Source organism: Buttiauxella sp. WJP83 (assembly GCF_027594725.1).
GTDB lineage: Bacteria > Pseudomonadota > Gammaproteobacteria > Enterobacterales > Enterobacteriaceae > Buttiauxella > Buttiauxella selenatireducens.
The window spans coordinates 4606440-4664110 of the sequence record NZ_CP110080.1; the positions used below are offsets into that span (position 1 = coordinate 4606440).

47 protein-coding genes, 1 tRNA gene and 3 rRNA genes (1 of these 51 only partly in view) are annotated in these 57671 nt (G+C 49.9%); 23 read left to right on the plus strand and 28 right to left on the minus strand.

Features of this window, described 5'->3' with window-relative positions:
* Positions 1–78 precede the first annotated feature (78 nt).
* A complete protein-coding gene (radC, locus tag OH773_RS21290; protein ID WP_270141711.1) occupies positions 79–756 on the minus strand; it encodes a RadC family protein in 678 nt (225 codons plus the stop codon).
* A 165-nt stretch (positions 757–921) separates the two neighbouring features.
* Between radC and coaBC the strand changes: the two genes are divergently transcribed.
* From coaBC to slmA, 3 genes are all read left to right on the plus strand, one after another.
* Complete coding sequence (gene coaBC / locus OH773_RS21295; RefSeq protein WP_270146000.1) at positions 922–2133, plus strand: bifunctional phosphopantothenoylcysteine decarboxylase/phosphopantothenate--cysteine ligase CoaBC; 1212 nt, start codon at positions 922–924, stop codon at positions 2131–2133.
* Positions 2111–2569, plus strand: coding sequence for a dUTP diphosphatase (dut, locus tag OH773_RS21300; RefSeq protein WP_270141713.1), 459 nt, complete (start codon positions 2111–2113; stop codon positions 2567–2569). Before coaBC ends, dut begins: the two co-directional genes overlap by 23 nt.
* Positions 2570–2689: 120 nt before the next feature.
* Positions 2690–3286, plus strand: a complete 597-nt coding sequence (slmA, locus tag OH773_RS21305) for a nucleoid occlusion factor SlmA (RefSeq protein ID WP_270141715.1) — start codon at positions 2690–2692, stop codon at positions 3284–3286.
* A 30-nt stretch (positions 3287–3316) separates the two neighbouring features.
* Here slmA and pyrE read toward each other — a convergent pair whose 3' ends face one another.
* Positions 3317–3958, minus strand: coding sequence for an orotate phosphoribosyltransferase (pyrE, locus tag OH773_RS21310; protein ID WP_270141717.1), 642 nt, complete (start codon positions 3956–3958; stop codon positions 3317–3319).
* Positions 3959–4064: 106 nt separating this feature from the next.
* Positions 4065–4781, minus strand: coding sequence for a ribonuclease PH (rph, locus tag OH773_RS21315; protein WP_270141718.1), 717 nt, complete (start codon positions 4779–4781; stop codon positions 4065–4067).
* Positions 4782–4905: 124 nt separating this feature from the next.
* On the opposite strand from rph, the gene OH773_RS21320 reads away from it, so the two are divergent.
* Complete coding sequence (locus OH773_RS21320) at positions 4906–5769, plus strand: YicC/YloC family endoribonuclease (protein ID WP_270141722.1); 864 nt, start codon at positions 4906–4908, stop codon at positions 5767–5769.
* 249 nt (positions 5770–6018) lie between these two features.
* Positions 6019–6636 (plus strand): trimeric intracellular cation channel family protein, encoded by a 618-nt coding sequence (locus tag OH773_RS21325; RefSeq protein WP_270141724.1) that lies wholly within the window; start codon positions 6019–6021, stop codon positions 6634–6636.
* Here OH773_RS21325 and ligB read toward each other — a convergent pair.
* Positions 6633–8321: an NAD-dependent DNA ligase LigB gene (ligB, locus tag OH773_RS21330; RefSeq protein WP_270141726.1), complete on the minus strand. Its 1689-nt coding sequence runs from the start codon at positions 8319–8321 to the stop codon at positions 6633–6635. The two genes, OH773_RS21325 and ligB, sit on opposite strands and share 4 nt — an antisense overlap.
* Before the next feature lie 256 nt (positions 8322–8577).
* Here ligB and gmk point away from each other — a divergent pair, with 256 nt between their 5' ends.
* Genes gmk through recG form a run of 5 tightly spaced genes read left to right on the plus strand, consistent with a single transcriptional unit; the run spans position 8578 to position 14441 of the window.
* Positions 8578–9201 carry a guanylate kinase gene (gene gmk, locus OH773_RS21335; RefSeq protein WP_183272943.1) on the plus strand — a complete coding sequence of 208 codons (624 nt, stop codon included), beginning with the start codon at positions 8578–8580 and terminating at the stop codon, positions 9199–9201.
* Positions 9202–9255: 54 nt separating this feature from the next.
* Entirely contained in the window at positions 9256–9531 is a 276-nt protein-coding gene (gene rpoZ, locus OH773_RS21340) for a DNA-directed RNA polymerase subunit omega (protein WP_034461476.1), read from the plus strand.
* A gap of 18 nt (positions 9532–9549) precedes the next feature.
* Positions 9550–11661, plus strand: a complete 2112-nt coding sequence (gene spoT / locus OH773_RS21345; RefSeq protein ID WP_270141730.1) for a bifunctional GTP diphosphokinase/guanosine-3',5'-bis pyrophosphate 3'-pyrophosphohydrolase — start codon at positions 9550–9552, stop codon at positions 11659–11661.
* 4 nt (positions 11662–11665) lie between these two features.
* Positions 11666–12355, plus strand: a complete 690-nt coding sequence (trmH, locus tag OH773_RS21350) for a tRNA (guanosine(18)-2'-O)-methyltransferase TrmH (protein ID WP_183272945.1) — start codon at positions 11666–11668, stop codon at positions 12353–12355.
* A gap of 4 nt (positions 12356–12359) precedes the next feature.
* Entirely contained in the window at positions 12360–14441 is a 2082-nt protein-coding gene (recG, locus tag OH773_RS21355; RefSeq protein WP_270141733.1) for an ATP-dependent DNA helicase RecG, read from the plus strand.
* A gap of 50 nt (positions 14442–14491) precedes the next feature.
* Here recG and gltS read toward each other — a convergent pair whose 3' ends face one another.
* Entirely contained in the window at positions 14492–15694 is a 1203-nt protein-coding gene (gene gltS, locus OH773_RS21360; RefSeq protein WP_270141735.1) for a sodium/glutamate symporter, read from the minus strand.
* Between the two features lie 230 nt (positions 15695–15924).
* Between gltS and OH773_RS21365 the strand changes: the two genes are divergently transcribed.
* Both OH773_RS21365 and OH773_RS21370 read left to right on the plus strand, forming a co-directional pair.
* Positions 15925–17316, plus strand: coding sequence for a nucleobase:cation symporter-2 family protein (locus OH773_RS21365; protein ID WP_270141737.1), 1392 nt, complete (start codon positions 15925–15927; stop codon positions 17314–17316).
* Between the two features lie 125 nt (positions 17317–17441).
* The gene (locus OH773_RS21370) at positions 17442–19124 is read left to right on the plus strand and encodes an AsmA family protein (RefSeq protein WP_270141739.1); all 1683 of its coding nucleotides are present in this window, start codon (positions 17442–17444) and stop codon (positions 19122–19124) included.
* 11 nt (positions 19125–19135) lie between these two features.
* Here the strand turns inward: OH773_RS21370 and fabY are convergent, their stop codons facing one another.
* The 5 genes from fabY to typA all read right to left on the minus strand — a co-directional run bounded on the left by fabY (position 19136) and on the right by typA (position 24024).
* The gene (fabY, locus tag OH773_RS21375; protein WP_183272950.1) at positions 19136–20077 is read right to left on the minus strand and encodes a fatty acid biosynthesis protein FabY; all 942 of its coding nucleotides are present in this window, start codon (positions 20075–20077) and stop codon (positions 19136–19138) included.
* A 44-nt stretch (positions 20078–20121) separates the two neighbouring features.
* Positions 20122–20559 (minus strand): D-aminoacyl-tRNA deacylase, encoded by a 438-nt coding sequence (dtd, locus tag OH773_RS21380; RefSeq protein WP_270141742.1) that lies wholly within the window; start codon positions 20557–20559, stop codon positions 20122–20124.
* Complete coding sequence (locus OH773_RS21385; RefSeq protein ID WP_183272952.1) at positions 20556–21428, minus strand: virulence factor BrkB family protein; 873 nt, start codon at positions 21426–21428, stop codon at positions 20556–20558. The genes dtd and OH773_RS21385 overlap by 4 nt, the downstream gene beginning before the upstream one ends.
* Positions 21425–22021, minus strand: coding sequence for a glucose-1-phosphatase (gene yihX / locus OH773_RS21390; RefSeq protein ID WP_270141745.1), 597 nt, complete (start codon positions 22019–22021; stop codon positions 21425–21427). Before yihX ends, OH773_RS21385 begins: the two co-directional genes overlap by 4 nt.
* A 176-nt stretch (positions 22022–22197) precedes the next feature.
* On the minus strand, positions 22198–24024 hold the full coding sequence (typA, locus tag OH773_RS21395; protein ID WP_183272954.1) for a ribosome-dependent GTPase TypA: 1827 nt from the start codon (positions 24022–24024) through the stop codon (positions 22198–22200).
* Between the two features lie 375 nt (positions 24025–24399).
* On the opposite strand from typA, the gene glnA reads away from it, so the two are divergent.
* The 3 genes from glnA to glnG all read left to right on the plus strand — a co-directional run bounded on the left by glnA (position 24400) and on the right by glnG (position 28543).
* Positions 24400–25809 (plus strand): glutamate--ammonia ligase, encoded by a 1410-nt coding sequence (gene glnA / locus OH773_RS21400; protein ID WP_183272955.1) that lies wholly within the window; start codon positions 24400–24402, stop codon positions 25807–25809.
* A 266-nt stretch (positions 25810–26075) separates the two neighbouring features.
* Positions 26076–27125, plus strand: a complete 1050-nt coding sequence (glnL, locus tag OH773_RS21405) for a nitrogen regulation protein NR(II) (RefSeq protein ID WP_183272956.1) — start codon at positions 26076–26078, stop codon at positions 27123–27125.
* 8 nt (positions 27126–27133) lie between these two features.
* Positions 27134–28543 (plus strand): nitrogen regulation protein NR(I), encoded by a 1410-nt coding sequence (gene glnG, locus OH773_RS21410; RefSeq protein ID WP_270141749.1) that lies wholly within the window; start codon positions 27134–27136, stop codon positions 28541–28543.
* A 39-nt stretch (positions 28544–28582) separates the two neighbouring features.
* Here the strand turns inward: glnG and hemN are convergent, their stop codons facing one another.
* Together hemN and yihI are read right to left on the minus strand one after the other, a co-directional pair.
* The gene (gene hemN / locus OH773_RS21415) at positions 28583–29956 is read right to left on the minus strand and encodes an oxygen-independent coproporphyrinogen III oxidase (RefSeq protein ID WP_270141751.1); all 1374 of its coding nucleotides are present in this window, start codon (positions 29954–29956) and stop codon (positions 28583–28585) included.
* 148 nt (positions 29957–30104) lie between these two features.
* Complete coding sequence (gene yihI, locus OH773_RS21420) at positions 30105–30626, minus strand: Der GTPase-activating protein YihI (RefSeq protein ID WP_270141753.1); 522 nt, start codon at positions 30624–30626, stop codon at positions 30105–30107.
* 585 nt (positions 30627–31211) lie between these two features.
* On the opposite strand from yihI, the gene yihA reads away from it, so the two are divergent.
* A complete protein-coding gene (gene yihA, locus OH773_RS21425; protein WP_270141756.1) occupies positions 31212–31868 on the plus strand; it encodes a ribosome biogenesis GTP-binding protein YihA/YsxC in 657 nt (218 codons plus the stop codon).
* A 90-nt stretch (positions 31869–31958) separates the two neighbouring features.
* Here the strand turns inward: yihA and OH773_RS22480 are convergent, their stop codons facing one another.
* Both OH773_RS22480 and polA read right to left on the minus strand, forming a co-directional pair.
* Positions 31959–32006 carry a spot 42 RNA, inhibition of DNA synthesis gene (locus OH773_RS22480; protein ID WP_071892919.1) on the minus strand — a complete coding sequence of 16 codons (48 nt, stop codon included), beginning with the start codon at positions 32004–32006 and terminating at the stop codon, positions 31959–31961.
* Between the two features lie 154 nt (positions 32007–32160).
* Positions 32161–34953, minus strand: coding sequence for a DNA polymerase I (gene polA / locus OH773_RS21430; protein ID WP_270141758.1), 2793 nt, complete (start codon positions 34951–34953; stop codon positions 32161–32163).
* Positions 34954–35398: 445 nt separating this feature from the next.
* Here polA and OH773_RS21435 point away from each other — a divergent pair, with 445 nt between their 5' ends.
* On the plus strand, positions 35399–36286 hold the full coding sequence (locus OH773_RS21435; RefSeq protein ID WP_270141761.1) for an acyltransferase: 888 nt from the start codon (positions 35399–35401) through the stop codon (positions 36284–36286).
* A 30-nt stretch (positions 36287–36316) separates the two neighbouring features.
* Here the strand turns inward: OH773_RS21435 and dsbA are convergent, their stop codons facing one another.
* The 3 genes from dsbA to OH773_RS21450 form a co-directional block, all read right to left on the minus strand.
* Positions 36317–36940, minus strand: a complete 624-nt coding sequence (dsbA, locus tag OH773_RS21440; RefSeq protein ID WP_183272969.1) for a thiol:disulfide interchange protein DsbA — start codon at positions 36938–36940, stop codon at positions 36317–36319.
* 28 nt (positions 36941–36968) lie between these two features.
* Positions 36969–37955 (minus strand): serine/threonine protein kinase, encoded by a 987-nt coding sequence (locus OH773_RS21445; protein WP_270141764.1) that lies wholly within the window; start codon positions 37953–37955, stop codon positions 36969–36971.
* A 76-nt stretch (positions 37956–38031) separates the two neighbouring features.
* A complete protein-coding gene (locus tag OH773_RS21450) occupies positions 38032–38301 on the minus strand; it encodes a YihD family protein (protein ID WP_034499931.1) in 270 nt (89 codons plus the stop codon).
* A 129-nt stretch (positions 38302–38430) separates the two neighbouring features.
* On the opposite strand from OH773_RS21450, the gene mobA reads away from it, so the two are divergent.
* Both mobA and mobB read left to right on the plus strand, forming a co-directional pair.
* The gene (mobA, locus tag OH773_RS21455) at positions 38431–38955 is read left to right on the plus strand and encodes a molybdenum cofactor guanylyltransferase MobA (protein ID WP_270141768.1); all 525 of its coding nucleotides are present in this window, start codon (positions 38431–38433) and stop codon (positions 38953–38955) included.
* Positions 38956–39462 (plus strand): molybdopterin-guanine dinucleotide biosynthesis protein MobB, encoded by a 507-nt coding sequence (gene mobB, locus OH773_RS21460; protein ID WP_270141771.1) that lies wholly within the window; start codon positions 38956–38958, stop codon positions 39460–39462.
* A 90-nt stretch (positions 39463–39552) separates the two neighbouring features.
* On the opposite strand, the gene rrf is transcribed toward mobB, so the two are convergent.
* The 4 genes from rrf to OH773_RS21480 form a co-directional block, all read right to left on the minus strand.
* Positions 39553–39668, minus strand: a 5S ribosomal RNA gene (gene rrf, locus OH773_RS21465).
* 110 nt (positions 39669–39778) lie between these two features.
* A 23S ribosomal RNA gene (locus OH773_RS21470) occupies positions 39779–42688 on the minus strand.
* Positions 42689–42907: 219 nt separating this feature from the next.
* Positions 42908–42983: transfer RNA gene (locus OH773_RS21475), tRNA-Glu, on the minus strand.
* Between the two features lie 86 nt (positions 42984–43069).
* Positions 43070–44609 (minus strand): 16S ribosomal RNA (locus OH773_RS21480).
* Together the 16S, 23S and 5S rRNA genes with 1 tRNA gene alongside form the textbook arrangement of a ribosomal RNA operon.
* Positions 44610–45108: 499 nt before the next feature.
* Between OH773_RS21480 and OH773_RS21485 the strand changes: the two genes are divergently transcribed.
* Positions 45109–45807, plus strand: coding sequence for a FadR/GntR family transcriptional regulator (locus tag OH773_RS21485; protein WP_270141773.1), 699 nt, complete (start codon positions 45109–45111; stop codon positions 45805–45807).
* A gap of 42 nt (positions 45808–45849) precedes the next feature.
* The gene (mdtD, locus tag OH773_RS21490; RefSeq protein WP_270141775.1) at positions 45850–47232 is read left to right on the plus strand and encodes a multidrug transporter subunit MdtD; all 1383 of its coding nucleotides are present in this window, start codon (positions 45850–45852) and stop codon (positions 47230–47232) included.
* Here the strand turns inward: mdtD and rbsR are convergent.
* The 7 genes from rbsR to kup form a co-directional block, all read right to left on the minus strand.
* Positions 47229–48221 (minus strand): ribose operon transcriptional repressor RbsR, encoded by a 993-nt coding sequence (gene rbsR / locus OH773_RS21495; RefSeq protein WP_270141778.1) that lies wholly within the window; start codon positions 48219–48221, stop codon positions 47229–47231. The genes mdtD and rbsR overlap by 4 nt on opposite strands.
* Before the next feature lie 2 nt (positions 48222–48223).
* Positions 48224–49153, minus strand: a complete 930-nt coding sequence (rbsK, locus tag OH773_RS21500) for a ribokinase (RefSeq protein ID WP_270141780.1) — start codon at positions 49151–49153, stop codon at positions 48224–48226.
* 72 nt (positions 49154–49225) lie between these two features.
* A complete protein-coding gene (rbsB, locus tag OH773_RS21505; RefSeq protein ID WP_151993927.1) occupies positions 49226–50113 on the minus strand; it encodes a ribose ABC transporter substrate-binding protein RbsB in 888 nt (295 codons plus the stop codon).
* Positions 50114–50141: 28 nt separating this feature from the next.
* Entirely contained in the window at positions 50142–51107 is a 966-nt protein-coding gene (rbsC, locus tag OH773_RS21510) for a ribose ABC transporter permease (RefSeq protein ID WP_270141784.1), read from the minus strand.
* Positions 51104–52618 carry a ribose ABC transporter ATP-binding protein RbsA gene (gene rbsA, locus OH773_RS21515; RefSeq protein WP_270141786.1) on the minus strand — a complete coding sequence of 505 codons (1515 nt, stop codon included), beginning with the start codon at positions 52616–52618 and terminating at the stop codon, positions 51104–51106. Before rbsA ends, rbsC begins: the two co-directional genes overlap by 4 nt.
* Before the next feature lie 7 nt (positions 52619–52625).
* On the minus strand, positions 52626–53045 hold the full coding sequence (gene rbsD, locus OH773_RS21520; RefSeq protein ID WP_270141789.1) for a D-ribose pyranase: 420 nt from the start codon (positions 53043–53045) through the stop codon (positions 52626–52628).
* 192 nt (positions 53046–53237) lie between these two features.
* Positions 53238–55106, minus strand: coding sequence for a low affinity potassium transporter Kup (kup, locus tag OH773_RS21525; RefSeq protein WP_270141791.1), 1869 nt, complete (start codon positions 55104–55106; stop codon positions 53238–53240).
* A 225-nt stretch (positions 55107–55331) separates the two neighbouring features.
* On the opposite strand from kup, the gene ravA reads away from it, so the two are divergent.
* Positions 55332–56825: an ATPase RavA gene (ravA, locus tag OH773_RS21530; RefSeq protein ID WP_270141793.1), complete on the plus strand. Its 1494-nt coding sequence runs from the start codon at positions 55332–55334 to the stop codon at positions 56823–56825.
* Positions 56825–57671 carry the 5' portion of an ATPase RavA stimulator ViaA gene (gene viaA, locus OH773_RS21535; protein ID WP_270141795.1) on the plus strand. It continues 605 nt past the right edge of the window, so the window shows 847 of its 1452 coding nt (coding positions 1–847); the start codon lies at positions 56825–56827; the stop codon falls past the right edge of the window. The genes ravA and viaA overlap by 1 nt, the downstream gene beginning before the upstream one ends.

Consider the following 57671-nt stretch of genomic DNA (forward strand, 5'->3'; position numbering starts at 1 on the left):
GTGGCGTAGTATACGCTGCCTAACGCATGTGCTCAAGTCCCGAACAGACAAAGATCCCCAAGGATCGCGCAATTCGGCCTAAATCCACCCACGTTCTGCAAAAGAAACGTACTCTCCACGGCCAATAACAAGATGGTCGAGCACTCGAATGTCCATAAACAGGCAAGCTTTTACGATGCGTTCGGTAATAACACGATCAGCTTTACTCGGTTCTGCTCGACCAGACGGGTGATTATGCGCGAGTATTAGCGCCGCTGCATTTGATTTCATCGCTTCGCGCACAATTTCTCTCGGATGGACCTCTACATGGTTCAAAGTTCCAGCAAACATTGGACTATGTTTAATCACTCGGTTCTGGTTATCCAGGAAAATAACCATGAAGATCTCGCGTTCTGCTGTTGTCAGTTGGCTTTGGATATACTCCCTGACTGAATCCGGCCCTTTTAAGGATAGCTCATCAACGCCACGTGAATAGTAGTAACGCCTTGCCAGCTCAGCAATAGCGTTAAGCTGGGTGTATTTCGCATCTCCAATACCCTTCACATCTTTAAATTCCGAATGATCTGCCGACAACAACCTGCTTAATGAGCCGAATTGATGCAATAAACTCTGTGCAAATGCGAGTACATTCATATTTTGGCAACCCGTACGTAAAAATAACGCCACTAACTCGACATCCGTTAATGAGGCTGCACCAAATTTCAGCAGTTTTTCTCGCGGCATGCATGCTCCAGCCTGCTCTATTATCTCACTCATTAGAACCTCCTTGCCCTTAATGCTGCTCATTGTGCACAACTTGAGAAGCACACACGATATGCGGATATTCCCCATGCGGGATGTCTCGCAAACTGCAAAAAAGTCGTTACCGAATGAGTGTGGTAAAATAGCCAGATGACTGTGACTTCTGGTGGAAAAATCATGATGGGGCTTTCTGGCAAAAAAATTGTTCTGGGTGTTAGCGGCGGTATTGCTGCTTATAAAACACCTGAACTGGTACGCCGCCTGCGTGAACGCGGGGCTGAGGTAAGAGTGGTAATGACAGAGGCGGCAAAAGCCTTTATTACGCCCCTGAGTTTACAAGCCGTGTCAGGTTACCCGGTGTCAGACAGCTTGTTAGATCCCGCAGCCGAAGCAGCAATGGGTCATATTGAATTAGGTAAATGGGCTGATTTAGTTATTCTTGCACCCGCCACGGCCGATTTAATTGCCCGCATTACTGTAGGTATGGCAAATGACCTGGTGAGTACGATTTGTCTTGCAACCCCTGCGCCTGTTGCCGTTGTCCCTGCTATGAATCAACAGATGTACCGGGCCGCAGCGACGCAACATAACCTTGAGGTGCTCTCTGCACGCGGCTTATTGATTTGGGGTCCGGATAGCGGTAGCCAGGCCTGTGGCGATGTTGGCCCCGGCCGTATGCTTGACCCATTAACGATTGTAGACATGGCCGCTCAACATTTTGCTGTCATCAAAGATCTGCAACATCTCAATGTCATGATTACCGCCGGCCCGACTCGTGAACGCCTGGATCCTGTACGCTATATAACCAACGATAGTTCCGGGAAGATGGGTTATGCCATCGCAGCAGCAGCGGCTGCACGCGGCGCAAATGTGACATTAATTTCAGGCCCTGTTTCTTTACCAACGCCGCCATGGGTAAAACGTATTGATGTCACCACTGCGTTGGAAATGGAGGCTGCAGTCCAACAGCATGTGCAGGAGCAACAAATTTTCGTTGGTTGTGCCGCCGTTGCAGACTATCGTGCCGCAGCCGTTGCTGATGAAAAAATCAAAAAGCAAGGCGATGAAATTACAATAAAAATGATTAAAAACCCGGATATTGTTGCCGGTGTCGCAGCACTTTTAACTCACCGCCCATATGTTGTTGGGTTTGCTGCCGAAACAAATAATGTGGAAGAATACGCCAAGCAAAAACGCGTGAGTAAAAACCTTGATCTGATTTGTGCGAACGATGTATCACAGGCAGGACAAGGATTTAACAGCGAAAACAATGCATTGCACCTTTTCTGGCAGGATGGAGATAAAGTCTTACCTCTTGAACGTAAAGAGCTCCTTGGCCATCTTTTACTGAACGAGATAGTTACCCGTTATGATGAAAAAAATCGACGTTAAGATTCTGGACCCACGCGTTGGCCAACAGTTCCCACTGCCGACTTATGCAACTACCGGCTCTGCGGGACTTGATCTACGCGCATGCCTGGATGACGCCGTAGAGCTTGCTCCTGGTGTAACCAAACTGATTCCAACCGGGCTGGCTATCCATATCGCCGATCCAACTCTTGCGGCCGTCATTCTGCCTCGTTCAGGTCTTGGTCATAAGCATGGTGTTGTTTTAGGCAACCTTGTTGGGCTGATAGACTCAGATTATCAAGGGCAGCTAATGGTATCCGTCTGGAACCGCGGTCAAGATCACTTCACTATCGAACCCGGTGAGCGCATTGCTCAAATGGTGTTTGTGCCCGTCGTCCAGGCAGAATTCAACCTGGTTGAAGATTTCGATTCCAGCGATCGTGGCGAAGGTGGTTTTGGCCATTCAGGCCGTCAGTAACTTCATTTAAAAACGTAACCCCACAGCGTAAAAAATGTGAAAAAACCGCAAACTTTAAGTTTGCGAGCGCTGTGTGGCTACCTGCCTGACAAGTGCGTTATTTCAGGGGTATTTTAGAACATGGCAGAAAAGCAAATTGCGAAACGGAATCGTCGCGAAGAAATACTTCAGTCTCTGGCCCAAATGCTTGAATCCAGCGATGGCAGTCAACGAATTACGACGGCTAAGCTCGCAGCGACTGTTGGTGTTTCCGAAGCTGCACTTTATCGACATTTTCCCAGCAAAACGAAAATGTTCGATAGCCTTATCGAATTTATTGAAGACAGTCTGATTACCCGTATCAACCTCATCTTGAAAGATGAGAAAGATACCCACGCACGTCTGCGATTAATCGTTCTCTTGATCCTGGGATTTGGCGAACGTAATCCGGGGTTGACGCGTATTCTGACCGGGCATGCGCTGATGTTTGAACAAGACCGCCTACAAGGCCGTATCAATCAGCTTTTTGAACGTATCGAAGTCCAATTGCGCCAGGTCATGCGCGAAAAGAAGATGCGCGAAGGTGAAGGTTACAGCACTGATGAATCGCTCCTCGCAAGTCTGCTTTTGGCATTTTGTGAAGGAACGTTATCGCGTTTTGTACGTAGCGAATTCCGCTATTTACCGACAAGTGATTTTGATACCCGTTGGCCGCTGATTGCCACACAACTGCGTTAAATAGAAAGGGCCTTTAAAAGGCCCTTTTACTTACACTCCGTACTGGGTACGGTACTCACGCACCGCAGCTAAATGCCCGGCCATTTCAGGTTTTTCTTCCAGATAATCAATCAGGTCTTTCAGTGTGATGATGGATATTACCTGGCACTGATAATCGCGTTCCACTTCCTGAATCGCAGAGATTTCACCGCGGCCACGTTCCTGACGATCCAGTGAAATCAACACGCCAGCCAGTGACGCATTATTGGCTGCGATAATTTCCATTGATTCACGGATTGCCGTTCCTGCGGTAATAACATCGTCTACCAACATGACACGGCCAGCAAGCGCACTGCCGACCAGGTTCCCGCCTTCCCCGTGATCCTTCGCTTCTTTACGGTTGAAGCAATAAGGTACATCACGTTCATGATGCTCTGCCAATGCAACCGCTGTAGTCGTAGCGATAGGGATCCCTTTGTAAGCCGGTCCAAACAGCAAATCAAAATCGATACCAGAATCCACTAACGCAGCGGCATAAAAACGCCCCAGCAGTGCCAGGTCACGCCCGGTGTTAAACAGCCCGGCATTGAAGAAATAAGGGCTGGTGCGCCCGGATTTCAGCGTGAACTCGCCAAACTTGAGTACCTGCTTGCTAAGCGCAAACTCAATAAACTGGCGCTGATACGGTTTCATGGATTTGCTCCTTTGTATTTCATTTAGGTAGATGCACAAAATAATTCGAGATGCAGCTTGAAGTATGACGTGCATAAAAAAGGCGACTCACTGAGTCGCCTTAATATTAATTTTCTAACGCCGCCTTCTGCGACGTTACGATAGATTCAATTCCCCCTCGCGCCAGCGCCAGTAGCGCCATCAGCTCTTCATGGGTGAACGGCTCGCCTTCAGCGGTGCCCTGAATCTCAATCATGCGGCCATCTTCCATCATCACGACATTCATGTCGGTTTCAGCAGAAGAGTCTTCAACATATTCGAGATCGCAGATAGCAGCACCATTAACGATACCCACTGAAACCGCAGCAACCATCCCTTTCATTGGGTTAGTTTTCAGCTTACCTGCGGCTACCAGTTTATTAAGAGCATCAGCCAGTGCTACACATGCACCGGTAATAGATGCGGTACGAGTACCGCCGTCTGCCTGCAGTACATCGCAGTCCAGCGTAATGGTATATTCGCCAAGGACTTTCAAATCTACTGCTGCACGCAGAGAACGCGCAATTAGGCGCTGAATCTCAAGGGTACGACCGCCCTGTTTACCTTTTGCGGCCTCACGAGCATTACGGCTATGGGTTGCACGTGGCAGCATTCCGTATTCAGCAGTTATCCAACCTTGGCCCTGGCCTTTCAGAAAGCGCGGAACACCTTCTTCGACGGTGGCGGTACAAAGTACTTTAGTATCGCCGAACTCGACCAGCACGGAGCCTTCTGCGTGTTTGGTGTAATTACGGGTCAGGGTGACTGGGCGCACTTGTTCGGCGCTACGACCTGATGGACGCATGGGGTTATCTCCGGCTAAAACGAATGTGGCTGCGCATTATACGGACTTCGTTCGCTTATTCCTATCCTGCAACTCCAGGCATGGCTATAATCCCCACATCTATTACAGAATACGGTTACGAAATATGATCCGCAGTATGACCGCCTATGCCCGACGTGAAGTAAAAGGCGAATGGGGCAGCGCCTCCTGGGAGTTACGTTCGGTAAACCAGCGTTATCTCGAAACTTACATCCGTATGCCGGAACAGTTCCGTAGCCTCGAACCTGTGGCTCGCGAGCGTATTCGTACACGCTTAACTCGCGGAAAAATCGAATGTAACTTACGTTTCGAACCTGACGCCCGTTCCCAGAGCTCTTTGCTGCTCAATGAAAAACTGGCTAAGCAGCTGGTTGAAGCGGCGAACTGGGTAAAAATGCAAAGCGACGAAGGCGAAATTAATCCGGTTGATATTTTGCGCTGGCCGGGTGTGATGGTAGCGCAAGAACAAGATCTTGATGCCATTACCGCTGAAATTCTTGCAGCACTTGATGGCGCTCTTGATGACTTCATCATTGCCCGTGAAACAGAAGGTCAGGCACTGAAAGAGCTTATCGAGCAACGTCTTGAGGGCGTCAGCGGCGAAGTTGTTAAAGTTCGCGCTCAAATGCCAGAAGTCCTGAAATGGCAACGTGATCGCCTGGTTGCGAAACTGGAAGATGCGCAAGTTCAGCTTGAAAACAACCGCCTGGAGCAAGAGCTGGTATTAATGGCTCAGCGTGTCGACGTTGCCGAAGAGTTGGACAGGCTGGAAGCTCATGTCAAAGAAACCTACAACATTCTGAAGAAAAAAGAGGCTGTTGGTCGCCGTCTCGACTTTATGATGCAGGAGTTTAATCGCGAGTCGAACACCCTGGCATCAAAATCGATCAATTCTGATGTCACCAATTCAGCCATCGAACTGAAAGTGCTGATTGAACAGATGCGTGAACAGATTCAGAACATCGAATAATTTTCAGCTTTGACCTTCTTAGCCCGCTACTCTGCGGGCTTTTTGTTATTCGTAAGCATTCATCACCACTTCAACCACAATAAAATTAATCGATTTTAATTTTTAAAATCGATTTAAAACCCTATTTAACTGGCTATAAACAATTAAAGCCATTAGAAAATCTAATTAAAAAACCATCGCTTTAGAAAAACTCAATCGTGATTTCGTTCACAAAACGCTACCCTCTTGGCGTTTCCTCTGGGGGTACTAATGCTGTTACATATTCTTTATTTGGTCGGCATTACTGCCGAAGCAATGACCGGCGCGTTAGCAGCTGGCCGCCGCCGCATGGATACTTTCGGTGTAATAATCATTGCGACAGCCACAGCCCTTGGCGGCGGTTCGGTTCGCGATATTCTTCTCGGCCACTACCCTTTGGGTTGGGTGAAACATCCAGAGTATGTGGTGATTGTCGCAGTTGCAGCCGTACTCACCACCGTATTTGCCCCCGTAATGCCTCATCTGCGCCGCCTTTTCCTGGTCCTCGATGCCCTTGGGCTCGTGGTGTTTTCCATCATCGGTGCACAAATAGCGTTGGATATGGGAGAAGGCCCCATTATCGCAATCATTGCAGCCGTTATAACGGGCGTATTTGGCGGTGTATTGCGCGATATGTTTTGTAAGCGTATCCCCCTGGTGTTCCAGAAAGAACTCTATGCCGGCATTGCTTTCGCCTCCGCGGTGCTTTACATCGTTCTGGAGCACTACGTTTCGAACCAGGACGTCGTGATAATCTCCACGCTCTTGTTTGGTTTCACCACGCGCTTACTCGCGTTACGCCTGCGCCTTGGATTACCTGTGTTTCATTACAAACACGCCGATCACTAATCGGTAAATCCCCGAATACCCTGCTCTGCCAGAAAAACGACTAGCGCAGCAATTTGGGGATGATTTACAAACTCCACCAACTTTTTGGCCCTCGCTGCACCAATACCTGGTAGTTTTTGCCAACTCAGCTCATCCCGCGCAACTAACTGCGACCACTGTGAATCTGGCAGTGTGGCAAAAACCGCCCGGGGTAGCGGTAAACCAAACGCTAGCAGCCACTGCCTGAAGGGCTGTTGTCGAACTTGCGAGAATTGCTGCCAAAGATGGGCCGCTCTGGCTGGAGAAATTCCGCTAATCTGCTGCAGCTCTTCCTGAGTGATCGTAAGCCAGGAAAAAATGTTCTTTAGGCTGAGACTCTGTTGGATCTGCTGCCAGGAGCGCACGCTCACCCCATTGATATTCATAACCTCTGGAGAACTAATCCAGGCCAGGCGCGCAATAAACTGCTCGCGACACCAAATTTCAAAAAACAGACAACTCAGCGGGGTGACTAATTTATCTGTGGGGGGCTGCGGTTTGTTGCGTTGGCTTACACGCCATACGACTTCATCGACGCGTGGAATCCCTTGTCCTGCAAGACTTACCATCACCTGATCGCCCAACGCAATATCCAGAACTTGCCATCGTTTTACTGAACCTATGTTCACACGTTTAACCTGTTTATCACCTATCTGTAGGGGATTAAGTCTGAGAACAACGGCTATTTTTCCTGTACGCCCAACCGTAAATTGAATGTTCTTAACTTCGGCAATTTGCTGGGCTGGCGGGAATTTCCATGCAACCACCCATGTTGCTTTACCAGGAAGCCAATATTTCCCCGCAGGTTCTTTGGCCTCGCGCACCACAATCCCATCGGTCACAAAAGGAAGGGGAGTTGTAAACCAGGCCTCCCGTAACTGCGCGATTTTGTCCATCGAGTTGACAGGTATTGACCACTTTTGGGTTAGCGGAAAACCAGCCTGAGCGAGCGAGTCTAATTTCATATTCATATCAGCAGGACCATCAGGCCACGCCCAGATAAATATCCCCAATTCGCTCATCAAGGCGGGGCTGCTTTGGCTCATCATGGCACCTGCTACTTTTCCTCTCGCGTTAATGCCACCTGTCGATTTCTGTATGTGGTTATCTCTTTTCCAGAAAACCTCGCCCTGCAACACGCTATTAGCCAGTTGGCCTGAAATTGTTTTGGGGATAGCAGGGATCATTTTGGCCTTTTCTGTCCAGTCCTGCCCTTTCTCACCATCACCGCGGCTAAGGAGTTTAAACAGATGCCCTTGCTGATAAATCAGGGTCACAGCCACACCATCAACTTTTGGTTGCACCCATAGATCGGTTTTGCCTTTTGCCCATTGGGCAACGGCTTCACTGTCTGGCAGTTTTTTGACACCGGTATGAGCAATCGGGTGCAACGCTTTGCCCAAGGTAGCTATCTGCGGCTGCTGGGGTTTTTCAGAGGGATGAAAGCATCGCTGCCATTCATTATATTGCCGACGTAGGCCATCATAGGTTGCATCACTGACTTCGCTCACACCTTGTTGGTAATAAGATCGGTCCCACTTTCCAAGCTTTTCATTCAATTTCACCATCTCCTGCTGGGCTTGCACTGATGACCAGGCCGGACACGCCGCCGACGCCATTGCGCTCAGCAACCCCAGAAATCCGATAAGCTTTGTTATCCACTTCATAAATCCCTCCGTGTAGAAGCAAGAAGAGGTATAACGCCAGGAAACCATCAACGCGATTGCGTTTTAAAAATGATACGAGGAGCTTTCAGAGGTATTTAACTCGTTGCAGCAACACGAGGTGTTTTTTGGAAAACATTACGCAAATTGGTAGAAATATTGCCGAGGGACACGACAAATTCTCCGTGACACGAAGACGGCGTGTATAATAGGCCCGTATACGCACTTCTTTTTATGCTTACCGAATAAGTTAGAACTCATGGCTCAAGGCACGCTTTATATCGTTTCCGCCCCTAGTGGCGCGGGAAAATCCAGCCTCATCCAGGCTTTGTTAAAGACACAACCGCTGTATGACACACAGGTTTCGATCTCCCATACCACTCGTGGTATTCGCCCGGGAGAGAACCATGGTGAACACTATTTCTTTGTGGAAAAGGAAGAGTTTAAGCAGATGATTGCTGAAGACGCATTCCTTGAGCACGCTGAAGTGTTTGGCAATTACTACGGCACTTCACGCCATGCTATTGAACAAGTTCTGGCAACGGGTGTGGATGTGTTCCTGGATATTGACTGGCAAGGTGCGCAGCAGATTCGCCAGAAAATGCCGCAAGCCCGCAGTATTTTTATTCTGCCGCCGTCAAAAGACGAATTAGACCGCCGCCTTCGTGGCCGTGGGCAAGACAGTGAAGAAGTTATCACTAAGCGTATGGAGCAAGCTGTTGCAGAAATGAGCCATTACGCCGAATATGACTATTTAATCGTCAACGACGATTTTGACACTGCACTGTCAGATTTAAAAATTATCATTCGTGCCGAGCGTCTACGAATGGGTCGCCAAAAAGCGCGACATGACGCTTTAATCAGCAAACTATTGGCAGACTGAGCCCAGTTTCAGTATCATGCCCAGTCATTTCTTCATCTGTGGAGCATTTTAATTATGGCACGCGTAACTGTTCAGGACGCTGTTGAGAAAATTGGTAACCGTTTTGACCTGGTTCTGGTCGCCGCACGTCGCGCTCGTCAGATGCAAACTGGTGGTAAAGATCCACTGGTGCCTGAAGAAAACGATAAAACGACTGTAATCGCACTGCGCGAAATCGAAGAAGGGTTGATCACCAACCAGATTCTTGATGTTCGTGATCGCCAGGAGCAGCAAGAGCAGGAAGCCGCAGAACTGCAGGCTGTTACCGCTATTGCTGAAGGTCGTCGTTAATTAACCTGCGGGTAGCCCTTGTATCTGTTTGAAAGCCTGAATCAACTGATTCAACAATACTTGCCCGAGGAGCAGATAAAGCGACTTCGGCAAGCATACCTTGTTGCGCGTGATGCTCACGAGGGACAAGCACGTTCAAGTGGTGAACCCTATATCACCCATCCCGTAGCTGTTGCCTGCATTCTGGCCGAGATGAAACTCGACTTTGAAACGCTGATGGCCGCGCTACTGCATGATGTGATCGAAGACACCCCTGCCACCTACCAGGATATGGAACAACTGTTTGGCAAAAGCGTTGCCGAACTGGTGGAAGGGGTATCTAAGCTAGACAAACTGAAATTCCGCGATAAGAAAGAAGCTCAGGCTGAAAACTTCCGCAAAATGATCATGGCGATGGTGCAAGACATTCGCGTCATTCTGATCAAACTCGCCGACCGTACGCACAATATGCGGACACTCGGGGCATTGCGCCCTGATAAGCGTCGCCGTATCGCTCGCGAAACCCTCGAAATCTATAGCCCCCTTGCGCACCGACTTGGTATTCATCATCTGAAAACCGAGCTCGAAGAGCTGGGCTTTGAAGCGCTTTACCCGAACCGCTACCGCGTGATTAAAGAAGTGGTTAAAGCGGCTCGTGGTAATCGTAAAGAGATGATTCAAAAAATCCTCTCTGAAATTGACGGGCGTTTGCAAGAAGCAGGCATTCCGTGTCGTGTTAGCGGCCGCGAAAAACACCTTTACTCCATCTACTGCAAAATGACGCTCAAAGAACAGCGTTTCCACTCGATTATGGATATCTACGCCTTCCGCGTGATCGTTCATGACATGGATACCTGTTATCGCGTCCTTGGGCAGATGCATAGCCTCTACAAGCCACGTCCTGGACGGGTGAAAGACTATATTGCCATTCCGAAAGCGAACGGATATCAGTCTTTGCACACCTCAATGATTGGTCCACATGGTGTGCCGGTAGAAGTGCAAATCCGTACCGAAGATATGGATCAGATGGCAGAGATGGGGGTTGCCGCTCACTGGGCTTATAAAGAGCAAGGTGAAAGTGGCACAACGGCACAAATCCGCGCCCAGCGCTGGATGCAAAGCCTGCTGGAATTACAGCAAAGTGCAGGAAGCTCATTTGAATTTATCGAGAGCGTGAAATCCGATCTATTCCCGGATGAGATTTACGTTTTCACCCCGGAAGGGCGCATTGTCGAATTGCCAGCTGGTGCGACACCTGTAGATTTCGCTTATGCGGTGCACACAGACATCGGCCACGCCTGTGTCGGTGCCCGAGTCGACAGGCAACCCTATCCGCTGTCTCAGTCGCTCAGCAGCGGCCAGACAATCGAAATCATTACCGCCCCTGGCGCACGCCCGAATGCCGCCTGGCTGAATTTTGTTGTGAGCTCTAAAGCACGCGCCAAAATCCGCCAGATGCTGAAGAATCTTAAGCGTGACGACTCCGTGAGTCTCGGACGCCGCCTGCTTAACCACGCTTTAGGTGGCAGCCGTAAATTAGCAGAAGTTCCGCCAGAAAATATTCAACGTGAGTTGGAGCGCATGAAGCTCGCCACGCTTGATGATTTGCTGGCTGAAATCGGCCTCGGTAATGCCATGAGTGTTGTTGTCGCGAAGAACCTGCAAGGTGAATCGTCAGTGGTTCAGCAAGGCCACTCTCCAACTCACAGTCACCTGCCGATTAAAGGTGCTGATGGCGTATTGATCACCTTTGCTAAGTGCTGTCGTCCTATCCCCGGTGACCCGATTATTGCGCACGTAAGCCCAGGCAAAGGGCTGGTTATCCATCATGAATCTTGCCGTAACATCCGTGGCTACCAAAAAGAGCCGGAGAAGTTTATGGCGGTGGAATGGGATAAAGAGACGGAGCAAGAGTTCACCACCGAGATAAAGGTGGATATGTTTAACCATCAGGGTGCGTTGGCAAACCTGACGGCTGCGCTCAATAATGCTGGCTCCAATATTCAAAGCCTGAATACTGAAGAGAAAGATGGCCGTGTTTACAGTGCGTTCATTCGACTGACTGCACGCGACCGTGTCCATTTGGCGAACCTCATGCGTAAAATCCGTGTGATGCCGGATGTGATTAAAGTTACCCGCAACCGAAACTAGTGTTATGAATCCTCAACGTTATGCGCGTATTTGCGAGATGCTTGCCAGGCGTCAGCCTGATCTGACCGTCTGTATGGAGCAGGTCCATAAGCCTCATAACGTATCAGCGATTATTCGTACTGCTGATGCCGTGGGTGTACATGAAGTTCACGCGGTCTGGCCGGGGAACCGAATGCGCACCATGGCTTCCTCTGCAGCAGGTAGCAATTCATGGGTTGAAGTCAAAACCCATCGCCATATCGGTGATGCCGTTGCTCATCTCAAAAACAGCGGAATGCAAATCCTCGCGACCAACCTTTCTGATAAAGCTGTCGATTTTCGCGAAATTGATTACACGCGGCCAACCTGTATTTTGATGGGACAGGAAAAAACGGGCATTACTCAGGAAGCATTAGCACTGGCAGACCAGGACATCATTATTCCGATGATCGGGATGGTGCAATCGCTCAATGTTTCCGTGGCTTCCGCACTTATTCTTTATGAAGCGCAGCGTCAACGTCAGAACGCCGGAATGTATCAGCGTGAAAACAGCACTCTGCCAGAGTCCGAACAACAGCGTCTGCTGTTTGAAGGCGGTTATCCTGTACTGGCGCGAGTTTCCCGCCGGAAAGGTCTGCCCTACCCACATGTGAATCAGCAAGGTGAAATAGAAGCTGATGCCGCATGGTGGGCCACAATGCAATCTGCGGAGTAGTCAGATGAAAGGCCGTTTGCTGGACGCCATACCGTTAAGTACGCTTGCCGGAGTGGGTGCCAGCCAGAGCGGTAAATTGGCCAAGATTGGCCTGCATACCATTCAGGATCTCCTGCTTCATCTCCCACTGCGCTACGAAGACCGGACTCAACTCTATCCCATAAACGATCTCATGCCTGGCACTCACGCCACGGTTGAAGGGGAAGTGCTGAACTGTAATATCAGTTTTGGTCGTCGTCGCATGATGACTTGCCAAATTTCTGACGGCACCGGCATCCTGACCATGCGCTTTTTCAACTTCAATGCGGCGATGAAAAACAGTCTCGCAACAGGTAAGCGTGTGCTTGCTTATGGGGAAGCAAAGCGAGGAACGCACGGCGCGGAGATGATTCATCCGGAATACCGCATTCAGGGCGATCTGAGTACCCCGGAATTACAGGAAACTCTAACACCGGTTTATCCCACCACTGAAGGTATTCGCCAGGCCACTTTGCGCAAACTGACCGATCAGGCTCTGGAGTTGCTGGATACCTGCGCTATCACTGAATTACTCCCTGCTGATTTGAACAAGGGAATGATGAGCCTGCCGGAAGCGTTGCGCACTTTGCATCGCCCACCACCGACAATGCAATTAGCCGATCTGGAATCAGGGAAGCATCCGGCCCAGCAACGTTTAATCCTTGAAGAATTGCTGGCGCATAACCTGAGCATGCTCGCATTACGCGCAGGTGCTCAGCGTTATCACGCTTTGCCTTTGCATAATCATGACGAATTAAAAAACCAACTGTTGGCAGCACTCCCGTTCAAACCAACCGGTGCTCAAGAGCGTGTCGTGGCAGAAATTGAACATGATATGGCGCTGGATGTACCGATGATGCGTCTGGTGCAAGGCGATGTGGGCTCGGGCAAAACATTGGTTGCGGCACTTGCCGCATTGCGTGCCATTGCGCATGGCAAACAGGTCGGTTTGATGGCACCGACGGAATTGCTCGCCGAACAGCACGCCAATAATTTCCGCCAGTGGTTTGCACCATTGGGCATTGAGGTGGGCTGGCTTGCAGGTAAGCAAAAAGGCAAAGCGCGTATCGCCCAACAAGACGCAATCGCCAGCGGTCAGGTATCGATGGTGGTGGGAACACACGCGATCTTCCAGGAACAGGTGCAGTTCTCTCAACTCGCACTGGTTATCATTGATGAACAACATCGCTTTGGCGTCCATCAGCGCCTGGCGCTTTGGGAAAAAGGTCAGATTCAGGGATTCCATCCCCACCAACTTATTATGACCGCAACGCCAATCCCACGGACCCTGGCGATGACGGCCTATGCCGATTTGGACACGTCGACGATCGACGAACTTCCGCCTGGCCGTACACCGGTCAAGACCGTTGCTATCCCTGATTCGCGCCGCAACGATATTATCGACCGCGTGCGTGGCGCATGTAGCGATGAAGGCCGCCAGGCTTACTGGGTTTGCACGCTGATTGAAGAGTCGGATTTACTGGAGGCACAAGCCGCAGAAGTTACGTGGGATGAGCTAAAATCCGCCCTGCCGAACCTGAACGTCGGGCTGGTGCATGGCCGGATGAAACCGCAAGAAAAACAATCTGTGATGCAGGCTTTCAAGGAAGGATCGATTCATCTTCTGGTCGCCACAACGGTTATTGAAGTCGGCGTTGATGTCCCAAATGCCAGCCTGATGATTATCGAAAACCCAGAGCGTCTGGGGCTTGCACAGCTCCACCAGCTCCGTGGGCGTGTAGGTCGTGGTGCCGTCGCCTCCCACTGTGTGCTGCTGTATAAGTCGCCACTATCGAAAACAGCGCAACTGCGTTTGCAGGTGTTACGTGATAGCAACGATGGCTTTGTGATTGCGCAAAAGGATTTGGAAATTCGTGGGCCGGGGGAATTACTTGGCACGCGTCAGACAGGGAACGCTGAGTTTAAAGTAGCAGATTTACTGCGCGATCAGGCGATGATTCCAGAAGTACAGCGCCTTGCACGCCATATTCATGAACGCTATCCAGAACAGGCAACCGCGCTCATTGAGCGCTGGATGCCTGAAACGGAACGCTATTCAAACGCCTGATTTTCCGCCCTCATCCCAACCTTCTCCCCCAGGAGAAGGAGGAAAATAACTTAGCCAAAGATTGGCAGCATCAGGTACATCTTGATGACCAGCGCGTTGACGATATCAATGAAGAACGCGCCAACCATCGGAACCACCAGAAACGCCATATGCGACGGCCCAAAACGCTCGGTAATCGCCTGCATATTGGCGATAGCCGTTGGTGTTGCCCCCAGGCCAAAACCGCAATGGCCCGCAGCCAGTACCGCTGCATCGTAGTTTTTTCCCATAAAGCGATAGGTCACATAGACTGCATACAACGCCATAAAGATAGTTTGCACGGTCAGAATCGCCAGCATTGGTAATGCCAGTGAAGCCAACTCCCACAATTTCAGACTCATCAGCGCCATGGCGAGGAACAGAGACAAACAGACGTTCCCCAGCACCGAAACCGCACGTTCAAATACCCGATAGAAGCCGAGTAGAGAAAGCGTATTGCTGAGGATTACCCCAACAAACAACACGCAAACGAACGTCGGTAATTCAAAGCTGGTGCCTTGAATGAGATGCGCCACAAACTGTCCAACAGTAAGGCAAATGGCAATCATCGCGATGGTTTCTATTAATACCATCGAGGTGATCATGCGCCCTACCGCAGGTTTTTCGAAAGCTGTGGGATCAATGCTATCTTCCGGCGTGCCATCAGGTGTGGATGAGTGTTTAACCAGATAACGCGCAACTGGCCCACCAATCAAACCACCCAGAACCAAACCAAACGTTGCGCAAGCCATCGCAACTTCGGTGGCATTCTGGAAGCCATAACGCTCACTAAATAATTTACTCCAGGCCGCACCTGTACCATGGCCGCCAGACAGAGTAATAGACCCCGCCAGTAACCCCATTAACGGATCAAGGCCTAGCAGGCTCGCCATACCAATACCGATGGCGTTTTGCATTACCAGCAAACCCACCACCACAATCAGGAAAATACCGACCACTTTGCCACCCGCTCGCAAGCTGGCCAGGTTGGCATTCAGGCCTATAGTGGCAAAGAAAGCGAGCATCAATGGGTCTTTGAGACTCATATCAAATTCAAATTCCCAACCGACACTTTTTTTAAGCACTAACAAGGCAAGGGCGATTAAAAGCCCACCCGCGACAGGTTCAGGGATAGTGTATTTTTTTAGAAACGGTATGGTGTGGACCATTTTTCGGCCCAGCAACAACACGAGCGTCGCAGCAACAAGGGTAGAAAGGGTGTCGAGATAAAACATAGAATTGCTCCTGTTTGCGCATATTTATCACAGACGCTTTTAATTTATCCTTCACTGGAATTTCAGATTCTAGAAAATCTAGCAGCCGGATTTTAACCAAAAACAGGCCAAAAGTTATATAAAAAGCTGTGTATATATGCTTTTTATCTTAAGAAAGTTTGTTAGCAAACGTTTGCTTTTACACTTCAGTCCGCTAAAATCACCGTTTTTTCTCCAAGGGATAATTTCCGATGTCTGTTAATGCTGTTGAGTCTGATGATGCGCAACCGGTTGCTCAGGCTCGTTCCAGTGAATTGATTTACCGCCTCGAGGACAGACCCTCTCTCCCACAAACTCTTTTTGCTGCCGGCCAGCACTTGTTAGCGATGTTTGTTGCGGTAATCACGCCTGCGATGTTGATTTGCCAGGCTCTGGGACTTCCGGCCGAAGATACACAACACATTATCAGCATGTCGTTGTTTGCCTCAGGCGTAGCATCAATTATCCAGATTAAAGCCTGGGGCCCAGTAGGTTCTGGGCTTCTGTCTATTCAGGGCACCAGTTTTAACTTTGTTTCGCCATTGATTATGGGCGGTATGGCATTGAAAAATGGCGGGGCTGACGTTCCGACTATGATGGCTGCCTTATTTGGCACATTGATGCTCGCAAGCTGCACAGAAATGCTGTTATCTCGTTTCTTGCACCTGGCTCGCCGTATCATCACCCCGCTGGTTTCAGGGGTTGTTGTAATGATTATCGGCCTTTCTCTGATTCAGGTTGGCCTGACATCTATCGGTGGTGGTTATGCCGCGATGAGCGACCATACCTTTGGTGCACCGAAAAATCTGCTACTGGCAGGCGCTGTGCTGCTGGTCATCATTTTGCTTAACCGCCAGCGCAACGCTTACTTGCGCGTAGCTTCTCTGGTTATCGCCATGGCGGTGGGTTATGCGCTCGCCTGGGCAATGGGCATGCTGCCAAACGTCGCGCCATCAACAAATACAGACCTGATTATGGTGCCAACGCCGCTGTATTACGGTTTGGGCATTGACTGGAATCTGCTTATCCCACTGATGCTGGTCTTTATGGTGACGTCACTGGAAACGATCGGCGATATTACTGCAACGTCTGACGTTTCTGAGCAGCCCGTATCTGGGCCGCTGTATATGAAACGCCTGAAAGGCGGCGTGCTTGCTAACGGCCTGAACTCGTGCGTTTCTGCGGTATTCAATACCTTCCCGAATTCCTGCTTTGGCCAAAACAACGGTGTGATTCAGTTGACCGGTGTTGCCAGCCGTTATGTTGGTTTTGTCGTGGCACTGATGCTGATCGTGCTCGGCTTGTTCCCGGCAGTGAGCGGATTTGTACAACACATTCCTGAGCCCGTTTTAGGCGGCGCAACTATCGTGATGTTTGGCACCATCGCTGCATCGGGTGTGCGTATTGTCTCCCGCGAACCGCTGAATCGCCGCGCGATTATGATTATCGCCTTGTCGCTGGCTGTTGGTATGGGCGTCTCTCAGCAGCCGTTGATTTTGCAGTTTGCTCCTGACTGGCTGAAAACCTTGCTCTCATCCGGTATCGCTGCCGGTGGCATCACCGCTATCGTGTTAAACCTGATTTTCCCGCCTGAGAAAAATTGATGTACTTCACGCGCTGGTGATTTGTTCGCGCCAGCGCGTGTTCCCCCTCCTGACAATCCGATCCTTGAGCTATAACGGTAAATGGGGCATAACTCCCTTACCGAAACTTCATGGGATGGAAGACAATGAAATTTCTCGGAAAGCTCATTATTGCGTTATTGGTTGTCGTACTGGTCGCGTTAATAGCCTCGTACCTTTTGCTACAAACTCGCTGGGGAGCATCCCAGGTCAGCTATTGGCTCAATGAGAAAAGTGATTACGCATTCTCTTTCGAAGAGATGGATCACCGCTGGGCATCGCCCACGCATCTCACTCTGACGAATGTCACTTTTGGGCGTAAAGGCCAGCCGGCAACTCTGGTTGCGCAAAATATTGATATCGGCCTGAGTTCTCGGCAGTTCTCAGAGCCTATGCACTTCGACAAGATTCTGTTGCAAAAAGGAACACTAAATATCAGCCCCAATGCCGCACCGCTGCCATTTCAGGCGGACATGTTGCAATTAAGCGATATGGCGTTGAATAGCCCAAATACTGAATGGGATCTGCACGCACAGCGCGTGAATGGTGGCGTAATGCCCTGGCAGCCACAGCAAGGCAGAGTTCTGGGTAATACCGCGGATATTCAATTTAGCGCGGGCTCCATGACGCTCAATGGCGTTCCTGCCACCAACGTACTGTTGCAGGGCGCGATTAATAACGAACAGGTGACGCTCTCAACCATTGGTGCAGACATGGCTCTCGGTTCGCTCACGGGCAACGCAAATCGTCTTGCGGACGGCTCCTGGCAGATTGGTAGCCTGCGTTTGAACGACATCCGGCTGCAAACAGAAAAATCTCTTAGCGATTTCCTGGCACCGCTTTCCACCGTTCCTTCCATTAAAATTAATAGCCTGGAAGTGACAGATGCACGACTGGAAGGGAAAGACTGGGCGGTCACCGATCTGGATCTGAGTTTGCGCAACATGACGCTGGTAGATGGCGGTTGGCAGAGCGATGACGGGCGGCTGTCGATGAATGCCAACGATTTTATCAATGGCGATCTGCATCTTAATGATCCAATTGTGAATATCGATTTTAACGGTCAAACCGCCACGCTACGCCAGTTCACCTCGCGCTGGGAAAGAGGCATGGTTCGCGCCTCAGGCGTTTGGCTACGTAATGATAAAAAACTGGCACTCGATGAGCTGGTTTTTGCCGGGATTGAATATACGCTACCGGAAGACTGGAAGGCTCGTTGGATGAAGCCGTTGCCGGAATGGCTGCATTCAATGACCATTAAAAAGCTTTCGGCGAACCGAAATCTGGTTATCGATATCAATCCGGCCTTCCCGTTCCAGTTCACCGCATTAGACGGTACGGCGAACAATCTTGAAGCTGTGCGCAACGGTCAATGGGGAATCTGGAGCGGCAACGCTACGTTGAACGCGTCTTCAGCCACCTTCAATCGTGTTGATGTGCGCCGACCATCCATTTCGTTGACTGCCACGGACAGCCAGATTTCGATTACTGAGCTGAGTGCTTTCGCTGGTGAAGGAATGCTGGAAGCGACGGGCGCTATTTCGCAGGCTCCACAGCGTAACGCGGCGGTCAATCTGCGAGGGCGTTCGGTGCCAGTAAACGTGTTGCAACAATGGGGATGGCCCGCGCTACCGATAGAAGGCAATGGCAATTTACAGCTTTCCGTGACCGGAAACCTTGCAGCGCAAACGCCATTGAAACCGACGGTGAATGGTACTTTGCAAGCCACCGGAAGCGATGGCAAACAAGTGCAGCAAACCATGCAGAATGGAGAAGTACCCGGCGCATAAGCGCCGGGCGGTTACTCTTCTTCGTTCCCACCCTCTTCGAGTGGCCCAAAAGGTTTAGCTGGCAATACCAGGTACACACCTTCAAAAACAGCGCCCTGTTCATCATCACCAAAAAGCTCAACTTGCAATGCAACGCGAGCTTTGCGGCCTCGTGCCAGGCGATCCAGATCACCGCTTAAAGAGCCCAGGTCGGCAATCGCCCCAGGCCTTCCGGTGATCGGGCTGCTATAGCGGATATGCGCATCGGCGAGAATAATCGTGCCACCCAAATGGCGCTCGCGCAGCATTAGCCAAATCAGCCCCCACCCCGTCAGCGTAGCAAGAGAAAACAGGCTGCCTGCGAATAACGTCTGATGGGGATTTTGATTGCCTGCTTCTGGCATGGTGGTAATGAATTTCTGCCCGGTGTATTGCAGGATCCGCACCCCCATTTTTTCACTTAATGGAATATGCTGATACCAGGCTTGCTGTAGCTGCCCGCACCAGTCAGCCCGATGGAGAATATCATCCAGCGAGGCAACGGGTTTTATCATCAGATAATGGCGAATAGGAGTGGTCGAAGGCGTGGTGATTTCGCCCTGATTCTCAAAACCCAACTTGGCAAAAAACTCAACGGCATCTTCGCGGGCGCTACACACCACACGTTTGACCCCTTCCTGCCGCGCGACAGACTCAAGGGTCATCGCCACTAGCGTTCCAAGCCCTTTATCTTGCACTGATGGATGAACCGCCATGAAGCGGATAGCCGCTTCGTTATCAGCATTGATGTACAAGCGGCCAATAGCAACGATATTCCCTTCTTCATCCACCACCATTTGGTGATGCGCCATGGCATCCCAGGCGTCACGTTCGGAGCCTTTGGGTTGATGCAGAGGCTTGCGCAACATCTCCCAACGAAACTGGTAATAGAGCTCAAGCTCTTCTTCGGTTTGCGGTACGCGAAGGTGATACATACATGTACTCTCTCTTATTACGCGGGACCGTAAATGCTGCTAACTTAGACCTGTAACCAAAACGTCACCGGACCATCGTTGGTCAGGCTCACCTGCATATCCGCGGCGAAGCGCCCCGTTTCAGCCACGATGCCCTGTTGTCTACAGCGTTCAACAAAGTATTCATACAACTCTTCAGCAAGTTGTGGTGCAGCACCACCCGAGAAGCTCGGACGCATACCACGTTCGGTATCGGCGGCCAAGGTAAACTGCGATACCACCAGCACACTGCCACCCGCTTGCTGAACATTCAGGTTCATTTTGTCGTTTTCATCGCCAAAAATGCGGTAACCCAAAACCCGTTCGCAAAGACGATTCGCTTTCTGTTCGTTATCTTCTTTTTCGACACCCAATAACACTAAAAGTCCTGGGCCAATTTTACCCGTCACTTCACCCGCCACGGTGACGCTTGCGTGGGTGACGCGCTGAATTAATGCAATCATGGTTCTTCCAATTCTTCCTGCTGTGATTCGATGCGAAGTTTTCGGTAATCGCCGAGAGTGACAGTAATTTCGGCGCCGAGCAATACGATACACCAGGTCCAATAGACCCAGACGAATAAAATGGGGATCACGGCTATTACGCCGTAAATCAATTGGTAAGAGGGAAACATGGTGATGTAGAGGGCGAAGCCTTTTTTCCCCAACTCAAATAAAAGTGCGGCGACCAACGAGCCAATCAGTGCATCACGCACGGGAACGCGAGTCGTTGGGACAATGCTGTAGAGCATCCAGAAAGACAGCCAGGAAAGGATTAATGGCAGGATGCGTAACATATCATCAATCACAGTGTTAAAGCCCGTGACCCACCGTAGAGACAGCAAATACGAACTGATCGCCAGACTCGCCCCAGCCAACAGCGGCCCAAGCGTTAAAATCATCCAGTAAACCGCAAACGAGTAGATTTTTGGTCGTGTACGAGTACTGCGCCAGATGGTGTTTAGCGCGCTATCCACGGCATACATCAGTAATAACGCGGTGACGATAAGCCCGCAGGCCCCCACCGCCGTCATTTTGGTAGAGTTAGCGACGAACTGTTCGATATAGCGCTGAATAATGTCGCCGGTAGCGGGCAGAAAATTTGAGAACACGAAGTGGCGCAACTGGATACTGATATCGGCAAACATGGGAAATGCCGCAAATAACGCAAACACCACCGCAACCAAAGGCACCAGCGAGAGCAATGACACGTAGGCAAGGTTCCCTGCAAGCGTGGTCATATTGTCCTGGTCGATGCGGTGCCAGAGCAACTTTCCCCAGGCGATACACGGACTGAGGTGTTGGCTCGTTTTGCGATGAACGTCTTTTATCATAGGCCTTTTGCGAAATAGCCAGGCACCGTGTCTTTTCCGGTCACCAAAATACTGGTGATACCCAACTGTTGAGCTCCTTTAATATTATCGGCGTTGTCATCAAAAAAGACCGCCTGATCTGCAGAAAAACCTTCTGTTTCGAGTAGTTTTTGATAAATCTCTGCATCTGGTTTACGCATGCCCATTTCCTGGGAAAGGTAGATTTTGTCTGCCGCCAGAGCAATTTGTGGATATTCAGCAGGCCAGAAATAGGTATGTAAACGGTTGGTATTAGAGAGCACAACAACGCGATGACCTTGTTCACGAAGCTGGTTCATCACGGCAATAACTTCCGGGCGTAAACCGACAAAAATAGCCTGCCAACCGGCGGCGAATTGATCGAAACTCAGTGCCATACCCATCTCGTCACAGACCGCTTGAGCGAACTCTTCATCACTAATTTGCCCACGTTCGTGGCGCTTGAAAGCATCTCCCATCACAAAGCTTTTTTGCAAATTCGCTAGCGGGACGCGACTGTAATCGCTCCATACCCCCATCACGCGGTTGAAGTCGATATCAACAATGACGTTGCCTAAATCAAAGATATACAGCATAAGCCTCTCCTTTGCGCATGGACAAATAACTGTAGCGGTAAAGGGGGGCTTTGACTATCGCTGGCAGAAAAGCGATCCGAGTTCTGCGAACAGTTCGGCAAAAAAGAAGCAAAAAAAAGCCCCGCCTAAACAGGCAGGGCTTCAATGCTTTATAGACAGCTTTGCAGGAAAGAAACTTACGCTTCTTTGCCGCCACGACCTGCGCGTTTGCGGTCGTTTTCAGTCAGGTGACGTTTACGGATACGTACGGACAGCGGGGTAACTTCTACCAGTTCGTCATCATCGATGAACTCCAGTGCCTGCTCAAGAGTCATTTTCTGAGCTGGAACCAGTGTAGTCGCTTCGTCAGTACCGGACGCACGCATGTTGGTCAGTTTCTTACCGGTCAGGCAGTTAACAGTCAGGTCGTTAGAACGACTGTGAATACCGATGATCTGGCCTTCATAAACTTCAGCACCGTGACCCAGGAACAGCTTACCGCGATCCTGCAGACCGTACAGAGCAAACGCAACCGCTTTACCCTGGCCGTTAGAGATCAGCACGCCGTTCTGACGTTGGCCCACTTCGCCCTGACGCACATCGTCATAATGGCTGAAGGTGGAGTACAGCAGACCTGTACCAGAAGTCATGGTCATGAATTCGTTACGGAAGCCGATCAGGCCACGGCTTGGGATCACGTAGTCAAGACGTACGCGGCCTTTGCCGTCTGGATTCATGTTTTTCAGGTCGCCTTTACGCTCACCAAGAGCCTGCATCACAGAACCCTGGTGTTGCTCTTCGATATCAAGAGTCACGTTTTCAAACGGTTCCTGCTTACGGCCATCGATTTCACGGAAGATAACTTTCGGACGGGACACAGCCAGTTCGAAGCCTTCACGACGCATGTTTTCGATAAGAACAGACAGGTGCAGTTCGCCACGACCAGATACACGGAATGCATCCGCATCTTCGGTTTCTTCAACGCGCAGCGCAACGTTGTGCACCAGCTCTTTGTTCAGGCGGTCAAGGATCTGACGAGAGGTAACAAATTTACCTTCTTTGCCACAGAACGGAGAGGTGTTGACGTTGAAGAACATGGAAACAGTAGGTTCATCAACAGACAGTGCTGGCAGCGCTTCAACATTTTGCGTATCGCAAAGGGTGTCGGAGATATTCAGTTCGCCAAGACCGGTAATCGCGATGATGTCGCCTGCTTCGGCTTCGGTGGATTCAATACGCTCCAGACCGAGGTGGGTCAGCACTTTGCCAACTTTACCGTTACGAGTTTTACCTTCGCTGTCGATGATAGTGATCTGCTGGTTAGGCTTCACTTTACCGCGTTTGATGCGACCGATGCCGATTACGCCAACATAGTTGTTGTAGTCGAGCTGGGAAATTTGCATCTGGAACGGACCATCAAGGTCAACGCTTGGTGCTTTAACGTGGTCAACAATCGCCTGGTACAGCGGGGTCATGTCTTCCGCCATATCACCGTGATCGTTACCCGCGATACCCATCAATGCAGATGCATAGATGATTGGGAAATCGAGCTGTTCGTCGGTTGCTTCAAGGTTAACGAACAGGTCGAATACCTGATCAACAACCCAGTCAGGACGCGCACCAGGACGGTCAACTTTGTTGATGACAACAATTGGCTTCAAACCATGGGCAAATGCCTTTTTGGTTACGAAGCGCGTCTGCGGCATTGGGCCATCCATTGCATCAACGACCAGCAGAACGGAGTCAACCATGGACATTACACGTTCAACTTCACCACCGAAGTCGGCGTGCCCAGGGGTATCAACGATGTTGATACGGTAGTCATTCCATTTGATAGCGGTGTTTTTAGCGAGGATGGTAATCCCACGCTCTTTCTCCAAATCGTTGGAGTCCATCACGCGTTCGGTGGCTTCAGCACGTTCGTTACTGAAAGTACCAGATTGCTGCAGCAGCTTATCAACCAGGGTAGTTTTACCATGGTCAACGTGCGCGATGATGGCGATATTACGCAGATTTTCGATCACAACTTTGCCTCAGGCATTTAGAAATAGCGCGTTATTGTACACGTATTAATCGAAGTACAGAACAAGATCACAAAGAACCTTTACAAACAATGTTGAAAGTAAGGGTTTGTGATCGCTTTCACGGAGCAAAAAAGGGAGCCATAACGAAAATTGCACCAATATGGTGCTCAAATCTCAGACTGAAGCACTACATTGGTGCAAACTATCCATCATGGTGCAGCCCTTTTGCACTATACCGCGCATGATAGCGCCTTTTTAGGGTAATTTAAAAGTTGGCACAGATTTCGCTTTAATCATTTCAGGGCGAAAAGCCAAATAGAATGTATTGAACACCTCGTTACCACGACGACAATGACCAATCCAGGAGATTTAAGTATGTCCGCTGAACACGTATTGACGATGCTGAATGAGCATGAAGTGAAATTTGTTGATTTGCGCTTCACTGACACCAAAGGTAAGGAACAGCACGTCACAATTCCTGCTCACCAGGTGAATGCTGAATTCTTCGAAGAAGGCAAAATGTTTGATGGCTCCTCGATTGGTGGCTGGAAAGGCATCGACGAATCCGACATGGTTTTGATGCCAGACGCATCTACCGCGGTTATTGACCCGTTCTTCGCAGACTCCACTCTTATCATTCGTTGTGACATTCTTGAGCCAGGCACTTTGCAGGGTTACGACCGTGACCCACGCTCCATCGCAAAACGTGCTGAAGACTACCTGCGCTCAACTGGTATTGCCGATACTGTACTGTTCGGGCCAGAGCCAGAGTTCTTCCTGTTCGATGACATCCGTTTTGGTAGCTCTATCTCCGGTTCTCACGTTGCTATCGATGATATCGAAGGCGCATGGAACACCGGTACTAAATACGAAGGCGGTAACAAAGGTCACCGTCCTGCTGTTAAAGGCGGTTACTTCCCGGTTCCTCCGGTTGACTCATCTCAGGACCTGCGTTCTGCAATGTGTCTGACCATGGAGCAAATGGGTCTGGTGGTTGAAGCGCATCACCACGAAGTGGCAACTGCTGGTCAGAACGAAATCGCCACCCGCTTTAACACCATGACCAAAAAAGCGGACGAAATTCAGATCTACAAATATGTGGTTCATAACGTTGCTCACGCATACGGCAAAACTGCGACCTTCATGCCAAAACCAATGTTTGGTGATAACGGTTCCGGTATGCACTGCCACATGTCCCTGTCCAAGAACGGTGTAAACCTGTTCTCTGGCGACAAATATGCAGGCCTGTCTGAGCAAGCGCTGTACTACATCGGTGGCGTTATCAAGCACGCTAAAGCCATCAACGCCCTGGCGAACCCAACAACCAACTCTTACAAGCGTCTGGTCCCAGGTTATGAAGCTCCAGTTATGCTGGCTTACTCTGCCCGTAACCGTTCTGCTTCTATCCGTATTCCAGTGGTTGCGTCTCCGAAAGCACGTCGTATCGAAGTGCGCTTCCCAGACCCAGCAGCTAACCCGTACCTGTGCTTTGCAGCTCTGCTGATGGCTGGTCTTGATGGCATCAAGAACAAAATCCATCCGGGCGAAGCAATGGACAAAAACCTGTACGACCTGCCGCCAGAAGAAGCGAAAGAGATCCCACAAGTTGCTGGCTCTCTGGAAGAAGCACTGAACTGCCTGAACGAAGACCGTGAGTTCCTGACTGCAGGTGGCGTGTTCACCAATGACGCAATCGATGCTTACATCGCCCTGCGTATTGAAGAAAATGACCGTGTGCGTATGACTCCGCACCCGGTAGAGTTTGAGTTGTACTACAGCGTTTAATATTAGTAATACTCTGCGGATTTCTTGCCACAGCCAGGCGGTAATCGAATGAATCCCGATGAGCTTACTCAAGTAAGTGATTCGGGTGAATGAGAGTAGCCAACACAGCTGTGGTAAGAAAGACGTTGAGGATTTTGTTGCCGTGGAAACTTTTGGCCCATCTCATGATGGGCTTTTTTCTCCACAAATAACCTTCTGTAGCAATATCTTTTGCCCGCAGGAAACTATACTGCACCATCACAGTGCAAATTATCGGAGACTGCTGTATGGCAACCGGCACACTGCCCGATGCTGGGCAGATCCTGAATTCTTTAATCAACAGTATTTTACTGGTCGATGACGAGCTGGCGGTGCATTACGCCAATCCGGCTGCACAGCAACTTTTGGCGCAAAGTTCGCGCAAGCTGTACGGCACACCACTTCCTGAGCTGTTGAGTTACTTTTCGCTAAATGTTGGCTTGATGCAGGAAAGCCTGACCGCAGGTCAGGGCTTTACCGATAACGAAGTCACACTGGTTATTGATAGCCGTTCCCACATTCTTTCTCTGACTGCACAACGTTTGCCAGAAGGTTTCATCCTGATGGAAATGGCGCCGATGGATAACCAACGACGTTTAAGTCAGGAACAGTTACAGCAAGCGCAGCAAATTGCCGCTCGTGACTTAGTCCGTGGGCTGGCACATGAGATTAAAAATCCACTGGGTGGATTACGCGGCGCAGCGCAATTACTGGCAAAAGCCTTACCCGATCCGTCTCTCACTGAATACACCAAGGTGATTATCGAGCAAGCTGACCGCTTACGTAATCTGGTGGACAGGCTGTTAGGCCCGCAACAACCTGGCATGCACGTCACTGAAAGTATTCATAAAGTCACAGAACGTGTGATGAAACTGGTGTCGATGGAGTTGCCAGCCAATGTGACGCTGGTGAGAGATTACGATCCAAGTTTGCCGGAGTTAGCGCATGACCCCGACCAAATTGAACAGATTTTACTGAATATTGTGCGCAACGCTCTTCAGGCGTTGGGCAGCGACGGGGGTGAAATTGTGTTACGCACGCGAACTGCGTTTCAAATTACGCTGCATGGCACGCGTTACAGACTGGCTGCTCGCATTGATATTGAAGACAACGGTCCGGGGATTCCGGCCCATCTGCAGGACACACTATTCTACCCAATGGTGAGCGGACGTGAGGGAGGGACGGGTTTAGGCCTTTCTATTGCACGCAACTTGATCGATCAGCATTCGGGAAAAATCGAATTTAACAGTTGGCCAGGTCATACCGAGTTCTCGGTTTACCTGCCTATTCGTAAGTAGAGGTCTTTATGCAACGAGGGATAGTTTGGATCGTTGATGACGATAGCTCCATCCGTTGGGTGCTGGAACGCGCTCTGACTGGGGCGGGTTTAAGCTGCACCACGTTTGAAAGTGGCAATGAAGTCCTGAATGCTCTTGCAACCAAAACCCCGGACGTTTTGTTATCTGATATTCGCATGCCCGGCATGGATGGTTTGGCGCTGCTAAAGCAGATTAAACAACGGCACCCGATGTTGCCGGTCATCATAATGACAGCTCATTCAGACCTTGAAGCGGCTGTGAGCGCCTATCAACAAGGCGCATTTGATTACCTGCCAAAGCCTTTTGATATTGATGAAGCTGTTGCACTCGTTGAGCGAGCCATCAGTCATTATCAGGAACAACAGCAACCGCGTAATGTGCAGGTTAATGGGCCGACGACCGATATCATCGGTGAAGCCCCCGCGATGCAGGATGTGTTTCGCATTATTGGCCGCTTGTCCCGATCATCAATAAGTGTGCTGATTAACGGCGAATCCGGTACGGGTAAGGAGTTGGTTGCCCACGCTTTACATCGTCATAGTCCGCGAGTGAAATCCCCTTTTATCGCGCTGAATATGGCCGCCATTCCAAAGGATTTGATTGAGTCCGAGCTGTTTGGACATGAGAAAGGTGCTTTTACCGGTGCGAATCAAATTCGCCAGGGCCGTTTTGAGCAGGCTGATGGCGGCACACTGTTCCTCGATGAAATTGGTGATATGCCGCTGGATGTGCAAACCCGTTTACTGCGCGTGTTAGCTGATGGGCAGTTTTATCGCGTTGGCGGTTATGCGCCCGTAAAAGTTGACGTGCGAATTATTGCCGCAACTCACCAGAATCTTGAGTTGCGCGTACAGGAAGGAAAATTCCGTGAGGATTTATTCCATCGCCTGAACGTAATACGTGTGCATTTGCCACCTCTGCGTGAGCGCCGCGAAGACATTCCGCGTCTGGCTCGCCATTTCTTGCAAGATGCCGCACAGGAATTGGGTGTGGAAGCAAAGCTGCTCCATCCCGAAACCGAAACGGCATTAACGCGTTTGGCCTGGCCTGGAAACGTCCGCCAGTTGGAAAATACTTGTCGCTGGTTAACAGTCATGGCGGCGGGTCAGGAAGTGTTGATTCAGGACTTGCCCGCCGAACTATTTGAAACAACGGTTCCCGATAGTCCGGCGCATTCTCAGTCCGACAGTTGGGCAACACTGCTGGCACAATGGGCAGATCGTGCATTACGTTCCGGTCATCAGAACTTGCTCTCTGAAGCACAACCAGAAATGGAACGTACACTGCTGACGACGGCACTACGCCATACGCAAGGGCATAAGCAGGAAGCAGCAAGGCTTCTGGGTTGGGGGCGCAATACCCTGACGCGTAAGCTCAAAGAGTTGGGAATGGAGTAACGAACGCAATACGAATAAACGGGCCATTTGGCCCGTTTATTATATGACGCGAGAGAACTGTTGCAGCCGTGCCTTCTGCCGCAAGTAACTATCAAAACACATGCAGATATTACGGATTAGCAAACGACCTTTTGCCGTGACCTGGATATGTTTGCCGTGAATGTCCACCAGCCCATCTTTCTCTAGTGGTTTCAGTAATTTCAAATCTTCTGCGAAGTACTCTGCAGCATCCAGACCCCAAAGCTCTTCAATTTCCACAAGATCAAGCTGGAAGTTGCAAATCAGCGCTTTAATAACATCACGACGAATACAGTCATCACGGGTTAATGCCAGACCACGCCATAGCGCATCGCCTTGCTGATCAACCTGTTGGTAATACGTTTTAAGCTCTTTCTGGTTCTGTGCGTAGCAATCGCCAATCATGCTGATGGCGGAAACGCCCATCCCCAACAGATCTGTATCGCCCTGGGTGGTGTAGCCCTGGAAATTACGGTGCAATTTTCCTTCGCGCTGCGCGATGGCCAGTTCGTCATCCGGGCGGGCAAAGTGGTCCATACCAATAAACTGGTATCCCGTAGCCGTCAGCGAGTTGATGGTCTCTTGCAGAATATCGAGTTTTTGCTGCGCGCTGGGTAAGTCTGCATCTTTGATTTTGCGTTGCGCCGCGAACAATGTCGGCAAGTGCGCGTAGTTAAAAACGCTTAAACGATGCGGGCTGAGTTCTGCCACGCGTTTGAGCGTGAAGGCAAAGCTTTCCGGCGTCTGTTTTGGCAGACCATAAATCAAATCGATATTGGTTGATGTGAAGCCTAGTTCGCGCGCGCGCTGAATCAAGGCAAAGATAAACTCTTCGTCTTGTTCACGGTTAACCAAACGCTGAACTTCTTTGTTGAAATCCTGCACCCCCATACTCAGGCGAGTAAAGCCTTCCTGGCGCAGGTGGTCGAGCACATCAAGTTCGATTTCACGCGGATCGATTTCAATAGACAGCTCGGCGTCTTCATTGAAATTGAAATGACCCCGTAGAAGCCCCATCAAACGGCTTATCTGCGCTTTACTCAAGTAAGTTGGTGTACCGCCGCCCCAATGCAGTTGGCTGACGTGACGGCCCTTAAAGAGCGGAGCACGGTGGGCAATCTCTTGTTCCAGCGCATCAAGGTACTGATCGGCCTTATGCGTCTGCCGAGTCACGATCTTGTTGCAGCCGCAAAAGTAGCAGAGCTTGTGGCAGAACGGGATATGAACATATAGCGACAGCGGGCGCTCAGGATAACGAGCCACCGCCTGTAGAAATGCCGCCTCACCGAAGTCTTCTGAAAACTCCAGCGCAGTCGGGTAAGAAGTATAACGCGGCCCTGAATAATTATATTTCTGGATCAGGGCCAGATCCCAATCGATTAACTGCTCAGACATACTCACTTCCTCCGGTGATGCCGCATTCGTTGACGGCGCAACGATTTTTGCAATCGCGACAACCGCCGTAGTTTAACGAATAACCACAGCAGATAACACACCAGAGGAATAACCACGAAAAGAACAGGTAATCCCATCGGGGTAATCGTTAATCAGTGCCTTTGAGCAGGCGCATCAGATCATCGCCCTTCTCTTTTTCTTCTTCATCTTCGTCATCATCGTAAGCGATGCCGAGTTCAGCCATCAGTGCATCGATGCGATCAAGCTTAGCGTTAACCCAAGCCTGCTCTTCGGCATTGAGCGTTTCACCTTCTTCAAGACGTTCCAGCAACGCATCCAGGCGTTCATCGTTCTCCAGCAAATCCAGCTCAGCCTGTGGTGTTAGCATAGGTTTCTCGCTTTTAGGTTTGTGCTGCTTCGGTTTTTTGACCTGGACTTCAGTTACGCCCAGGGCGATTGGTTTTTTACTGCCAATGCGCGGATCCTTGGCCTGGCTGCTGCCACTTCCACTTTTAGCTTGAGTACCGCCCGTTGCGCGACTACCCGCAGCGTGGCCACTGTGCTTTTTCTCACGTTTGCGATCGCGAGCTTCACGATCAAGCTCTTCACGCGTTTTGCGGCGTGCTTTTGAAGGTTTAGAACCAGGTACTGCTGAGTTTTGTTGCTTCATAATAATTTTTCTTGAGCCGTTTTCATTCAGTATAGAATTGCGGCGGAATCTAGCAGAAAGCAAGCAAAGAAAAAAGGCGGCAGGTTAACCTGTCGCCTTTTTCTTGTTCCTGGACCTTTATCTGGTCACACAATCCTTGTTTGCACTCAACGCCCTGTCTTTCCTTTGCAAACACTTCCCTGTCTATCCATTTCCTTGTTAAACGTCTCCTGACGTTGCCTCCTGGCATTTTCCTGGTTCCTCGCCGTCCTGACGCTCCTGAACCCTCATCCTGAGTTGCTATCCTTTGTGGCTCTCCTTTGCCTGTACCGCTAACTTTACTCTTACCCATTGATTCTACAAGATGAGTATTTGTGTTAAGTCATTGGTGTAATCCGAGAAAACAATCATAATTAGCTGTTATATATAATTTTTTAATTATCACTGCAGCAATCAACACTGCGTTCTCTGACAGATAGAGTGGTCAATATCCTACAAACCTCGGGCGGATTTCTGTAATCCTGTAAGCCACGCCGAGAAACACGGCGTTTTCCCCATGTTCAGGTATAATCCCCCACAATGCTCATCCTGAGGGAGACAACCGTTTTGACAAACTGGAATTATCAACTGACCCACTTCGTGCTTAGCGCACCGGACATTCGCCATTTACCTTCTGATACCGGTATTGAGGTTGCTTTCGCAGGCCGCTCTAACGCAGGGAAATCCAGCGCATTAAATACGCTGACCAATCAGAAAGCACTGGCTCGAACCAGTAAAACACCAGGCCGTACTCAGCTCATCAACCTGTTTGAAGTCGCTGAAGGTAAACGTCTGGTGGATTTACCGGGTTACGGCTACGCCGAAGTACCGGAAGAAGTAAAACTGAAATGGCAGCGCGCGCTCGGTGAATATCTGCAAAAGCGTAATAGCTTGAAAGGCCTGGTCGTGCTGATGGATATCCGTCACCCACTTAAAGACCTTGATCAGCAGATGATTCACTGGGCTGTTGCCAGCAACATTCCCGTCATGCTGCTGTTAACCAAGGCTGACAAGTTGGCCTCTGGTGCTCGCAAAGCACAGTTAAATATGGTGCGCGCCGCAGTTGTGGACTTTAACGGTGACATTCAGGTTGAGGCGTTTTCGTCACTGAAGAAAATTGGTGTCGACGTGCTGCGTAATAAGCTTGATGGCTGGTACAACGATATTGCTCCAGCAACTGAAGAAGATGATGTAGAAGAAGACGACGAGACGACTGGGGAATAACTCAATAAAGCATGGGTACGCCCGTGTTTTTCCTGACTCGCGCCCAATAAAAAACGCCCCAGTCATTACTGACTGGGGCGGCTAAAATATTCAGCCAAATCCGATTACGTGAAGTAAAAGGTCTGAAAGATAGAACATCTTACCTCTGTACCCTACGCAAATAACTCTACTCCTTTTTATTCGGATGAAAAAGCATTTTTTGTAGTTTTTTTTCACTCTTTGCACGCCAATTTTGAAGCGTCATCACAAAAAGCTATGACTTATGTTCTTTAGTTACAGAACTCGCTCCAAATTAGTGCGCTTCATCCCAATTTGCACCACTCCCAACTTCCACCAGCAACGGCACATCCAGTTTCATACTGCCTTCCATCAGTTCGTGGATTTTCTTCGATACGGCTTCCAGATCATCCTGATGAACTTCAAATACCAATTCATCGTGTACCTGCATGATCATTTTTACGCGTGGTTTATCGGCCTCAAGCCAGGCATCGACGGCAATCATCGCACGTTTGATGATATCAGCTGCCGTTCCCTGCATCGGCGCATTGATAGCCGCACGCTCAGCACCAGCACGGCGTGCCGCATTACTGGAGTTGATATCCGGTAAATACAGACGACGTCCATCCAACGTTTCAACATAACCTTGATCTTTAGCCTGCTTACGAGTGCGCTCCATGTACTCCAGCACGCCAGGGTAGCGCTCAAAGTAGAGATCCATGTATTTCTGCGACTCTTTGCGCGGAATGTTGAGCTGGCGTGACAAGCCGAATGCGCTCATGCCATAAATCAGACCGAAGTTGATCGCTTTCGCACTGCGGCGTTGCTCACCAGAAACGCTATCCAACGGAATACCGAATACTTCAGATGCAGTAGCGCGGTGAATATCTTTGCCTTCGGCAAATGCAGTCAGCAGACCCTTGTCACGAGATAAATGTGCCATGATGCGCAGTTCGATTTGCGAGTAGTCGGCAGAAACGATCAAGTAATCTTTGGGTGCAATAAAGGCCTGGCGAATACGTCGCCCTTCTTCATTACGCACCGGAATGTTTTGCAGGTTCGGTTCGGTAGAAGACAAACGCCCGGTCGCGGCCACCGCCTGATGATACGAGGTATGCACGCGTCCGGTTTTCGGGTTAATCATTAGCGGCAGCTTATCGGTATAAGTCGATTTCAGCTTCGCCAAACCCCGGTGTTCAAGAATGACTTTAGGCAGCGGATAATCCAGAGCTAATTCTTCCAGCACTTCCTCAGAAGTAGAAGGCGCGCCACCAGGGGTTTTCTTCAGCGGTTTAATACCTTGTTTCTCAAAAAGAATAGTCTGCAACTGCTTAGGTGAAGCAAGATTAAACGCTTCGCCTGCGATTTCATGTGCCGTCAATTCAAGTTCAGCCAGTCGTTTCGTCAACTGCTCAGAATGGGTATGCAGAATAGCGGGATCAATTTTGACGCCGTTACGTTCAATGCGTGACAGCACTGGGACAAGCGGCATTTCAACATTTTTAAAGATGCTTAATGGCCCTTCACGTTTCTCAAGCTTTGGCCACATCTTCAGATGCAGTTGCAAAGTAACGTCTGCATCCTCTGCAGCATAACGCCCAGCTTGCTCAAGATCGATCTGGTTAAATGTCAGCTGTTTTTTACCTTTACCGGCAATCTCTTCGAAGGTGATGGTGGTGTGCTTCAGCCAGCGAGAAGCCAGGCTATCCATGTCATGACGACCTGCCACGCTATCAAGTATGTAGGACTCGAGCATGGTATCGAACGCAATTCCGCGTAGCTCAATATCGTAGTTCTGCATGATGCCGCGGTCATACTTCAGGTTCTGTCCAACTTTAAGAACACTTTCATCTTCTAGTAACGGCTTAAGAAGTTCGAGCGCCCGTTCACGAGGGATCTGCACCGGTGCATCTAAATAGTCATGCGCGACAGGGATATAGCACGCAACACCCGGTTCGGTGGCAAATGAAAGACCCACGAGGTTCGCACTGATATTGTCCAGGCTGTCGGTTTCAGTATCGAAAGCGATAACAGGCGCTTTCTTCAGGCGGGAAATCCACTCTTCAAGTACGGTTTCGTCAAGGATGGTGACGTAGTTGTCATAAGAAAGCGCACTAGCAGGCTCTTCCGGTTCAACTTCGGCTTCAATTTCAATGGTTTTTGGGGATTGCGCTGCAGGTTTCGCGCCCTTAGCCTGCATCCACTTGCCCGCTTCAACGTCCGTAATCCAACGTTTAAATTCATATTGTTTAAACAGGCTAAGCAACTCTTCATCTGCTGGCTTCTGCACTTCTAATTGCTCGCAACCTAACTCAAGCTCAACATCCGTTTTGATGGTAGCCAGTTTATAGGAGAGGTAAGCAAGGTCTTTGCTGTGCTCAAGCTTCGCGGCCATGGTTTTCGCACCACGGAAGGTCAACTCTGCGATTTTTTCTGGGTTAGCATACAGTGCATCTAAACCACCTAAACCTTGCAGTAACGCCTGTGCAGTTTTCTCACCAACGCCCGGTACACCTGGAATGTTATCTGATGAGTCACCCATTAAAGCCAGGAAGTCGATAATAAGTTCAGGAGGTACACCATACTTAGTGCGGACTTCTTCCGGGCCAAGGATAGTATTAGTCATGGTATTGATAAGCGTCACGCCAGGAGTAACCAGTTGCGCCATATCTTTATCGCCGGTGCTTATCAGGACCGGACGGCCAACACGCTCCGCCTCAAGCGCCAGCGTACCGATAACATCGTCGGCTTCCACACCTGAAACAGCCAACAGAGGTAAGCCCATGGCTTTTACCATCGCATGAAGAGGCTCAATTTGCGCTCGAAGATCGTCTGGCATCGGTGGTCGGTGTGATTTGTAATCCTCAAACAACTCGTCACGGAAGGTTTTGCCTTTAGCATCAAACACCACAGCGGCGTGAGTCGGCTGGTACTGCAACAACAGGCTACGCAGCATGTTCAGCACGCCGTACATTGCCCCGGTCGGTTCACCTTTGCTATTGGTCAGCGGTGGAAAAGCGTGATAGGCACGATAGAGATAAGAGGAGCCATCAACGAGGATAAGTGGGTTTTGCGCGATCTGAACCATAATGTTCCGTTCCGTGACTGGTTTTAGTTTATAGGTAAAGGATGCCATAGCCTGGCTGAAAACATGAACCTTTGAGGAAGATAAGGTGAAAAGTTTTGTTGATCTTCGAGATCAGCCCCACGATCAATATTGTGGATAAGTTTGTGCATAATTTTTTAAGCAATTGATTGCTAATCTGGAAGGAAATCATCCATTGAATTAATTACACTATTTTTCAATGTGTTAAGTAACACCTATTCCCTGAGAAGACATTTTGCTAATGATCGATAAATGTGGATATAAAAATAAATTATGTTATAGACCGATATTATTCAAAGCATGTGGTATGCAGATTTATTATTCAGCAGTTTTAGTGTCATCACTGGTGATAAATTTCTGATAAAATTCAGCCTTACTATCCTATTCCCAGCACCCGACACTCCTTAACCATCTGAAAAATTTATTTATGTCGAGATTATTCGCCGCGATAACTTTGATTCTGAGTGTCGCTCTTACTATCGTGGTCACTGTAGCCTGCTCAGTACCCATTATTATTGCTGGCCTCATCAAGCTTCTTCTGCCCATTCCCATCATCTGGCGCTCAATCTCGGTGTTTGCTGATTTTATGATGTACTGCTGGTGTGAAGGATTAGCCTTTTTACTCAAGTTAAATCCACACCTGAAATGGGATGTTGAAGGACTTGATGAACTCAGTAAAAAAAACTGGTATCTGCTGATTTGTAATCACAGAAGCTGGGCTGATATCGTCATTTTGTGCGTGCTGTTTCGTAAACATATTCCAATGAATAAGTTCTTTTTAAAACAACAGCTCGCCTGGGTGCCATTTATGGGTTTAGCTTGTTGGGCGTTGGATATGCCTTTTATGAAACGCTACTCGCGCGGGTATTTGTTACGTCATCCGGAGCAACGTGGCAAAGACGTCGAAACCACTCGCCGTTCTTGTGAAAAATTCCGCTCTCACCCAACGACCATCGTGAATTTTGTCGAAGGTTCAAGGTTCACTAAAGAGAAGCGTTTACAGACTCGTTCAGCTTTTAAAAACCTGCTTCCGCCTAAAGCCGCGGGGATCGCAATGGCTCTCAATGTGCTTGGAAAACAATTCGATAAACTGCTGAATGTGACGCTTTGTTATCCTGAAAATACACAAAAACCATTTTATGACATGTTAACCGGGAAAATGACGCGAATTGTGGTGAGAGTGTCGCTGGTGCCTATTGCAGCAGATCTGCATGGCGATTATGTAAATGATAAAGCTTTTAAACGTCGCTTCCAGCAATGGTTGAATGCATTGTGGCATGAGAAAGACGAGCTACTGACAAGCATCAAGCAATAGAAAAAAGCCGGTCAATGACCGGCTTTTTTATTATTTCTGTCCAACCAAGAACTTGGCTACATCAGCATATTGCTGAATAAACACGTCCATGTTGCTGGTGTCCATGCCTTGAGGGTTCAGCTGATATTTTCCATTGACGAACATAGCTGGAACGCCCTGCAATTGCAGATCTGCCGCCGCTTTCTCTTGTTGAGCAACCAGAGATTTCACAACAAAACTGTTCCATGCAGCGTCGTACTCTTCTGGTTTAACACCAGCATCGATGAATACCTGGCGGATATCAGCAACGTTTTGAACAGTCTGAGTCTTCTGTACTGCTTCAAACAGTGGAGCGGTGATTTTGTCTTCCACGCCCAATGCCATCGCAACAGCCCATGCCTGAGTTAAATCTTTGCCCAATGGGCCCAAGAACTCAACATGGTATTTTGTCATTTTGGTGCCTTCTGGCAGCTTTTTCTTCACAGTATCAGAGACATGAAGAACTTCTTCAAACTGATAGCAATGTGGGCAGTAGAAGGAGAAAAACTCTAAAACTTGTGGCTCACCGGCAACAGGTTTTTCTAAAGTGATAAATTCTTTTCCGTCTTTAAACTGCGCGGCAGACACGCTGAATGCCAGGATCATCCCCGCCAGCGCCAGCCAAATCTTTTTCATCATTAAATCTCTCCTGAATAAATACTGATTAATACATTGGCGTTAATGTTAGTGGTGGTTCACGTAGAACCCTTACCTGCTCTGTAAAAGTCGCAGTTTGTCTTCGCCAGTAATCTTCGTCTGTAAGCCACGGAAAATTTCTGGGGAAAGCAGGATCATCCCAGCGTCGAATTATCCACGCGAGATAATAGACCATTCGCATTGCACGTAAAGGTTCTATGAGTGCAATTTCGTCTGATTCAAATGGGGTAAACTCTTCATACGCTTCGACAATCATTTCCAGCTGCATTCTCTGCTCGGCTTTGTCACCATTGAGAAGCATCCAGATATCCTGAATTGCCGGGCCGTTTCGGGCATCATCCAGATCGACAAACAAAGGGCCATCGCGCCAGAGAATGTTCCCTGGGTGGCAATCACCATGCAGTCTCAATGGCTGAAAATCGGTATGCCAATGAAGTTTAACTTCAGCTATTAGCGCATCTGTTGCACTGAGAAACCCCTTCTTGAGGGCAGCGGGAATCAAAGGCGTATGCTCAAACATTTCGCGAGGCTCAAATAAGTATTCACTTAAGCCTATGTCAGGACGCGCAGAAAATTGCTTACGTCGACCGGTTTGATGTATACGACCAAGATAGCGCCCCACCCATTCCATCTGATCGAGGCTATCTGTTTCGTACTGCCTTCCCCCCAAACTTGGGAACACTGCATACATAAAGCCGTTATGGCGTAATAGCGTGTTGCCGTTGAAATGCAGGGGAGCGGCGACCGGAACCTCATCAGCTTGCAACTCAAGTGCAAACTGATGCTCTTCTTCTATCTGCTCAGGTGACCAACGATGAGGCCGATAAAACTTAACCACATAGCGTTTACGATCCTCGTCCTGAAACTGGTAAACGCGGTTTTCAAAACTGTTTAATGGGGTCAAGCCGGAATCCACCCGTATACCCTGTTCGAACAGGGCATCCATGATGGTATCCGGATGTAATGTTTGAAAATTGAAAGCGCTGTCTGTCATCCAGGCAACCAACTGTAAATACGAATAGTTTAGGATAACATTTCATCACCGCTAAAGTGGGCCGGCTTACAAGCTTTTACTCTTTAATTACGCCGCGAGCGCGTAATAATGCAGTCTTAAAATCTTCTTCATAATCTTTCTGAATGCCGGGAATAACAGCATCTTTTGCAGAGTCGCGCATTTTCAGATGATAAATCAGCACATCATCAGTGAGATCGGTTAATTCACCGGTATAACCTGACTCTTTGCTGAGTTTCTGCAAAAATTGAATCAAGTTGAGGTCCGGCTCTTTCTGCCATGCGGGCTGAAGTAGCTCGAGCAGTTCGTTAAGACGCTTACATTTCATGATTGTGCTCCTTTCACATGAGAGATGTGACACGTTAGCAGGCTCAAACCCACATTAAAAGAGGCGATATTAGTGAGATGTTTAACGGAAGTTACTGGTGTGGTGTTGGCGGGAGGAAGAGCCACAAGAATGGGTGGCAAGGATAAAGGACTGATACGCCTAAATGGTCTGCCATTATTTGAGCATGTCACCAGAAAACTCACACCTCAAGTCAATAACGTGGTGATTAGCGCAAATAGAAATATTGATATATATCAGTCTATTGGATTGCCTGTCCTGAGTGACACCTTGCCTGATTACCCAGGGCCATTGGCAGGAATGCTATCAGCAATGCAGAAACTTGATAGCGAATGGCTTTTATTTTGCCCTTGCGATACCCCTAATATCCCACACGATTTGGCATACAAACTTTGGGAACAGAAAGGGGAATCCAGTGCCATATGGGTAAATGATGGTGAGCGAGATCATCCAACCATCGCTCTTTTGCATAACAAACTTGTGGCATCGCTGGAAAACTATCTGGCTTCTGGTGAGCGGCGAGTTATGTACTTTCTACGAGAAGCTGGCGGTCACGCCGTATTATTCCCGAACCAGATGCAAAAATTCATCAACGTGAACTCACCTGATGATCTCGCCCAATGGGAGCATAAATAGATGATACCTCTGCTCGCTATTGCCGCCTGGAGTGGTACTGGCAAAACAACGCTTCTTAAGCAACTGATTCCTTTACTCATTCAACGAGGGATACGCCCAGGTCTAATCAAACATACCCATCATGATGTAGACGTCGATAGACCCGGAAAGGACAGCTACGAATTACGGAAAGCTGGTGCAGCACAAACAATCGTGGCTAATAAGAGTCGTTGGGCGTTAATGACTGAAACACCTGAGCAAGAAGAACTGGATTTACATTGGCTCGCCAGCCGAATGGATCCGACCTCACTCAATGTGATATTAGTTGAAGGTTTTAAGCACGAGGCGATACCTAAGATCCTGCTTTATCGGTCAGGACTAACGCGTAGCATTGATGAGCTGGAAGTCGACAGTAATGTTATTGCCATATCGAGTGACGTGCCGATCCCGAATGCAAGACTCCCGGTTCTGGACATCAATTCACCCAGCCAGATTGCTGATTTTATTGCTGAATGGCTTAATAAATGAGTTTCGCCTGCGCAGTTGCAGGCATTTTTTTATAAATTGCAGACAGCAAAAAGCCCTGTACGTCAGTACAGGGCTTTCCACTTATTTGGAGCCTGGCAGTTCCCTACTCTCGCATGGGGAGACCCCACACTACCATCGGCGCTACGGCGTTTCACTTCTGAGTTCGGCATGGGGTCAGGTGGGACCACCGCGCTACTGCCGCCAGGCATATTCTGTTTTCATCAACCGTCACAGTTTCACCTGTAACCATTAACTTAAAATCTTGGAATTAAGCTGAAAATTGTCTGTCTCTCAACCAAAACACCTTCGGTGTTGTAAGGTTAAGCCTCACGGATCATTAGTACTGGTTAGCTCAACGTATCGCTACGCTTACACACCCAGCCTATCAACGTCGTAGTCTTCAACGTTCCTTCAGGAGACTCAAGGTCTCAGGGAGAATTCATCTCGGGGCAAGTTTCGCGCTTAGATGCTTTCAGCGCTTATCTTTTCCGCATTTAGCTACCGGGCAATGCCATTGGCATGACAACCCGAACACCAGTGATGCGTCCACTCCGGTCCTCTCGTACTAGGAGCAGCCCCCCTCAATTCTCCAGCGCCCACGGCAGATAGGGACCGAACTGTCTCACGACGTTCTAAACCCAGCTCGCGTACCACTTTAAATGGCGAACAGCCATACCCTTGGGACCTACTTCAGCCCCAGGATGTGATGAGCCGACATCGAGGTGCCAAACACCGCCGTCGATATGAACTCTTGGGCGGTATCAGCCTGTTATCCCCGGAGTACCTTTTATCCGTTGAGCGATGGCCCTTCCATTCAGAACCACCGGATCACTAAGACCTGCTTTCGCACCTGCTCGAGCCGTCACTCTCGCAGTCAAGCTAGCTTATGCCTTTGCACTAACCTCACGATGTCCGACCGTGATTAGCTAACCTTCGTGCTCCTCCGTTACGCTTTAGGAGGAGACCGCCCCAGTCAAACTACCCACCAGACACTGTCCGCAACCCGGATCACGGGTCTACGTTAGAACATCAAACATTAAAGGGTGGTATTTCAAGGTTGGCTCCACGCAGACTGGCGTCCACGCTTCAAAGCCTCCCACCTATCCTACACATCAAGGCTCAATGTTCAGTGTCAAGCTATAGTAAAGGTTCACGGGGTCTTTCCGTCTTGCCGCGGGTACACTGCATCTTCACAGCGATTTCAATTTCACTGAGTCTCGGGTGGAGACAGCCTGGCCATCATTACGCCATTCGTGCAGGTCGGAACTTACCCGACAAGGAATTTCGCTACCTTAGGACCGTTATAGTTACGGCCGCCGTTTACCGGGGCTTCGATCAAGAGCTTCTCCTTACGGATAACCCCATCAATTAACCTTCCGGCACCGGGCAGGCGTCACACCGTATACGTCCACTTTCGTGTTTGCACAGTGCTGTGTTTTTAATAAACAGTTGCAGCCAGCTGGTATCTTCGACTGCCTTCAGCTCCATCCGCAAGGGACTTCACCTACCGACAGCGTGCCTTCTCCCGAAGTTACGGCACCATTTTGCCTAGTTCCTTCACCCGAGTTTCTCTCAAGCGCCTTGGTATTCTCTACCTGACCACCTGTGTCGGTTTGGGGTACGATTTGATATTACCTGATGCTTAGAGGCTTTTCCTGGAAGCAGGGCATTTGTTACTTCAGCACCGTAGTGCCTCGTCATCACACCTCAGCGTTAACAGAAGTCCGGATTTACCTAAACTTCCCGCCTACATGCTTAAACCGGGACAACCGTCGCCCGGCTAACATAGCCTTCTCCGTCCCCCCTTCGCAGTAACACCGAGTACAGGAATATTAACCTGTTTCCCATCGACTACGCCTTTCGGCCTCGCCTTAGGGGTCGACTCACCCTGCCCCGATTAACGTTGGACAGGAACCCTTGGTCTTCCGGCGAGCGGGCTTTTCACCCGCTTTATCGTTACTTATGTCAGCATTCGCACTTCTGATACCTCCACCAGACCTCACAGTCCAGCTTCAACGGCTTACAGAACGCTCCCCTACCCAACAACGCATAAGCGTCGCTGCCGCAGCTTCGGTGCATGGTTTAGCCCCGTTACATCTTCCGCGCAGGCCGACTCGACCAGTGAGCTATTACGCTTTCTTTAAATGATGGCTGCTTCTAAGCCAACATCCTGGCTGTCTGTGCCTTCCCACATCGTTTCCCACTTAACCATGACTTTGGGACCTTAGCTGGCGGTCTGGGTTGTTTCCCTCTTCACGACGGACGTTAGCACCCGCCGTGTGTCTCCCGTGATAACATTCTTCGGTATTCGTAGTTTGCATCGGGTTGGTAAGCCGGGATGGCCCCCTAGCCGAAACAGTGCTCTACCCCCGAAGATGAGTTCACGAGGCGCTACCTAAATAGCTTTCGGGGAGAACCAGCTATCTCCCGGTTTGATTGGCCTTTCACCCCCAGCCACAAGTCATCCGCTAATTTTTCAACATTAGTCGGTTCGGTCCTCCAGTTAGTGTTACCCAACCTTCAACCTGCCCATGGCTAGATCACCGGGTTTCGGGTCTATACCCTGCAACTTAACGCCCAGTTAAGACTCGGTTTCCCTGCGGCTCCCCTATACGGTTAACCTTGCTACAGAATATAAGTCGCTGACCCATTATACAAAAGGTACGCAGTCACCCCATAAAAGAGGCTCCCACTGCTTGTACGTACACGGTTTCAGGTTCTGTTTCACTCCCCTCGCCGGGGTTCTTTTCGCCTTTCCCTCACGGTACTGGTTCACTATCGGTCAGTCAGGAGTATTTAGCCTTGGAGGATGGTCCCCCCATATTCAGACAGGATACCACGTGTCCCGCCCTACTCTTCGAGTTCACAGCAAGTGCATTTTTGTGTACGGGAGTATCACCCTGTACCCTGCGACTTTCCAGACGCTTCCACTAATGCACAAACTGATTCAGACTCTGGGCTGCTCCCCGTTCGCTCGCCGCTACTGGGGGAATCTCGGTTGATTTCTTTTCCTCGGGGTACTTAGATGTTTCAGTTCCCCCGGTTTCGCTTCGTTAAGCTATGTATTCACTTAACGATAGTGCAACGAATTGCACTGGGTTTCCCCATTCGGAAATCGTCGGTTATAACGGTTCATATCACCTTACCGACGCTTATCGCAGATTAGCACGTCCTTCATCGCCTCTGACTGCCAGGGCATCCACCGTGTACGCTTAGTCGCTTAACCTCACAACCCGAAGATGTCTCGTGAGACACAATCGAGGTTGCGAAAATTTGAGAGACTCGAACACACCGATACATCCTTTCTTATTACGGAGAAAGGAAACAGTGTGTCGTTTCAATTTTCAGCTTGTTCCAGATTTTTAAAGAGCAAATATCTCAAACGTGACTGTTAAGTCAGTTTTGAGATATTGAGGTCGGTGACTTTCACTCACAAACCAGCAAGTGGCGTCCCCTAGGGGATTCGAACCCCTGTTACCGCCGTGAAAGGGCGGTGTCCTGGGCCTCTAGACGAAGGGGACACTGAAGTCTCACTCGCAAGACGCCTTGCTTCTTTACTTTCATCAGACAATCTGTGTGAGCACTACGCAAGTTCGTATCTATTAGGTAAGGAGGTGATCCAACCGCAGGTTCCCCTACGGTTACCTTGTTACGACTTCACCCCAGTCATGAATCACAAAGTGGTAAGCGCCCTCCCGAAGGTTAAGCTACCTACTTCTTTTGCAACCCACTCCCATGGTGTGACGGGCGGTGTGTACAAGGCCCGGGAACGTATTCACCGTAGCATTCTGATCTACGATTACTAGCGATTCCGACTTCACGGAGTCGAGTTGCAGACTCCGATCCGGACTACGACGCACTTTATGAGGTCCGCTTGCTCTCGCGAGGTCGCTTCTCTTTGTATGCGCCATTGTAGCACGTGTGTAGCCCTACTCGTAAGGGCCATGATGACTTGACGTCATCCCCACCTTCCTCCAGTTTATCACTGGCAGTCTCCTTTGAGTTCCCGGCCGAACCGCTGGCAACAAAGGATAAGGGTTGCGCTCGTTGCGGGACTTAACCCAACATTTCACAACACGAGCTGACGACAGCCATGCAGCACCTGTCTCAGAGTTCCCGAAGGCACCAAGCCATCTCTGGCGAGTTCTCTGGATGTCAAGAGTAGGTAAGGTTCTTCGCGTTGCATCGAATTAAACCACATGCTCCACCGCTTGTGCGGGCCCCCGTCAATTCATTTGAGTTTTAACCTTGCGGCCGTACTCCCCAGGCGGTCGACTTAACGCGTTAGCTCCGGAAGCCACTCCTCAAGGGAACAACCTCCAAGTCGACATCGTTTACGGCGTGGACTACCAGGGTATCTAATCCTGTTTGCTCCCCACGCTTTCGCACCTGAGCGTCAGTCTTTGTCCAGGGGGCCGCCTTCGCCACCGGTATTCCTCCAGATCTCTACGCATTTCACCGCTACACCTGGAATTCTACCCCCCTCTACAAGACTCTAGCTTGCCAGTTTCGAATGCAGTTCCCAGGTTGAGCCCGGGGATTTCACATCCGACTTGACAAACCGCCTGCGTGCGCTTTACGCCCAGTAATTCCGATTAACGCTTGCACCCTCCGTATTACCGCGGCTGCTGGCACGGAGTTAGCCGGTGCTTCTTCTGCGAGTAACGTCAATCGCCAAGGTTATTAACCTTAACGCCTTCCTCCTCGCTGAAAGTACTTTACAACCCGAAGGCCTTCTTCATACACGCGGCATGGCTGCATCAGGCTTGCGCCCATTGTGCAATATTCCCCACTGCTGCCTCCCGTAGGAGTCTGGACCGTGTCTCAGTTCCAGTGTGGCTGGTCATCCTCTCAGACCAGCTAGGGATCGTCGCCTAGGTGAGCCATTACCTCACCTACTAGCTAATCCCATCTGGGCACATCTGATGGCATGAGGCCCGAAGGTCCCCCACTTTGGTCCGAAGACGTTATGCGGTATTAGCTACCGTTTCCAGTAGTTATCCCCCTCCATCAGGCAGTTTCCCAGACATTACTCACCCGTCCGCCGCTCGTCACCCAGGAGCAAGCTCCCTGTGCTACCGCTCGACTTGCATGTGTTAGGCCTGCCGCCAGCGTTCAATCTGAGCCATGATCAAACTCTTCAATTAAAAGCTTGATTTGCTTCAACTCGTGAAGCGGTGCTCAAAAATTAACTTTCGTAATAATTCAACTAAATGAATTACTGCTTGGTCACTCTTCAAGACTTGATATTTTTTTGATACCCGAAGGTATCTGAGATATCAATCCTGCGAGTGCCCACACAGATTGTCTGATAAATTGTTAAAGAGCAGTGAGTTACGCGCTTTCGCTTGCTAACTCGAGGTGGCGTATATTACGCTTTCCTCTTTCAGAGTCAAGCGTTTATTTTCGCTTTTCGTCTGACTGACGGGCCGGTTTGTAAGCCGTTGTGCCGTGTCAGTGGAGGCGCAGTATAGGGATTTTCTGGAAGCTGACAAGTGTTTATTGCAAAAAGATTACCAAGCGTCTTTTTTTTCGCCAAAAGCACTGCAAAAGGTCTGTAATACGGGATTATTGCTGTTTTAAGCATCAGAAAAGGAGACATGGTGGCATACTCATAATAGAAACAACGCTAAAGGAATTGCTTTTATGTCTCTCTCTGCCCAACAACTCGCAGCTCAAAAGAATCTTTCCTATGTCCTTGCGGAAAAACTCGCTCAACGCATTCTCAAAGGTGAGTACGAAGCGGGTAGTATCTTGCCTGGTGAAATTGAGTTAGGTGAACTCTTCGGCGTAAGCCGCACGGCGGTAAGGGAAGCAGTAAAGACATTAACAGCAAAAGGAATGGTTTTACCTCGCCCTCGCATCGGTACCCGCGTAATGCCCCGCGCCCACTGGAACTTCCTTGATAAGGAATTACTCACCTGGTGGATGACAGAAGAGAACTTTAACGATGTGGTGGAGTACTTCCTTATTATGCGTAATAGCCTGGAGCCACAAGCCTGCGCATTAGCCGCGGTAAATGGTACGCGTGAACAGAAAGCCACTCTCAACGAGATGATGGCAGAGATGGTTAAACTGAAAGTCTCATTTGACCGCCAACGCTGGATAGAAGTTGATATGGCCTACCACGAACAAATCTATGCAATGAGTGGTAATCCTTTCCTTGGTTCTTTCGCTAACTTATTCCGTTCTATTTATTACAATTACTTTACTGCTATAACCGACAAAGAAGTTATCAAGCTCGATTTGCACCAGGCAATTGTTGATGCCATTACCTTGGGTGATAGCCAGGCCGCGTTAGTCGCTGGTCAGACACTATTAAAAGAACCCTTCGAACACGGGTAAAGTCTCACGTTCTCCTGCGTGCCTTAAAACATCAGGACAAAAATGACTAAAACAGCTCGCAGTATGGCCGGGTTACCGTGGATTGCGGCGATGGCTTTCTTTATGCAGGCGCTGGATGCCACGATTCTAAACACCGCATTACCCGCAATTGCCCATAGCCTGGGCCGTTCGCCGCTCGCAATGCAATCCGCGATAATCAGTTACACCATTACCGTTGCGATGCTGATCCCCGTCAGCGGTTGGCTTGCCGACCGCTTTGGCACTCGACGCGTATTCATGGTCGCGGTATCACTCTTTACACTCGGATCGTTCGCCTGCGCGATGTCGAGCTCGCTCGGTGAGTTAGTTGTCTTCCGTGTGATACAGGGAATCGGCGGGGCAATGATGATGCCGGTCGCGCGTTTAGCGTTATTACGTGCCTATCCACGCAGTGAATTACTCCCCGTTTTAAATTTCGTGACCATGCCGGGCTTGGTTGGTCCGATCTTAGGCCCACTTCTTGGCGGTGTGTTAGTTACGTGGGCAAGCTGGCACTGGATTTTCCTCATTAATATACCTATCGGTATTCTCGGGCTTATTTACGCGCGTAAGTACATGCCGAATTTTACGACACCACGTCGCGGGTTCGATATGACTGGCTTTCTGTTGTTTGGTTTAAGCCTGGTGTGTATTTCGAGTGGAATGGAATTATTCGGTGAGCGCATTGTTGCCAGCTATATAGGTATCCTGATTATCATCAGCGGGCTGCTTCTATTAACACTCTATATCTGGCACGCACGTCGCCACCCAACGCCACTTATCGCCCTCCCGATGTTCCGTACCAGAACCTTCTCTATCGGGATTGTCGGGAATCTTGCCTCGCGCTTGGGAACTGGCTGCGTCCCCTTCCTTATGCCTTTAATGCTACAAGTCGGTTTTGGCTATTCGGCGTTGATCGCCGGATGCATGATGGCCCCCACCGCAATTGGCTCACTACTGGCGAAATCGACCGTGACCCAGGTATTGCGTCGTCTGGGTTACAGAAAAACGTTGGTTGGAGTGACTCTGGTTATCGGTTTACTGATTGGCCAGTTCTCATTGCAATCACCGGGCATGGAAGTGTGGTTACTGATACTGCCACTGTTTATTCTGGGGATGGCGATGTCCACGCAATTCACCGCTATGAATACCATAACGCTTGCGGATCTCACTGATGAAAACGCCAGCAGCGGCAATAGCGTTCTGGCCGTCACGCAGCAATTGGCAATTAGTCTTGGGGTAGCGGTGAGTGCAGCGGTGCTCAGACTGTATGAAGGTATAGAAAGTATTAACACTGTCGAGCAGTTCCACTACACCTTCCTGACTATGGGCGCAGTGACGTTAGTTTCAGCTCTGGTGTTCCTGCTGTTACGCCCGAAAGACGGGCGCCACATGATTAAACGCTAGACTGAACCGCGCTCTACCAGTTCAGGAGTCAGGAACAGGCGCTGTTGTTCCAGAGTGGGTTGAGCCATGCGATGTATCAGTACATCAACGGCCAACTCACCCAACTCATCTTTGGGTTGATGAATCGTCGTGAGCGGTGGTGTCATATAACGCGCAAGTTCAATATCGTCATAGCCGACAACCGCCATATCCTGCGGAACCTTCAGACCGGCTTGATACAACGCCTGATAAGCGCCAACAGCCATCGCATCGTTGCCCGTGAATACCGCATGCGGTGGGTGTTCCAGCGCAAGAAGTGAATTCATGGCCGTGAAACCACCTTCGAACTCAAAATCACCGATGATTTCGTAGCCTTCATGGATCGTAAGTTCTGCGCGATTCATTGCATTTCGGTAACCTTCGAGCCGTAACCGTGCAGGGGTTTTATCCTGCGGCCCCGTAATGCAGGCGATGCGAGTATAGCCATTATCAATAAGATGTTGCGTTGCCCGTTCGCCACCTAATAAAGAGTTGTCCTGAATAACATCACTTTCACCTTCAAACGGCGACCAGTCCATCATCACGGTGGGAATAGAAGGATAGCGGCTCATGATATCTGCCGAAGGAAGGTGTGTTTCAGTGCACAGCAGCAACAAACCGTCGACACGCTTTTGCAGCAGTGTTTCCAGATTGCGATTCATGCGCTGCTCATCACCCTCGGTATTACACAATACCAGGCTGTAGCCGCGCTCAAAGCAACTCCGTTCAACGCCACGCACCAACTCGGAATAAAACGGGTTACTGCTGGCGGTGATTAACATCCCAATAGTGTGCGTTTGGTTGAGCTTGAGACTACGCGCCAGTGCAGAGGGTGCATAGTTGAGCGTTTTAATTGCAACATCGACCTTCGCGCGAATGGCATCACTCACGAAACGATCATTATTGATAACGTGCGAAACCGTTGAAGTCGAAACTCCAGCCAGCTTCGCAACGTCTTTCATGGTGGGCATGATTATCCTTGCTGCTGCAAAAAGTCGTCGATTTCATGACGCCACGGCACGGAAGGTTGTGCACCTTTGCGCGTAACCGCAATAGCGGCGGCCGCATGAGCAAAACGAATCGCATCAGCCATCGGCTTGTCTTCCAGCAATGCGGTGACCAACGCACCATTAAAGGTGTCGCCAGCAGCAATGGTATCCACTGCTTTAACCTTAAAGCCGGGCACACGCTGCCCTTTGCCATTTTCACTCAACCAAACGCCACGACTGCCCAACGTAATAATGACGGTTTCGATGCCTTTCGCGTGAAGAGCCCTGGCCGCAACCGCCGCGTCATCGTCATTTTCGACACGAACACCGGTAAGCTTTTCAGCCTCGGTTTCGTTTGGCGTGATCATATCCACCAGCCCAAGCAGCTCATCTGATAGCTCGCAGGCAGGTGCAGGATTGAGCACGACTTTGGTTTGATTTTGATGGGCAATTTTAGCCGCAGCCAACACGCTTTCCAGCGGCGATTCAAGCTGCATTAAAAGCACTGAAGCTTCAGCGATTTTCTGATTCTGTTCCGCCACAAGCGTAGGGGTTAATGCCCCGTTCGCTCCAGAGTGGATACCAATAACGTTTTCCCCTGCGCCATTCACGAAAATAAGCGCCACACCGGTTGAAGCACCTTTTATAGTGCTAATCGGGGAAGTATCGATTTTGTCGCTTTCCAGCTGTTTGCAAACGCGACTGCCAGTGTCGTCATCGCCAACACAGGCAATAAAAGCAATATCTGCGCCGCTGCGCCCAGCTGCAACAGCCTGATTCGCCCCCTTTCCACCGAACGCCACCTGATACTCTTGCCCAGTAACGGTTTCACCCGGCGTAGGAAAATGTTCGAGGTTAAGGATATGGTCAGCATTAATGCTGCCCAGGACGACGAGATTGCCTTTAGTTTTCATTTATATCAGTCCAGTTAAGTGCGCCACCCGAATGAGTGAGTGGCGCGATGCCCTGCTTTTCTTAATGTCGTCTTATTTAGTCACCAGCTTCAGGTCAACCGGGATCTTGGAGTCGACTTTCTCGCCTTTCAATACTTTATCGGCAGTTTCTACACCGATAACGCCAATCTGGTCAGCCATCTGTGCAACAGTTGCTCCCAGTTTGCCGCCTTCTACTGCTTTCACGCCATCAGCGGTGCCATCGAAGCCAACAACCAGAACATCGGATTTACCGGCAGTTTGCAGCGCACGCAGTGCGCCCAGTGCCATTTCGTCGTTCTGAGCAAATACCGCCTGCACATCAGGATGTGCGGTCAGCAGGTTCTGCATAACATTCAGGCCTTTAGTACGGTCGAAGTCAGCAGGCTGGCTCGCCAGAACAGTAAATTTATGCGCAGCAGTCGCTTGTTTGAAGCCTTCGCCACGTTCACGCGCAGCAGATGCACCCGCGATACCTTGCAGTTCGATAACTTTCGCACCTTCACCCAGTTTCTTAGCAATGAAGTCGCCCGCCATTTTTCCGCCAGCAACGTTATCAGAAGCGATGTGGCTAACCACGGTGCCCTGATTTGCCATACGGTCGAGGGTAATCACCGGGATTTTTGCCTGGTTAGCCATTTTCACGGCGTTGCCAACTGCATCGGAATCGGTTGGGTTGATAAGCATCAATTTGGTGCCGCGAACGGTCAGGTCCTGCACGTTGGCCAGCTCTTTCGCAGGGTTGTTTTGCGAATCCAGTACGATCAGGTTGTATCCCAGTTTGTCCGCTTCTTTTTGCGCGCCGTCTTTCAGTGAAACGAAGAACGGGTTATTCAGAGTCGATACAACCAGCGCGATGGTGTCTTTAGCCATCGCGTTTGCGCTCACGGTGGCGCTCAGCGCAACAGCGGAAACCAGGGTAGCCAGCTTTTTCATATTCATAGTCAGATGTCCTATAGGGTTATGATTGTTACTGCTTTTTGTTGTCCACCAGCACCGCCAGTAAAATAACCACTGCTTTGACGATCATCTGGTAATAAGAAGAAACACCTAATAAATTCAGTCCATTGTTCAGGAAGCCGAGGATCAGTGCACCGATCAGCGTCCCGACAATGCGCCCTTTACCGCCCGCAAGGCTCGTACCGCCCAGAACTACCGCTGCGATAGCGTCCAGCTCATAGCCCGTACCCGCCGTTGGTTGCGCAGAGGAAAGACGCGCCACTTCGATGATCCCTGCCAGAGAAGCCAGCAGACCACACAGTGAATAAACGATAATTTTGACTTTGTTTACGCTGATGCCTGACAAACGCGTTGCCGCTTCGTTACCGCCCAGCGCGTAGATATAACGGCCCAGGCGCGTGTGATGCAGCATGTACCACGCAGCCAGGAATACCAAGCCCATAATCCACACAGGTGTTGGGATCCCCAACGGGCGGCCAATACCAAACCAGCCAAACAGATCGGCGTTATCAGAAAAACCGGTATTTACCGGGCTACCATTGGTGTAAACCATGGTGACACCGCGCAATAAAAGCATCATGACCAGTGTGGCGATAAAAGCCTGCACTCGCCCTTTTGCAACAATCACCCCTGTCACGGCCCCGATTGCAGCACCTAGCGCCAGCGCGCCAGCAACCGCCACAAGTGCATTGACTTCTAAACCCACAATCGAAGCTGCAACCGCTCCGGTGAGCGCCAATAATGAACCGACGGACAGGTCAATCCCGGAAGTCAAAATGACCAAGGTCATCCCTACCGCCATAATGGCGTTCACGGAGGTTTGCTGCAGGATGTTGAACAGGTTATTAACGGTGAAAAAGTTCGGGCTAAGGCTTGAGACAATCGCAATCAGCACTAACAGAGCGATCAGCGATTTTTGGTCAAGCAGCCACGCTTTTGTGAACCAGCGACGGGTAGGAATAGACTGGGTACTCATTTTACAGACTCCTGATTCACACGATTTAGCTTGCCGACGGCCGCCGCCATTAATATCTCTTGAGTGGCTTCTTCACGAGTAAACTCCCCGCCGAGATGCCCCTCATGCATCACCATAATTCGGTCACTCATCCCCAGAACTTCTGGCATTTCAGACGACACAAGAATGATGCTTAGCCCATCGGCTTTGAACTGGTTGATTAACTGATAAATTTCTTTTTTCGCACCGACATCTACGCCGCGCGTTGGCTCATCAAGAATCAGCACTTTAGGGCGAGTCATCAGACCACGGGCAATCGCGACTTTTTGCTGATTGCCGCCAGAAAGCAGGCCGATGGGTTGTTCCATCGATGGCGTTTTGACATTGAACAGACGAATAAAATCTTGCACCGCCTGCTGCTCATCTTTATGTCTCAGGCTGCCAGCGTTGTGACTGAAATAGCGTAGCGCGGTCAGCGACATATTTTCTTTAACCGACATGCCGAGAACCAACCCGTCACGCTTACGGTCTTCAGAGATATAAACAATGCCGTTTGCCAGACCATCTTGCGGCGAACGCGTCACCACTTCGCGACCATCAAGCGCCACATAGCCACCAGTACGCGGCAGAGCACCGTAGAGCACTTTCATTAATTCGGTGCGACCCGCGCCCATCAACCCGGCAACGCCAAGAATTTCACCTTTACGTAGCGTGAAACTCACGTCATGAACGCCAGGGCCTGAAAGGTTATCGACGCGCAGAAGGATTTCGCCAGGCTGTTTATCCAGACGGGGATATTGATCTTCCAGTTTGCGCCCGACCATCATCTCAATCAGCGTATCTTCGGTCAGCGTCGCCACTTCACGTTCGGCAATAAACTGACCATCGCGAAAGACGGTGACATCATCGCAAATCTCGAAAATCTCTTTCATACGGTGGGAGATATAAACAATGCCGCGCCCCTGTGCTTTTAGCTCGCGAATGACGCGGAACAGGGAGTCGGTTTCGGTATCAGTCAGCGCATCGGTCGGTTCATCCATCACGATGACTTTTGATTCAAAGCTCAGCACCTTGGCGATTTCAACCATTTGCTGATCGCCAATCGACAATTCACCGACCAGGCGCTGGCTGTTGAAGCGCAGATTAAGCTTCGCCAGCAGTTTGTCCGCCTCGGCGTACATTTTCTTCCAGTCGATCTTGCCGAAACGGCTGACAAATTCGCGACCCAAGAAAATGTTTTCCGCAATGCTGAGCTGCGGAATCAGATTGAGTTCCTGGTGAATAATGCCGATGCCCGCTTCCTGTGAGGATTTTGGACCATTGAACGTCGTTTCTTTCCCCAGCCATAACAACGAACCGGCATCGCGTTGATAGATGCCGGTCAGGACTTTCATCATGGTGGATTTGCCAGCGCCGTTCTCTCCCACAAGCGCCATTACGCGGCCTGAGTAGACATTCAACGCCGCGCCAGAAAGGGCTTTAACGCCAGGGAACGATTTATCGATCCCTTTTAATTGCAGTAAGGGTTCCATGCCGGCCTCAGAACGTTACGCCAGCACAGAGAATAATATTCGCATACGGGGAACACTCCCCGCTGCGAATAACCGCATGAGCATCAGCGGTATGTTGCTTGAACTGCTCGTGACTGATGTAACGAATAGAAATGGTGTTTCCCTGGTGTTGTTGCAGTTGCTCGATCTGTTTGAGCAACGTTTCGTGGAGCTCTGGATTATGTTGTTGGATTTCCTGAGCAAGGATCGCTGCTTCAACCTGCATCTCTTGCGTTACGACTTCAACGACCTGCATAAAACCCGGTACGCCGTGAGTCAGAGCCAAATCAATACGCGGTGTGTTGCGCGGAATGGGCAATCCTGCATCGGCAATCACCAGCGTGTCGGTGTGGCCAAGACGGGAAATAACGGACGAGATATCAGCGTTGAGAACAGTGCCTTTCTTCATTTTCTTACTCCACTAGCGAAACGTTTCGCTGATAAGAAGTGTAGGAAATGAAGAGGTGATTAAACAACCATGAAGTTATGAAAATGTGATCGCCATCGAAACGTTTCGCTGCTTCGTTTAAAAACAGGGAAATGAGAGCGCGTACATTGAGCAGGATAAAAAAAAGCCCCTTCGATTGAAGAGGCGTTAGCGTTAAATCTCGACCTGAGTCCCTAGCTCGATAACCCGGTTTGGCGGGATTTCGAATTGATCAGGCGCTCGCAGGGCGTTGCGTTGCAGTGCGAGGAACAACTTGCCGCGCAAACGCAGGTACCACGGACGTTTGCCGATAATCAGCGACTCATGCGACATGAAGAACGATGTCTCCATCATTCGGCAGCTCAGCCCTTCCAGACCGCAGCGGTGGAATATCTCTTCCACATTTGGCGTTTCACGCCAACCGTAGCTTGCGACCACTCGCCAGAAGGTTGGCGACAACTGCTCAATAGAAACACGCTTCACATTATGAACGTACGGCGCATCTTCGGTTCGCAGCGTCAGCAAGACAACCCGCTCATGCAGCACTTTGTTGTGCTTGAGGTTGTGTAGCATCGCAAAAGGAATCACGTTCAGTGCGCGGGACATATAAACCGCAGTACCCGGTACACGAACCGGCGGCGATTTCTCCAGCGAGGCAATCATCGCTTCCAGCGAATTTCCATGTTCATGCATACGACGCAACAGACGGAAACGCTCGCTTTTCCAGGTCGTCATGATGACAAACATCACCAGCGCCAGTGTGAGCGGCAACCAACCGCCGGAGAAGATTTTCACCGCGTTTGCGGAGAACAGCGGAATATCGATTATCAGGAAACCCATCCCCATCAGCAACACGGCAATTTTATTCCAGTGCCAGTTTTTACGCGCCACAGTGCACGAGAGAATGGAGGTCAGAACCATGGTGCCAGTCACTGCAATCCCGTACGCTGCCGCCAGATTGCTGGAATGTTCGAAGCTAACAATGACAATCACCACCGAGATATAAAGTATCCAGTTAATGGCTGGAACGTATATCTGCCCGGACTCCATTTCCGAGGTGTGGATGATGCGCATTGGTGACAAATATCCCAGACGCACGGCCTGGCGAGTCAGTGAGAACACGCCGGAGATAACGGCCTGAGAAGCGATAACTGTCGCAAGCGTTGCCAGAATCATCAGCGGGATTAACGCCCAGTCTGGCGCCAGCAAGAAGAATGGGTTCTTGATAGCTTCAGGTGTTTTCAGCAATAACGCGCCCTGGCCGAAATAGTTCAGAACCAGTGACGGCAGAACCACCGTGAACCAGGCGATACGAATCGGGAACTTACCGAAGTGCCCCATATCGGCATACAACGCTTCAACACCCGTAATAGAAAGAACAACGGCGCCAAGCGCAAAGAACGAAACGGTTTTATATTCGAGGAAGAAGTGTACTGCCCACGCCGGGTTCAGTGCATGAAGCACTTCCGGGTTTGCGATAATACTGCGTGCGCCTAATACGGCCAGCACCAGGAACCACAGCAACATGACCGGAGCAAACAGTTTGCCAACCAGCGCGGTACCGTGTTTCTGAATCATAAACAGCAACGTCAATACCGCTATCGACAGCGGCACGATATAGGGGTCGAGAGAAGGTGCGGCTATCTCAAGCCCTTCGATGGCTGACATCACCGATATTGCAGGCGTGATGACCACCTCGCCATAGAAGAAGCTGCCGCCGATCAATCCCATGATCACCAGCACCGATGTCATTCTTGCCGACGTATTACGCCCGGCCAATGACATTAACGTCAAAATACCGCCTTCACCGGCGTTATCAGCACGCATGACAAAGGTCAGATATTTAACCGATACAACTAAAATCAACAGCCAGAAAATCAAAGACAAAAAGCCAAATACGGCGTCACGTTCAACACCAAATCCAAATTGGCCAGACAGACATTCACGAAGGGTATAAAGCGGGCTAGTACCGATATCGCCGTACACTACCCCAATTGCAGCCAGCGTTATTGCAGGCAATGATTGTTTATTATCAGCGCTCATAGACTAATCTTTTGTTGGAATCCCGAAAGCGTGTGCTTAATCCCTTGGCCCACAAAAAGGCGCACAGTATGCACGATAATCAAGGAAATCGTACCCCTAAATACAACAGGCTTAGCTTATGTCAGGGAAAAAAGAGCCGTTCATCAATTCATTAACGATTATGCAGATGATCGATATACTCGTTTTTTCGCTTAGTGATAACCGCGTAAGGATGTAACGCTAATTATGGCTCAATCACATTTATTGGCTGAAAGAATTTCACGACTTAGCCAGGCTTTGGAAAAAGGACTGTTCGAACGAAGCCACGCGGTGCGTCTATGCCTGTTGGCAGCACTGAGTGGCGAAAGTGTTTTCTTGCTTGGCCCTCCGGGGATCGCCAAAAGTTTGATTGCGCGCCGTTTGAAGTTTGCTTTCCAACATGCTCGCGCCTTCGAATACCTGATGACACGCTTCTCCACGCCTGAAGAAGTGTTTGGGCCATTATCCATTCAGGCTTTAAAAGATGAAGGACGCTATGAGCGTCTGACGGCAGGTTATCTTCCAGAAGCTGAAATCGTCTTTCTTGATGAAATCTGGAAAGCAGGCCCAGCCATTCTGAATACTTTGCTAACCGCCATAAATGAGCGGCGTTTTCGTAATGGCGCGAGTGAAGAAAAAATCCCCATGCGTTTGCTGGTGGCCGCCTCCAACGAATTACCTGAAGCAGACAGCAGCCTGGAAGCACTGTATGACCGTATGCTGATTCGTCTGTGGCTCGACAAAGTGCAGGACAAAGGGAATTTCCGCTCGATGCTCATCAGCCAGCATGATGAAAATGGCAATCCTGTACCCGAAAATCTGCAAATTACAGATGACGAGTATTTCAAATGGCAGCAGGAAATTGGCACCGTTTTGCTGCCAGATAACGTCTTTGAGCTGATATTCACCTTGCGTCAGCAACTCGATAACGCCGCGGGTGCGCCTTATGTTTCGGACCGACGCTGGAAGAAAGCCATTCGCCTGCTGCAAGCCAGTGCCTTCTTTTGTGGCCGGAACGCCGTCGCTCCGATTGATTTGATCCTGCTTAAAGATTGCCTGTGGCATGACACCGCAGCGATGAATCTGATGCAGCAGCAGATTGAAATATTGATGACCGGACACGCGTGGCAACAGCATGCCATGCTCGCAAAATTGGGTGCCATCGTGCAGCGCCGCATTCAGTTGCAACAACAGCATAGCGACCGTGAAGCCATCACCGTGACCAAACAGGGTGGGATGTTTACCCGTCGCCCACAATACCGGTTGCCTGACGAGCTCACCGGTGAAACGCTGACATTACTGCTTCAGCAGCCGTTGAAGCTGCACGATATCGAGGTCATCCACGTCTCTATTTCCCGAGAAGCCTGTGAGCAATGGCTCGTAAAAGGAGGAGAGCTGCGCGGAAAGCTTAACGGTATCGGTTTTGCACAGGTACTGAATATGGAAGTCGACTCCAGTCAACATTTGGTTCTGCGTGATGTCAGCCTGCAAGGCACACGTCTGGTGATGCCAGGTAAACAGCAACAAGGGATGCCAGAGGAGATCAAACAGCAATTCGACGATCTGGAAGCCATCCTCCACCAGCAACATGAACGTTTTAACGATCAGCAAAAGTGTTTGTTTATACATAACGATTGGCTAGGAAAGATTGAAGCCAGTCTGCAGGATATTGCAGAACAAATTAAACAGGCGCGGCACTGATGCTCAGCGTTGAGACTCTCGATCTCATCCTCGCGATTGGCGAGGGTGAATTAATCGAAGGGATTATTATCACGCTGCTGGCGGCACCGCAGTTTGCCGTCTTTTTTGAGAAATTCCCGCGCCTGAAAAACGCGGTTGCCAAAGACATCCCGCGCTGGAGAGAGTTACTGAAGGCGCGCTTACATGACACAAACGTGCCGCAAGAATTGGCTCGCGAAGTATTGTGCTTTCAGGAAAGCCAGTTACTCACCACCAGCCAGTTATCCGCAAAACTTCCCGAAATTTTACTTCTGCTGAAAAGTGTCGATTCCCCCTTTTACGGGCAGGCGCAAACGCTGGTGGCGGAAATGCCCCGCCTCACACCCGCGCAACAAACGCTTTTCTTACAACGCTGGCGTTTGAGTCTGGTGGTTCAGACCACTTCGCTTAACCAGCAATTGCTCGAAGAAGAGCGCGATCAGCTGCTCGCTGAAGTGCAACAGCGTCTGGCATTAAGCGGCCAGCTTGAACCAGTGCTGGTCGATAACGATAACGCAGCTGGAAGGCTTTGGGATATGAGCGCCGGTTCGCTTAAGCGCGGTGATTATCAGCTCATCGTCCAGTACGGTGAGTTTCTTGCCAGCCAACCAGAATTACTGAAGCTTGCAGAGCAACTCGGTCGTTCCAAAGAGGCTAAATCAGTCCCGAAGAAAGATGCGCCGACTGAAACCTGGCGCATGCTGGTACGTGAGCCCGCCACGGTACCTGAACAGGTTGATGGCCTGCAGCGTAGCGATGATATCTTGCGTTTGCTGCCACCGGAATTAGCCACCCTTGGCATCACCGAACTGGAATACGAGTTCTACC

What these genes read in the sequence shown, in the direction of transcription:
- OH773_RS21435 (WP_270141761.1), top strand. Translation starts at nt 35,399, where the DNA reads ATGTCGAGATTATTCGCCGCGATAACTTTGATTCTGAGTGTCGCTCTT.
- OH773_RS21365 (WP_270141737.1), top strand. Translation starts at nt 15,925, where the DNA reads ATGTCTGTTAATGCTGTTGAGTCTGATGATGCGCAACCGGTTGCTCAG.
- ravA (WP_270141793.1), top strand. Translation starts at nt 55,332, where the DNA reads ATGGCTCAATCACATTTATTGGCTGAAAGAATTTCACGACTTAGCCAG.
- yihI (WP_270141753.1), bottom strand. Translation starts at nt 30,626, where the DNA reads ATGAAGCAACAAAACTCAGCAGTACCTGGTTCTAAACCTTCAAAAGCA.
- polA (WP_270141758.1), bottom strand. Translation starts at nt 34,953, where the DNA reads ATGGTTCAGATCGCGCAAAACCCACTTATCCTCGTTGATGGCTCCTCT.
- coaBC (WP_270146000.1), top strand. Translation starts at nt 922, where the DNA reads ATGGGGCTTTCTGGCAAAAAAATTGTTCTGGGTGTTAGCGGCGGTATT.
- ligB (WP_270141726.1), bottom strand. Translation starts at nt 8,321, where the DNA reads ATGAAGTGGATAACAAAGCTTATCGGATTTCTGGGGTTGCTGAGCGCA.
- rbsC (WP_270141784.1), bottom strand. Translation starts at nt 51,107, where the DNA reads ATGAGTACCCAGTCTATTCCTACCCGTCGCTGGTTCACAAAAGCGTGG.
- OH773_RS21325 (WP_270141724.1), top strand. Translation starts at nt 6,019, where the DNA reads ATGCTGTTACATATTCTTTATTTGGTCGGCATTACTGCCGAAGCAATG.
- yihX (WP_270141745.1), bottom strand. Translation starts at nt 22,021, where the DNA reads ATGCTGTATATCTTTGATTTAGGCAACGTCATTGTTGATATCGACTTC.
- glnG (WP_270141749.1), top strand. Translation starts at nt 27,134, where the DNA reads ATGCAACGAGGGATAGTTTGGATCGTTGATGACGATAGCTCCATCCGT.
- OH773_RS21370 (WP_270141739.1), top strand. Translation starts at nt 17,442, where the DNA reads ATGAAATTTCTCGGAAAGCTCATTATTGCGTTATTGGTTGTCGTACTG.
- glnL (WP_183272956.1), top strand. Translation starts at nt 26,076, where the DNA reads ATGGCAACCGGCACACTGCCCGATGCTGGGCAGATCCTGAATTCTTTA.
- gltS (WP_270141735.1), bottom strand. Translation starts at nt 15,694, where the DNA reads ATGTTTTATCTCGACACCCTTTCTACCCTTGTTGCTGCGACGCTCGTG.
- rbsD (WP_270141789.1), bottom strand. Translation starts at nt 53,045, where the DNA reads ATGAAGAAAGGCACTGTTCTCAACGCTGATATCTCGTCCGTTATTTCC.
- OH773_RS21485 (WP_270141773.1), top strand. Translation starts at nt 45,109, where the DNA reads ATGTCTCTCTCTGCCCAACAACTCGCAGCTCAAAAGAATCTTTCCTAT.
- trmH (WP_183272945.1), top strand. Translation starts at nt 11,666, where the DNA reads ATGAATCCTCAACGTTATGCGCGTATTTGCGAGATGCTTGCCAGGCGT.
- hemN (WP_270141751.1), bottom strand. Translation starts at nt 29,956, where the DNA reads ATGTCTGAGCAGTTAATCGATTGGGATCTGGCCCTGATCCAGAAATAT.
- mdtD (WP_270141775.1), top strand. Translation starts at nt 45,850, where the DNA reads ATGACTAAAACAGCTCGCAGTATGGCCGGGTTACCGTGGATTGCGGCG.
- OH773_RS21320 (WP_270141722.1), top strand. Translation starts at nt 4,906, where the DNA reads ATGATCCGCAGTATGACCGCCTATGCCCGACGTGAAGTAAAAGGCGAA.
- glnA (WP_183272955.1), top strand. Translation starts at nt 24,400, where the DNA reads ATGTCCGCTGAACACGTATTGACGATGCTGAATGAGCATGAAGTGAAA.
- OH773_RS21385 (WP_183272952.1), bottom strand. Translation starts at nt 21,428, where the DNA reads ATGATAAAAGACGTTCATCGCAAAACGAGCCAACACCTCAGTCCGTGT.
- fabY (WP_183272950.1), bottom strand. Translation starts at nt 20,077, where the DNA reads ATGTATCACCTTCGCGTACCGCAAACCGAAGAAGAGCTTGAGCTCTAT.
- mobA (WP_270141768.1), top strand. Translation starts at nt 38,431, where the DNA reads ATGGGTGGCAAGGATAAAGGACTGATACGCCTAAATGGTCTGCCATTA.
- kup (WP_270141791.1), bottom strand. Translation starts at nt 55,106, where the DNA reads ATGAGCGCTGATAATAAACAATCATTGCCTGCAATAACGCTGGCTGCA.
- radC (WP_270141711.1), bottom strand. Translation starts at nt 756, where the DNA reads ATGAGTGAGATAATAGAGCAGGCTGGAGCATGCATGCCGCGAGAAAAA.
- rbsB (WP_151993927.1), bottom strand. Translation starts at nt 50,113, where the DNA reads ATGAATATGAAAAAGCTGGCTACCCTGGTTTCCGCTGTTGCGCTGAGC.
- gmk (WP_183272943.1), top strand. Translation starts at nt 8,578, where the DNA reads ATGGCTCAAGGCACGCTTTATATCGTTTCCGCCCCTAGTGGCGCGGGA.
- rpoZ (WP_034461476.1), top strand. Translation starts at nt 9,256, where the DNA reads ATGGCACGCGTAACTGTTCAGGACGCTGTTGAGAAAATTGGTAACCGT.
- rbsA (WP_270141786.1), bottom strand. Translation starts at nt 52,618, where the DNA reads ATGGAACCCTTACTGCAATTAAAAGGGATCGATAAATCGTTCCCTGGC.
- dtd (WP_270141742.1), bottom strand. Translation starts at nt 20,559, where the DNA reads ATGATTGCATTAATTCAGCGCGTCACCCACGCAAGCGTCACCGTGGCG.
- OH773_RS21445 (WP_270141764.1), bottom strand. Translation starts at nt 37,955, where the DNA reads ATGACAGACAGCGCTTTCAATTTTCAAACATTACATCCGGATACCATC.
- rph (WP_270141718.1), bottom strand. Translation starts at nt 4,781, where the DNA reads ATGCGTCCATCAGGTCGTAGCGCCGAACAAGTGCGCCCAGTCACCCTG.
- slmA (WP_270141715.1), top strand. Translation starts at nt 2,690, where the DNA reads ATGGCAGAAAAGCAAATTGCGAAACGGAATCGTCGCGAAGAAATACTT.
- recG (WP_270141733.1), top strand. Translation starts at nt 12,360, where the DNA reads ATGAAAGGCCGTTTGCTGGACGCCATACCGTTAAGTACGCTTGCCGGA.
- OH773_RS21450 (WP_034499931.1), bottom strand. Translation starts at nt 38,301, where the DNA reads ATGAAATGTAAGCGTCTTAACGAACTGCTCGAGCTACTTCAGCCCGCA.
- rbsR (WP_270141778.1), bottom strand. Translation starts at nt 48,221, where the DNA reads ATGCCCACCATGAAAGACGTTGCGAAGCTGGCTGGAGTTTCGACTTCA.
- mobB (WP_270141771.1), top strand. Translation starts at nt 38,956, where the DNA reads ATGATACCTCTGCTCGCTATTGCCGCCTGGAGTGGTACTGGCAAAACA.
- dut (WP_270141713.1), top strand. Translation starts at nt 2,111, where the DNA reads ATGATGAAAAAAATCGACGTTAAGATTCTGGACCCACGCGTTGGCCAA.
- pyrE (WP_270141717.1), bottom strand. Translation starts at nt 3,958, where the DNA reads ATGAAACCGTATCAGCGCCAGTTTATTGAGTTTGCGCTTAGCAAGCAG.
- dsbA (WP_183272969.1), bottom strand. Translation starts at nt 36,940, where the DNA reads ATGAAAAAGATTTGGCTGGCGCTGGCGGGGATGATCCTGGCATTCAGC.
- rbsK (WP_270141780.1), bottom strand. Translation starts at nt 49,153, where the DNA reads ATGAAAACTAAAGGCAATCTCGTCGTCCTGGGCAGCATTAATGCTGAC.